46 protein-coding genes, 1 tRNA gene and 2 riboswitches (1 of these 49 running past the window's edge) are annotated in these 57671 nt (G+C 71.7%); of the genes, 29 read left to right on the top strand and 18 right to left on the bottom strand.

From position 1 onward, the window contains the following. Both KKR01S_RS08930 and KKR01S_RS08925 read left to right on the top strand, forming a co-directional pair. Positions 1-145 carry the 3' end of an isochorismate synthase gene (locus KKR01S_RS08930; protein WP_058730435.1) on the top strand. The gene continues 995 nt to the left of window position 1, outside the view, so only the last 145 of its 1140 coding nucleotides appear in the window; its start codon lies beyond the left edge, outside the window; it ends in the stop codon at positions 143-145. A gap of 21 nt (positions 146-166) precedes the next feature. Continuing rightward, positions 167-1261, top strand: coding sequence for a ribonuclease HI family protein (locus tag KKR01S_RS08925; protein ID WP_081046050.1), 1095 nt, complete (start codon positions 167-169; stop codon positions 1259-1261). Positions 1262-1387: 126 nt separating this feature from the next. On the opposite strand, the gene KKR01S_RS08920 is transcribed toward KKR01S_RS08925, so the two are convergent. The 4 genes from KKR01S_RS08920 to KKR01S_RS08905 all read right to left on the bottom strand — a co-directional run bounded on the left by KKR01S_RS08920 (position 1388) and on the right by KKR01S_RS08905 (position 4404). Beyond that, positions 1388-1678, bottom strand: a complete 291-nt coding sequence (locus KKR01S_RS08920; RefSeq protein WP_055684255.1) for a WXG100 family type VII secretion target — start codon at positions 1676-1678, stop codon at positions 1388-1390. 154 nt (positions 1679-1832) lie between these two features. After that, a complete protein-coding gene (locus tag KKR01S_RS08915; RefSeq protein WP_061225822.1) occupies positions 1833-3263 on the bottom strand; it encodes a sensor histidine kinase in 1431 nt (476 codons plus the stop codon). Positions 3264-3338: 75 nt separating this feature from the next. Next, positions 3339-4043: a response regulator transcription factor gene (locus KKR01S_RS08910; RefSeq protein WP_061225817.1), complete on the bottom strand. Its 705-nt coding sequence runs from the start codon at positions 4041-4043 to the stop codon at positions 3339-3341. An 88-nt stretch (positions 4044-4131) separates the two neighbouring features. Further along, positions 4132-4404, bottom strand: coding sequence for a hypothetical protein (locus KKR01S_RS08905; protein WP_061225816.1), 273 nt, complete (start codon positions 4402-4404; stop codon positions 4132-4134). A gap of 281 nt (positions 4405-4685) precedes the next feature. Here KKR01S_RS08905 and KKR01S_RS08900 point away from each other — a divergent pair, with 281 nt between their 5' ends. The 3 genes from KKR01S_RS08900 to KKR01S_RS08890 all read left to right on the top strand — a co-directional run bounded on the left by KKR01S_RS08900 (position 4686) and on the right by KKR01S_RS08890 (position 7083). After that, positions 4686-5066: a cold-shock protein gene (locus KKR01S_RS08900; protein WP_058730420.1), complete on the top strand. Its 381-nt coding sequence runs from the start codon at positions 4686-4688 to the stop codon at positions 5064-5066. 5 nt (positions 5067-5071) lie between these two features. Continuing rightward, positions 5072-5683 (top strand): DUF3027 domain-containing protein, encoded by a 612-nt coding sequence (locus tag KKR01S_RS08895; protein ID WP_081101674.1) that lies wholly within the window; start codon positions 5072-5074, stop codon positions 5681-5683. Between the two features lie 101 nt (positions 5684-5784). Beyond that, positions 5785-7083, top strand: coding sequence for an MFS transporter (locus KKR01S_RS08890; protein ID WP_244884135.1), 1299 nt, complete (start codon positions 5785-5787; stop codon positions 7081-7083). A 24-nt stretch (positions 7084-7107) separates the two neighbouring features. On the opposite strand, the gene serC is transcribed toward KKR01S_RS08890, so the two are convergent. Next, positions 7108-8232 (bottom strand): phosphoserine transaminase, encoded by a 1125-nt coding sequence (gene serC, locus KKR01S_RS08885; protein WP_061225815.1) that lies wholly within the window; start codon positions 8230-8232, stop codon positions 7108-7110. A 218-nt stretch (positions 8233-8450) separates the two neighbouring features. Here serC and KKR01S_RS08880 point away from each other — a divergent pair, with 218 nt between their 5' ends. The 5 genes from KKR01S_RS08880 to KKR01S_RS08860 all read left to right on the top strand — a co-directional run bounded on the left by KKR01S_RS08880 (position 8451) and on the right by KKR01S_RS08860 (position 12522). After that, a complete protein-coding gene (locus KKR01S_RS08880) occupies positions 8451-9146 on the top strand; it encodes an iron-dependent transcriptional repressor DtxR (protein ID WP_061225814.1) in 696 nt (231 codons plus the stop codon). 10 nt (positions 9147-9156) lie between these two features. Beyond that, positions 9157-9780: a thymidine kinase gene (locus KKR01S_RS08875; RefSeq protein WP_055684262.1), complete on the top strand. Its 624-nt coding sequence runs from the start codon at positions 9157-9159 to the stop codon at positions 9778-9780. A gap of 446 nt (positions 9781-10226) precedes the next feature. Continuing rightward, a riboswitch (cyclic di-AMP (ydaO/yuaA leader) is annotated at positions 10227-10378 on the top strand. A gap of 7 nt (positions 10379-10385) precedes the next feature. Further along, positions 10386-10967: a C40 family peptidase gene (locus KKR01S_RS08870; RefSeq protein WP_061225813.1), complete on the top strand. Its 582-nt coding sequence runs from the start codon at positions 10386-10388 to the stop codon at positions 10965-10967. A gap of 200 nt (positions 10968-11167) precedes the next feature. After that, positions 11168-12091, top strand: coding sequence for a C40 family peptidase (locus KKR01S_RS11150; protein WP_061225812.1), 924 nt, complete (start codon positions 11168-11170; stop codon positions 12089-12091). Positions 12092-12303: 212 nt separating this feature from the next. Next, positions 12304-12522, top strand: coding sequence for a hypothetical protein (locus KKR01S_RS08860; RefSeq protein WP_061225811.1), 219 nt, complete (start codon positions 12304-12306; stop codon positions 12520-12522). Here the strand turns inward: KKR01S_RS08860 and KKR01S_RS08855 are convergent. Next, complete coding sequence (locus tag KKR01S_RS08855; protein WP_061225810.1) at positions 12501-13442, bottom strand: DUF4031 domain-containing protein; 942 nt, start codon at positions 13440-13442, stop codon at positions 12501-12503. The two genes, KKR01S_RS08860 and KKR01S_RS08855, sit on opposite strands and share 22 nt — an antisense overlap. A 74-nt stretch (positions 13443-13516) precedes the next feature. Here KKR01S_RS08855 and KKR01S_RS08850 point away from each other — a divergent pair. After that, positions 13517-13589 (top strand) — tRNA-Arg (locus KKR01S_RS08850). 89 nt (positions 13590-13678) lie between these two features. After that, on the top strand, positions 13679-15232 hold the full coding sequence (locus tag KKR01S_RS08845; protein ID WP_081101671.1) for a DHA2 family efflux MFS transporter permease subunit: 1554 nt from the start codon (positions 13679-13681) through the stop codon (positions 15230-15232). 15 nt (positions 15233-15247) lie between these two features. Here KKR01S_RS08845 and KKR01S_RS08840 read toward each other — a convergent pair whose 3' ends face one another. Continuing rightward, the gene (locus tag KKR01S_RS08840; RefSeq protein WP_061225809.1) at positions 15248-15841 is read right to left on the bottom strand and encodes a hypothetical protein; all 594 of its coding nucleotides are present in this window, start codon (positions 15839-15841) and stop codon (positions 15248-15250) included. 322 nt (positions 15842-16163) lie between these two features. Here KKR01S_RS08840 and KKR01S_RS08835 point away from each other — a divergent pair, with 322 nt between their 5' ends. From KKR01S_RS08835 to sucD, 3 genes are all read left to right on the top strand, one after another. Further along, positions 16164-18779, top strand: a complete 2616-nt coding sequence (locus KKR01S_RS08835) for a UvrD-helicase domain-containing protein (protein WP_061225808.1) — start codon at positions 16164-16166, stop codon at positions 18777-18779. A 380-nt stretch (positions 18780-19159) separates the two neighbouring features. Beyond that, positions 19160-20326, top strand: coding sequence for an ADP-forming succinate--CoA ligase subunit beta (sucC, locus tag KKR01S_RS08830; protein WP_058731405.1), 1167 nt, complete (start codon positions 19160-19162; stop codon positions 20324-20326). Between the two features lie 39 nt (positions 20327-20365). After that, the gene (sucD, locus tag KKR01S_RS08825) at positions 20366-21283 is read left to right on the top strand and encodes a succinate--CoA ligase subunit alpha (protein ID WP_055684271.1); all 918 of its coding nucleotides are present in this window, start codon (positions 20366-20368) and stop codon (positions 21281-21283) included. Positions 21284-22439: 1156 nt separating this feature from the next. Here the strand turns inward: sucD and KKR01S_RS08820 are convergent. From KKR01S_RS08820 to KKR01S_RS08805, 4 genes are all read right to left on the bottom strand, one after another. Then, positions 22440-23648 (bottom strand): VIT1/CCC1 transporter family protein, encoded by a 1209-nt coding sequence (locus tag KKR01S_RS08820; RefSeq protein ID WP_081046054.1) that lies wholly within the window; start codon positions 23646-23648, stop codon positions 22440-22442. A gap of 299 nt (positions 23649-23947) precedes the next feature. Beyond that, the gene (locus KKR01S_RS08815) at positions 23948-25189 is read right to left on the bottom strand and encodes an MFS transporter (protein ID WP_242650362.1); all 1242 of its coding nucleotides are present in this window, start codon (positions 25187-25189) and stop codon (positions 23948-23950) included. 4 nt (positions 25190-25193) lie between these two features. Then, entirely contained in the window at positions 25194-26627 is a 1434-nt protein-coding gene (locus KKR01S_RS10700; protein WP_055684273.1) for a TY-Chap domain-containing protein, read from the bottom strand. 130 nt (positions 26628-26757) lie between these two features. Next, positions 26758-27591: an aldo/keto reductase gene (locus KKR01S_RS08805; RefSeq protein ID WP_061225807.1), complete on the bottom strand. Its 834-nt coding sequence runs from the start codon at positions 27589-27591 to the stop codon at positions 26758-26760. Between the two features lie 113 nt (positions 27592-27704). On the opposite strand from KKR01S_RS08805, the gene KKR01S_RS08800 reads away from it, so the two are divergent. Beyond that, entirely contained in the window at positions 27705-29117 is a 1413-nt protein-coding gene (locus tag KKR01S_RS08800; RefSeq protein WP_061225806.1) for an MFS transporter, read from the top strand. A gap of 117 nt (positions 29118-29234) precedes the next feature. On the opposite strand, the gene KKR01S_RS08795 is transcribed toward KKR01S_RS08800, so the two are convergent. The 3 genes from KKR01S_RS08795 to betT all read right to left on the bottom strand — a co-directional run bounded on the left by KKR01S_RS08795 (position 29235) and on the right by betT (position 34770). Next, entirely contained in the window at positions 29235-30827 is a 1593-nt protein-coding gene (locus KKR01S_RS08795; protein WP_061225805.1) for a GMC family oxidoreductase, read from the bottom strand. 124 nt (positions 30828-30951) lie between these two features. After that, entirely contained in the window at positions 30952-32427 is a 1476-nt protein-coding gene (locus tag KKR01S_RS08790) for an aldehyde dehydrogenase family protein (RefSeq protein WP_244884134.1), read from the bottom strand. 72 nt (positions 32428-32499) lie between these two features. Beyond that, a complete protein-coding gene (betT, locus tag KKR01S_RS08785; RefSeq protein WP_081047748.1) occupies positions 32500-34770 on the bottom strand; it encodes a choline BCCT transporter BetT in 2271 nt (756 codons plus the stop codon). A 536-nt stretch (positions 34771-35306) separates the two neighbouring features. Here betT and KKR01S_RS08780 point away from each other — a divergent pair. Continuing rightward, positions 35307-36266 carry a hypothetical protein gene (locus KKR01S_RS08780; protein WP_061225803.1) on the top strand — a complete coding sequence of 320 codons (960 nt, stop codon included), beginning with the start codon at positions 35307-35309 and terminating at the stop codon, positions 36264-36266. Positions 36267-36419: 153 nt separating this feature from the next. Here KKR01S_RS08780 and KKR01S_RS11370 read toward each other — a convergent pair whose 3' ends face one another. Then, on the bottom strand, positions 36420-40337 hold the full coding sequence (locus KKR01S_RS11370; RefSeq protein ID WP_061225802.1) for a DEAD/DEAH box helicase: 3918 nt from the start codon (positions 40335-40337) through the stop codon (positions 36420-36422). A gap of 101 nt (positions 40338-40438) precedes the next feature. Next, positions 40439-40570, top strand: a riboswitch (SAM riboswitch). 20 nt (positions 40571-40590) lie between these two features. Here KKR01S_RS11370 and KKR01S_RS08770 point away from each other — a divergent pair. Next, positions 40591-40776: a hypothetical protein gene (locus tag KKR01S_RS08770; protein WP_055684280.1), complete on the top strand. Its 186-nt coding sequence runs from the start codon at positions 40591-40593 to the stop codon at positions 40774-40776. Further along, the gene (locus tag KKR01S_RS08765) at positions 40773-41240 is read left to right on the top strand and encodes a PIN domain-containing protein (RefSeq protein ID WP_055684281.1); all 468 of its coding nucleotides are present in this window, start codon (positions 40773-40775) and stop codon (positions 41238-41240) included. The genes KKR01S_RS08770 and KKR01S_RS08765 overlap by 4 nt, the downstream gene beginning before the upstream one ends. Here the strand turns inward: KKR01S_RS08765 and KKR01S_RS08760 are convergent. After that, complete coding sequence (locus tag KKR01S_RS08760; protein ID WP_061225801.1) at positions 41195-42397, bottom strand: glycosyltransferase family 4 protein; 1203 nt, start codon at positions 42395-42397, stop codon at positions 41195-41197. The two genes, KKR01S_RS08765 and KKR01S_RS08760, sit on opposite strands and share 46 nt — an antisense overlap. Positions 42398-42515: 118 nt before the next feature. Between KKR01S_RS08760 and KKR01S_RS08755 the strand changes: the two genes are divergently transcribed. After that, positions 42516-44516, top strand: coding sequence for a cell division protein PerM (locus KKR01S_RS08755; protein WP_131800604.1), 2001 nt, complete (start codon positions 42516-42518; stop codon positions 44514-44516). On the opposite strand, the gene KKR01S_RS08750 is transcribed toward KKR01S_RS08755, so the two are convergent. Then, entirely contained in the window at positions 44503-44979 is a 477-nt protein-coding gene (locus tag KKR01S_RS08750; RefSeq protein ID WP_061225800.1) for a hypothetical protein, read from the bottom strand. The genes KKR01S_RS08755 and KKR01S_RS08750 overlap by 14 nt on opposite strands. Positions 44980-45037: 58 nt before the next feature. Between KKR01S_RS08750 and purN the strand changes: the two genes are divergently transcribed. The 3 genes from purN (at position 45038) to KKR01S_RS08735 (ending at position 48279) form a co-directional block, all read left to right on the top strand. Continuing rightward, on the top strand, positions 45038-45601 hold the full coding sequence (gene purN / locus KKR01S_RS08745) for a phosphoribosylglycinamide formyltransferase (protein WP_081046391.1): 564 nt from the start codon (positions 45038-45040) through the stop codon (positions 45599-45601). A gap of 102 nt (positions 45602-45703) precedes the next feature. Then, on the top strand, positions 45704-47308 hold the full coding sequence (gene purH, locus KKR01S_RS08740) for a bifunctional phosphoribosylaminoimidazolecarboxamide formyltransferase/IMP cyclohydrolase (protein WP_058731535.1): 1605 nt from the start codon (positions 45704-45706) through the stop codon (positions 47306-47308). Next, the gene (locus tag KKR01S_RS08735; protein ID WP_061225799.1) at positions 47308-48279 is read left to right on the top strand and encodes a bile acid:sodium symporter family protein; all 972 of its coding nucleotides are present in this window, start codon (positions 47308-47310) and stop codon (positions 48277-48279) included. The genes purH and KKR01S_RS08735 overlap by 1 nt, the downstream gene beginning before the upstream one ends. Before the next feature lie 99 nt (positions 48280-48378). On the opposite strand, the gene KKR01S_RS08730 is transcribed toward KKR01S_RS08735, so the two are convergent. Further along, positions 48379-51669, bottom strand: a complete 3291-nt coding sequence (locus tag KKR01S_RS08730; protein ID WP_081101670.1) for a beta-phosphoglucomutase family hydrolase — start codon at positions 51667-51669, stop codon at positions 48379-48381. A 251-nt stretch (positions 51670-51920) separates the two neighbouring features. Here KKR01S_RS08730 and glyA point away from each other — a divergent pair, with 251 nt between their 5' ends. The 6 genes from glyA to KKR01S_RS08695 all read left to right on the top strand — a co-directional run bounded on the left by glyA (position 51921) and on the right by KKR01S_RS08695 (position 57606). After that, positions 51921-53213 (top strand): serine hydroxymethyltransferase, encoded by a 1293-nt coding sequence (gene glyA / locus KKR01S_RS08720; protein WP_058731538.1) that lies wholly within the window; start codon positions 51921-51923, stop codon positions 53211-53213. Beyond that, entirely contained in the window at positions 53210-54142 is a 933-nt protein-coding gene (locus tag KKR01S_RS08715) for a bifunctional methylenetetrahydrofolate dehydrogenase/methenyltetrahydrofolate cyclohydrolase (RefSeq protein WP_061225798.1), read from the top strand. The genes glyA and KKR01S_RS08715 overlap by 4 nt, the downstream gene beginning before the upstream one ends. A gap of 444 nt (positions 54143-54586) precedes the next feature. After that, a complete protein-coding gene (locus tag KKR01S_RS08710; protein ID WP_224799919.1) occupies positions 54587-55075 on the top strand; it encodes a hypothetical protein in 489 nt (162 codons plus the stop codon). A 6-nt stretch (positions 55076-55081) separates the two neighbouring features. After that, entirely contained in the window at positions 55082-55981 is a 900-nt protein-coding gene (locus tag KKR01S_RS08705; protein ID WP_061225797.1) for an exodeoxyribonuclease III, read from the top strand. Between the two features lie 17 nt (positions 55982-55998). Continuing rightward, positions 55999-57036, top strand: a complete 1038-nt coding sequence (gene trpS / locus KKR01S_RS08700) for a tryptophan--tRNA ligase (RefSeq protein ID WP_061225796.1) — start codon at positions 55999-56001, stop codon at positions 57034-57036. Between the two features lie 18 nt (positions 57037-57054). Beyond that, the gene (locus KKR01S_RS08695) at positions 57055-57606 is read left to right on the top strand and encodes a 2'-5' RNA ligase family protein (protein WP_055684291.1); all 552 of its coding nucleotides are present in this window, start codon (positions 57055-57057) and stop codon (positions 57604-57606) included. Positions 57607-57671: the final 65 nt, after the last annotated feature.

Genomic DNA, 57671 nt, shown 5'->3' with positions numbered 1-57671 from the left:
GGGCGCGCGCCGGGCCGTGCTGTTCGCCGGGGCCGGCATCGTGGAGGGCTCCACCCCCGACGGCGAGCACGCGGAGACCGGGACCAAGCTCTCCACGTTCCTGGCCGCCCTGGGGCTGGATGCCCGGGCCCGCCCGGTGCGGTAGGAGTCGGTAGAATCCGGACCCATGACCCCCGAGGCTTCCCCCACCCGTTCCGCATCCGCTGCCGAGACCGCCGGGGAGGGGCGGCCGCTGGTGGCCGCCGCGGACGGCTCCGCCCTGGGCAACCCCGGCCCGGCCGGGTGGGCCTGGTACGTGGATGAGGACACCTGGGAGGCCGGGGGCTGGCCGCACGGGACCAACAACATGGGCGAGCTCAAGGCCGTGCTGGCCCTGCTGGAGGCCACCGCGGATCAGCCGGGGCGCCCGCTGCGGATCCTGTGCGACAGCCAGTACGCGATCAACTGCATCACCCGGTGGATGCCCGGCTGGAAGCGCAACGGGTGGCGGAAGAAGGACCGCAAGCCGGTGCTGAACCGGGACCTGCTCGAGGCGCTCGACGCCGCGATGCAGGGTCGGCGCTGCGAGTTCGAGTGGGTCAAGGGCCACGCCGGGCACGCGCTGAACGAAGCCGCCGATGCCCGCGCCCGGGCCGCGGCCACCGCCTATCAGCGCGGGCGCGAACCCGAGCGCGGTCCCGGCTTCCCCTCCGGAGACCGCGCCCGGGCGGGCGCGCCCGCCTCGCAGGCGGCAGCCTCGGCGCGGGATGCCTCCGCGACGCCGGGGAGCGGACTCACCCGGTCGCAGGAAACCCGCGCCGACGCCTCGGCCGGCACCGCCGTCGTCGATGGCTCGGTCGACACCGCCGTCGCTGGCAGGACCGTGGCAGACGGGTCTGCCTCCGACGCCGACGGGACTGCCCCCGCCGCCGACCTCGACGTCGTCCGGCGCCTCGAGGCGGCCCTGGGCCGGCCGCAGCTGCACGAGGATCCGCGGGCCCTGGGGCGGCACCTGCATCCCGACCTGACCTGGGTGACCCGGCGGGGACGGGTCGCGGATCGCGAGACCGCGCTGCGCTACCCGCAGCAGGCCTTCGCCCAGGACACCGACCCGGAGCCGCTGCGCGCCCTGCGCCCGGACCCGGACTCCGTGCTGCTGATCAGTCGGGCCGCCGGGCGCCGGGGCCCCCTGCTGCGCTCCAGCCTGTGGACCCGGGCCGGGGCAGAGCAGGAGGGCCCCGGGTGGCGGCTGCTGCTGCGCCAGGACACCCCCGAGGACTGACCCGACCCGGCAGGCGGGGCCGGTGCCCGCGCGAGGCAGCGGGAGCCCGGGACCCCGAACTCGGATGAGCCTGCCCCGAGCCGGAGCATCCGTGCCCGGCGCGCCCGAGGGCAGCGCCCGTCCGGGTCAGCCGATGAACATCGCGGCGTTGGCGGCCTCCGTGTCGGCGTAGTTGACCCCGGCGTGGGACAGGGCCGTGTTGATCTCGCCGATGGACTGCTCCACCTGCGCCTGGGTGGCCCGCCAGTGGGTGAGCACCTCCTGGAAGTTCACCGACGCGGAGCCGGTCCAGGAGCTCTGCAGATCCTGCAGCGAGGCGGTCATGCCGTTGACCTCGGAGGTGATGCGCTCCATGAAGCCGCGGGCTTCGGCGGTCTTGGTGGCGATGATCTCGGAATCGACGACGAAACGGGCCATGATGGTCTCCTTCGAACGGCGCCCGGCGGAGGTTCCGCGGGGCGGGCGGTGAGCCGCCGATCGGCGTGCCCATGCCCAGGAGACTAGGCCGACAGGCGAGTCCCCGAACCGCTTCGGACCCCGCAGCACCGGGGTTCTGTGGAGAACCCCGCGATCATTCCCTGATCTCCCCCGAATGGGGATCCAGGGCGGCGCCGTCGGCGTCGGTGCGCAGCTGCGGGATCCGCACGACCATGCTCGTCCCGCCGCCCGGGGTCTGCTCGACGCGCACCGTGCCGTGGTGCTGGTCCACGATCGCCGCGACGATGGCCAGGCCCAGCCCCGTCCCGCCCGTCTCCCGGGTCCGGGAGGTGTCCGCCCGGTAGAAGCGCTGGAAGACCTTCTCCGCCTCCTCGCCCTCGATGCCGGGGCCGTGGTCCACGACCTTCAGCACCGAGACGAAGCCGCCGTCGATGCCGGGCTGCACGCCCACCGCCAGCTCGATCGGGCTGCTTGCCGGGGTGTAGCGGATCGCGTTGGTCACGAGGTTCGCCAGGACCTGGCGCAGCCGGGCCTCGTCGCCGAAGACCGGGGCGGGCAGGGCCGGGCCGTCCTCCAGCCCCACCACCCGCACCACCCGGTCCGGGGCGCTGGCCTCGGCGTCGTCCGCGGCGTCCTGGGCCAGCTCCATCAGATCCACCCGCTGGGACTCGCCCGGTCGGTTTTCGTCCAGGCGGGCCAGCATCAGCAGGTCCTCCACGAGACGGCCCATCCGCACGGATTCCGCCTCGATCCGGCTCATCGCCTTGGCGATGTCCTCCTCGCTCTGCAGCGCGCCGTGCCGGTACAGCTCCGAGTACCCGCGGATCGTGACGAGGGGCGTGCGCAGCTCGTGGGAGGCGTCCCCGACGAATCGGCGCATCTTCACCTCCGAGCGCTTGCGGGCGTCGAAGGCCTCCTCGATGCGGGTCAGCATCACGTTCAGGGACATGGACAGCCGCCCCAGCTCGGTGCGCGGGTTGTACCGCTCGATGCGCTGGGACAGGTCCCCGGCGGCGATCCGCGCGGCGGTGCGCTCCACCCGGGCCAGCGGCTCGAAGGCGCGGGTGACCAGCACCCACCCCAGGGCGATGGCGGCCAGCAGCGTCGCCAACCCGAAGGCCAGGGTCAGCATGCCCACCAGCGCCACGGTCTGCTCCACCCGGTTCAGGGGGGAGGCGACGATCATGGACTTGTCCGTGCCGGACAGGGAGAAGGGCGTGATCCGCCACTGCGTGCCCCCGCCCACCCCGGGCACGGTGAAGCCCTGGCCGGAGAAGCGGTCCACGGTGTCGTGGGTCCATCCCGTGAGCACGGGGGTGGAGTCCAGGTGGGAGGTGTTCGCGGAGTCCACCAGGTTGCCGTCGGCATCCAGCAGGTAGGCGGCGTACTGCGAATCCTGCGCGGAATCGTCCCCGCCGCTGCGCTGACCCAGGGAGCGGGCCAGAGAGGAGGCGTTGGCGGACATGTCCGAGTCCATCTGGGAGACCAGCTGAGCGCGCAGCGCGGAGATGGACACCAGGCCCATCACCGCGATGGCCAGGACCAGCAGCAGCCCGGTCAGCATGACCAGCTGGGTGCGCAGGGACAGCGCCCCCAGCCGGGAGTTGCGGACCCGATCGGTGACGGCGGACACGGAAGGCTAGTGCTTGGAGGTGCGCAGCAGGTAGCCCACGCCGCGCTTGGTGTGGATCAGGGCCGGCTGGGTCTTGTCGTTGTCGATCTTCCGGCGCAGGTAGGAGATGTAGGACTCCACGATGGAGGCATCCCCGTTGAAGTCGTACTCCCACACGTGGTCCAGGATCTGCGCCTTGGACAGCACCCGGTTGGGGTTGAGCATGAGGTAGCGCAGCAGCTTGAACTCGGTGGGGGATAGGTCGATCTCCCGGTCCCCGCGGAAGACCTCGTGGGCGTCGTCGTCCAGGACCAGGTCCTCCACGCGCAGCCGGGAGTCCTCCTCCAGCGCCTGGGTGCGCCGCAGCACCGCGCGGATGCGGGCCACGACCTCGTCCAGGCTGAACGGCTTGGTCACGTAATCATCGCCGCCGACGGTCAGGCCCGTGACCTTGTCCTCGGTGTCGTCCTTGGCGGTGAGGAAGAGGATCGGGAACACCAGCCCGGTCGCGCGGATCCGGCGGGTCACGGTGAAGCCGTCCATGTCGGGGAGCATCACGTCCAGCACCGCCAGGTCCGGTGTCTCCGCGGTGGCCTTGTCCAGGGCCTCGCGTCCGTTGGAGGCGGTGACCACCTCGAATCCGGCGAAGCGCAGGGAGGTCGCCAGCAGCTCGAGGATGTTGGGCTCGTCGTCGACGACCAGGAGTTTGGCTTCAGGCTGTGTCTTCTTCACGCTGGTCAGTGTCCCGCAGGTCCCTGGGGGATTCCTGAGCGTCTCTCGGATATCCGCTGCGAGCGGCTCGGGCGGGTTCCGGGCGCTGTCAGACCCGACGACGACGCCGCACGGCCAGGATCAGCGCGGCCATCAGCAGCAGGAACGCCACGGGCAGCATCAGCAGCGGGATCTGGCTGATGACGGGCCACGGGTGGGCGCCGAAGGCCTTGGCCACCAGCATCCCGACGCCGACCAGGGCCGCCAGCACCCCGAGGATCCCGCCGGCCGCGGCGGTCACCGCGACGGCGCGCGAGTCGTCCCCTTCCCGTCGGGGGGAGGGGGTGGGGGCGGCGGGCTGCGGTGAGGCGGAGCGGGTCATGGGCACCACGGTACCGTGCGGCGCGCGCCCCGGCCCACGGCGAACGCCCGGGACGGGGACCCTGCCGCCCTGTATGATCGACACCGATACTGACGTTTCGCGCCGCACGCCGCCCGGTCCGCCGGTCCCGCCGAAGGGACCCGCGAGGATGCACCGGTCGAGGGCGGCGGCGCGCCCCGCCCGGACGGCGCCGGGGAACCCGACGCGCCGTCGCGTCCCCGCCGGGGAGCGCCTCGGGGCCTCCCCGCGCCCCGACACCGATGCAGCGAAGGAAGCAGACCATGCCCACCGGAAAAGTGAAGTGGTACGACGAGCAGAAGGGCTTCGGGTTCGTGGCCGCCGAGGACGGCCAGGAGGTCTTCCTGCCGGCCTCCGCCCTGCCCACCGGAGCGAAGGTGCGCGCCGGGACCCGCCTGGAGTTCGGCATCGCCGAGGGTCGCCGCGGCGCCCAGGCGCTGTCCGCGCGCGTCCTGGATCGGATGCCCTCCTCGGTCAAGAACCACCGCAAGCCCGCCGAGGAGATGGCGGTGATCACCGAGGACCTGATCAAGCTGCTGGACGGGGTCTCCAACACCCTGCGGCGCGGCCGCTACCCGGATCGCGCGGTCGGGCGCAAGACCGCCTCGATCCTGCGCACCGTCGCCGACGAGCTGGACGCGTGAGCCCGATGGCCGAGCGCACCGACGCGCAGGAGAGCACACAGACACCCGAGGCCCAGCCGCTGCTGGGCGATGCCGCCAAGCCCCGGCGTCGGCGCCGCTCCACCCCCGATGAGGTGCTGGCCGCCGCCGTGGACACCGCCCGCGCCGGGATCCTGGAGATCACCGACGCCTCGACCCTCGGCGAGGGCCACGAGGTGCGCGGGGAGGAGGATCGTCTCTCCACCCACCTGTTCGAGTGCACGCTGAAGGGCTACCGCGGCTGGAGCTGGTTCGCCACGCTCTCCCGGGCCCCGCGGTCCAAGACCGCGACCGTGTGCGAGGTGGGCCTGCTGCCCGGACCCGATGCCCTGCTCTCCCCGGAGTGGGTGCCCTGGTCCGAGCGGGTGCGCCCCGAGGAGCTGGCAGCGCAGCGCAAGGCCGATCAGGGGACCGCCGCTCAGGGCGGCGCCGCGCAGGACGGCGCCGAGTCGACCGAGCAGTCGGCCGACGAGCAGGAGACCCCCGCGCAGGACGCCGCCGATGGTGAGGGCTCCGAGCAGGGCCGCCGGACCGAGGCGGGCGCCGCCGAGGCGACCTCCCAGCAGCACAGCACCGAGACCCAGACCGCCGGGCGGTGAGCCATCCCGGGTCCGCGGACCCGGGTCGAGAGGAGAGGTGAGGGCACACGAGCACCACCACAGCCGAGACCGCCGGCGGAGGCACCTTCCGCTCCCTGCGCGTGCGCAACTACCGCATCTGGTTCGCCGGGGCGCTGGTGTCCAACGTGGGCACGTGGATGCAGCGCATCGGCCAGGACTGGCTGGTGTTCAACTCCCTGTCCCACGAGGACTCCACCGCGATGGGCATCGTCACGGCCCTGCAGTTCGTGCCCCAGCTGTTCCTCGCCCCCTACGCCGGGGTGCTGGCGGACCGCCTGGACCGGCGTCGCGTGCTGTTCTGGACCCAGGGGGCTCAGGCCCTGCTGGGGCTGGGCCTGGGGCTGCTGGTGCTCTCCGGCCACGCCCAGATGTGGCACGTCTACATCTTCGCCCTGGCCCTGGGGGTGGTCACCGCCCTGGACACCCCGGTGCGCCAGACCTTCGTCTCCAACCTCGTCCCGGACCGGGACCTGCCCAACGCGGTCGCGCTGAACTCCACCTCCTTCAACGTCGCGCGCATGCTCGGTCCGGCCGTGGCCGGGGTGCTGGTGGCCGCGGTCGGGCCCGGCTGGTTGTTCCTGATCAACACGGTGACGTTTCTGGCGATGATCCTCGCGATCGCGCGCATCGACGTCGCCAGGCTGCGGCCCATGCCCCGGGTCTCCCGGGAGGACACCCGGATGCGCGAGGGCCTGGCCTACATCCGACGCCGCCCGGACATCCTCGCGGTGATCGTCGGGGCGTTCCTGGTGGGCACCTTCGGGATGAACTCAGCGATCAACATCGCCGCGATGGCCACCAGCGAGTTCGGCTACGGGGCGGATCAGTTCGGCTTCCTCTCCTCCACGATGGCCATCGGCTCCGTGACCGGCACGCTCATGGCCGCCCGCCGGGACCGTCCCCGGCTGCGCTTCATCTTCGGCTCCGCCGGCGCCTTCGGGCTGACCTGCCTGGCGGGGGCGCTGGCCCCCAACGTGATCGTCTTCGCGGTGGTGCTGGTGCCGATGGGCCTGGCCGCGCTGACCTTCATTACCTCGGCCAACGCCTACGTGCAGGTCACCACCCGCCCCTCGATGCGCGGGCGGGTGCTGAGCATCTACATGGCCGTGTTCCTCGGTGGCACGCCCATCGGGGCGCCGCTGGTGGGCCTGGTCAACGACGTCATGGGGGCCCGCTGGGGCCTGGGCGTGGCTGTGGTGGCCGGGCTGCTCACCGCCCTGGTGGGCCTGGTCTGGTACTGGCGCTCGCAGGAGCTGCACCTGACCTTCGACCGCTCCCGGCGCGGCTTCTGGCGCGTGGAGCGCGAAGAGGAGGAGCCGGAGCTGGGCCCGGCCACCCACCCGATCACCGCGGCCCTGGAGATCCAGGAACCTCGGTGACCCGGGCACATCCCGGGCGGGGTTTCAGAGGATCTGCTCGAGGATGCGATCGATGCAGGCCAGCAGCGCCTGCACATCCGCCGGCTCGATCGCGGTGAACGTCGCGATGCGCAGCTGGTTGCGCCCCAGCTTCCGGTACGGCTCCACATCCACGACGCCGTGCGCGCGCAGGATCCCCGCGATCCGGGCGGCGTCCACGGCGTCGTCGAAGTCCACCGTGGTGATCACCGTGGAGCGGTCCTGCTCCCGGGCCACGAACGGGCGGGCCACCTCGCTGGCCTCGGCCCAGGCGTAGACCAGGTCCGAGGACTCCCGGGTGCGCGCGGCCGCCCAGGCCAGGCCACCCTGGTCGTTGATCCAGGAGATCTGCTCGGCCAGCATCACCAGTGTGGCGATCGCCGGGGTGTTGTAGGTCTGGTTCTTCCGGGAGTTGGCCACCGCGGTGCTCAGATCCAGGGAGGCCGGGGTCCAGCGCCCGGCGGCGCTGATCCGTTCGATCCGCTCGAGTGCCGCGGGGGACAGCGCGGCCACCCACAGTCCGCCGTCGGAGGCGAAGTTCTTCTGCGGGGAGAAGTAGTAGGCATCCGTGCTGGCCACCTCCGCGGCCATCCCGCCGGCGGCCGAGGTCGCGTCGATCAGCAGCAGCTGGTCCGGGGTGAGGAAGTCGGGACGCCGGGTGGGGGCGGCGACTCCCGTGGAGGTCTCGTTCTGCGGCCAGGCATAGACGTCGGCCCCCTCCACCGGGCGCGGGTCCGGGCGGGTGCCGGGCTGTGCGGTGATGATCTCCGAGGCCCCCAGGTGCGGGGCGGCGTCGGTGGCGTGGGCGAACTTGGCGCCGAACTCCCCGAAGCTCAGGTGCGCGGCCCGCTCGCGGACCAGCTGGAAGGTCGCGGCGTCCCAGAAAGCGGTGGCCCCGCCGTTGCCCAGCACCACCTCGTGTCCCTCGGGCAGCTCGAACAGCTGGGTGAGTCCCTCCCGGATCTGCCCCACCAGCCGGCGCACCGGGGCCTGCCGGTGGGAGGTGCCCAGCAACGTGGTGCCGGCGCGTTCGACGGCGCGCACCTGCTCGGGGCGGACCTTGGACGGGCCCGCGCCGAAGCGTCCGTCGCGCGGGAGGATCTCGGGGGGCAGGGTCGGTTCGGCGGTCACGATGGCTCTCTTCGCTCGGGGGACGCGCCCCGAGGCCGGCCGTGGGGCCGAAGAGGGGCGACGGTGACCCTCCCCATTGTGGCCCGCCGGACCCGGGGGCGTCCTCCCGCGGTGAAAGATGGCCGGATGCTGGACGGGGCCGAAGGGCCGACCGCTTAGGATGGACGCATCACACACACCGTCCGCCCGTCCGCAGCGCAGAAGGGACACTCGCGTCCATGTCCGACCTGATCGACACCACGGAGATGTATCTCCGCACCATCCTGGAGCTGGAGGAGGAGGGCATCACCCCGATGCGCGCGCGCATCGCCGAGCGCCTGGACCACTCCGGCCCCACCGTCTCCCAGACCGTCGCCCGGATGGAGCGCCACGGCCTGGTCCACGTGGAGAAGGACCGCTCCCTGTCGCTGACCCAGGAGGGTCGGGAGAAGGCCGTGGCCGTGATGCGCAAGCACCGGCTGGCCGAGCGGCTGCTGGCCGACGTCATCGGCCTGGACTTCGCCCACGTGCACGACGAAGCCTGCCGCTGGGAGCACGTGATGAGCGAGCGGGTGGAGCGCCGGCTCGTCGAGCTGCTGAACTCCCCCAAGTACTCCCCGTACGGCAACGCGATCCCCGGCCTGGAGGTCCTGGGGCTCAGCAGCGAGGCCAACGACCCCAAGACCGTGCCCGTGAGCATCGCCGCGCAGGACGCGGAGGAGACCGACCGGTTCACCGTGGCGCGCCTGCCGGAGACCATCCAGACCGACATCGACCTGCTGCAGCAGTTCTCCCAGGCCGGGATCCACCCCGGCGCGGTGGTGACCATCCAGCCGGTGGAGAGCGCGGTGCGGGTGCGCGCCGAGGGACAGGACCACTCCCTGGACCTGGACGAGTCCGTGAGCACCCACCTGATCCTCAAGCGCGGAGCCTGATCCCGGACCGGTGGCCAAGCTGTACTTCCGCTACGGCGCGATGAACTCCGGCAAGTCCACCGCGCTGCTGCAGGCGGCCTTCAACTACGAGGAGCGGGGCCAGCGGGTCCTGCTGGCCAAGCCCCGGGTGGACACCAAGGGGGAGGGCAGCATCGTCTCCCGGCTCGGGGTGCGGCGGGAGGTCAGCTTCCTGCTGGGCCCGCACGACGACGCCCGCGCGGTATTCGCCCACCACGCCCAGGGGCGGGACGACGGCTCGATGCTGGCCGTGGATCTGCCGCCGGTGGCGTGTCTGCTGGTGGACGAGGCGCAGTTCCTCACCCGCGCCCAGGTGGATGACCTGCTGCGCATCGCGGTGCTGGACGGGGTGCCCGTGCTGGCCTACGGCATCCGCACCGACTTCCGCACCCGCGCCTTCACCGGCTCCGCCCGGCTGCTGGAGGTCGCCCACTCCCTGGAGGAGCTGAAGACCATCTGCCGGTGCGGGCGCAAGGCCCTGTTCAACGGGCGCCGGATCGGGGAGCGGTTCGTGTTCTCCGGCCAGCAGGTGGCCATCGACGGGGCGAGCGTGTCCTACGAGTCCCTGTGCGCCGCCTGCTACCTGCGGGAGACCGGCGGGAGCCTGGGGGACTGAGCCCCGCCGCGGATCACGAAGCGGCGACGTCGGCCGATCCGTCATCGTGACCGAATCGTGATCTTCGGGGTCCGCGCGTGACCCGCGACACCGTGGCGTGGGCCGTTCCGGGTCCGCGAGCCGCCCCTGTGGAGGTGAGATACCCTGCGTGAGGGAATCCACAGGTTTGTTCGCACCGGCCGCGGGGCCGCTCCCACGGCGATCGAGGACTTCTTGCGATGGTCGCGTTTCTCCTGGTCAGCACGGTTTTTCGGGGATCGCGAGCGTGGTCCGTCGTCGACGGCCCAGCCGCTCGCCGGGGCTCGCGGCGGGAACGACGGCGGCCGGTCGTGACCAAAACGTGACTTTTGGTCACGGGTGTGTGTACTCTCGTGGACGTGCCCAGCACTGGTCGAAACGGGCACCTGATGGACGGAGCGCCGAGCTCTGCCGCTGTCCATCAGTACCGAGAACGAACACTGACTTCGGCAGAGGCGGGGGACCCAATCACGGGTTCTTCCCACGCGGAAGAGCCCTCGGGGTTAAGTCGTCCATCCGGACGGCCGGGTGACTCCCATCCGAACCCGACAGCTCACCTCGCAGGCACCAGGGAGGAAGAGAACACCATGGCAAAGAGCACCGCTCGTCACCGCGCAGCCACCCAGTCCCACGCCCTGCGCAACACCGGGATCGCCGCCGCCGCCGGCGCCGTCGTCCTGGGCTCCGTGGCCCCCGCCAACGCCTACGCCGGCGCGGCCACCACCTACACCCAGCCCACCGCGTCCTCCACCCAGTACGCCGCGCAGAACACCTACACCGCGCAGAACACGGTGGACACCTCCGCCAGCACCCAGGCCACCGGCTCCCACGCCAAGATCGTGGCCGACGCCGAGGCCGGCCAGGGCGGCGCCTACGTCTGGGGCGGCAAGTCCTACAAGGCCTGGGACTGCTCCGGCTTCGTCTCCTACGTGTACAAGCAGTCCGGCATCAACCTGACCGCCTACACCCACGCGATGAAGAACGAGCTCAAGCAGACCTCCACCCCGCAGCCGGGCGACATCGTCTTCACCAACGGGTACTCCCACGTGGGCATCTACCTCGGTGATGGCAAGATGATCTCCGCGCTGAACCCGAGCCAGGGCACCCAGATCACCGCCGTCGACGGCGGCGGCATGATGCCCGTGGACGGCTACTTCACCGCCCTGTGATCGCAGCCCTTCCGGGCTGCCGCTAGATCCCGCGAGGCGCCCGACCGGCTGACGCCGCCGGGCGCCTCGCGCGCATCACCCCTCGCACCTCATCTCTTCTTCCGCGGCCATCCCTCGCCGCTGATCGAGCCGCCGCCCGCGCATCGCCGCCCGGGCCCGCGGCTCACCCTCCCTCGCTCCTCCTCCGCAGAAGGATCCCCATGGCCTCCTCCGCCCTGCTGTCCAAGAACTCCGCCCGCGCCGCCGGCGTGCTGACCCTGTCCGGCCTGATGGTCGGCGGCATCGTCCTCGCCCAGGGCGCCGACGCCGCCCCCGAGGTCCAGAACACCGCGCAGGCCACCCCCGTGGCTTCCCTGGACGCGGTGAACACCCCGAGCCAGCATTACGTGCCGGCCAGCCTGGTCCGCCCGGCCGTGGCTCCGAAGTCCCACGAGCAGATCGCCGCCGAGCAGAAGGCCGCGGCCGAGCAGAAGGCCGCCCAGGAGACCGCCCGCCGCGAGGCCGAGGCCGCGCAGAAGAAGGCCGAGGAGCAGGCTGCGCAGCAGCGCGAAGCCGAGCAGCGCCAGGCCGACGAGCAGAAGGCTCAGGAGGAGAAGGCCGAGCAGCAGCGTCAGGAGCAGGCCCAGACCGCCCAGAAGCAGCAGGATGACGCCGCGGCCCCGGTGGTGCAGAACGCCTCCTCCACCACCGCGACCGGCTCCACCCAGCGCTCCACCGGCACCCAGACCCAGGGCTCCTCCGCCCCGGCTTCCTCCTCCGATGACGCCCCGGTGGCCTCCGAGGGCAGCTACAACCGCGACGCCGTCGTGAGGGCCGCCCGCGCCCAGCTGGGCCGGCAGCAGGACTGCACCGCGCTGGTGACCAACTCCCTGCGCGCGGCCGGGATCAACTTCCACGGCTGGCCGAAGGACTACCTGAGCCTGGGTCACACCGTCTCGGCCTCCGAGGCCAAGCCCGGCGACATCATCTACTACGCCTCCAACGGCTTCGGCGGCTCCCACGTGGCCATCTACCTGGGCAACGGCCGCGCCATCCACGGCGGCTGGGAGGGCGGGACCACCGCCGAGTTCTCCGCCTACCTGCCCGCGGCCTCCGCTCCCGTGTTCATCCACGTGGACCGGTGAGCACCCGCCCCGCGTCCGGCACATATCCGGACGCGGGGCCCGACGCTTTCCTCCCCGGGGTCCCTCCCGCGCCCGGTGCGCGGCACGGATCCCACCCCTTCCGCCCGGGCCCGCGAGGGTCCCTGAGGCGGAGCGCGCAGCGGCTCTCGACGACCAGCGGGAGCCGCTGTCGTCGTCTTCGCCCGACGGCGGGCCCGACTACCATGAGGACCATGCCCACCCAGTTCGAACCCCCGAAGTCCCGCAGCGACCAGGAATTCCTCTACATGGCCGTCGGCATGGTGGCCGGCGCGGTGCCCGGCATCGTCATCGGGCTGCTGCTGTCCCTGAGCCTCGGCAACCCCGCCATGTGGGTCTCGATCGTCGGGGGCGTGGGCATCATCCTGGGGCTGCTGGGCTCCCGAATCCTCTACCGCCGCCGGGGCCGCTGAGCCTCGGGGGCGGACCCTCCCTCCAACTCGGCCAGCTCCCGGTTCACGTTGGCTCGGGCCGCCTCCTCCCACCGCGCCCGCCCCGCGGGGGTCAGGAACACGTGGGGCCCGCCGATCAGCTCCCGCAGGATCATCGCCCGGCGGACGCGGAACTGCCCTTCCGGCACGTGCGCGTACTCTCGGCGCACTCCCTCGACGTAGCGCCGGTAGCGCCCGAGGTCCGCGGCCAGGATCCCCAGGTCCGCGTCATGCAGCGCCGGCCACAGCGGGTCCGCCTCCGCCGAGCGGGCGTGGGCGGCCGTGGCGCGGACCAGGGCGGCCGCCCGGCGCACGGTCTCCGACGACGGTGCCCCCTCGCCCGTCGGCAGGTGCCGCGCCTCCTCCTCCAGGAGGGCGGCGCTGTCCTGCTCATCCGCTCCCGGAGCGCCCCGGTACACGGCGTCGTGGTACCAGGCGGCCAGCGCCAGCACCGTCCGATCCTTCTCCCGCTCGGGGGCCAGCGGCCCGTCGAGGCGCTCCAGGACCTCCCGCAGGTGCACCGAGTCGTGATAGGCCCGATGCTCCTCCTCCCACCGGGCCAGCAGCGCGCCGCCGTGTCCGGCCCAGGCCGGGAAGGCCCGATCCCAGGCGCGCAGCAGCCCCGCGCGGATCCGCTCCGGGCGCTCCCGGGCCGGGATGCGCAGGCCGCTGGCGCGCAGGCGGCGGGTCAGCTGCGCCGCGCTGACCGGCTGAGCCCCCAGCTCGATCAGCTCCTGGCGGCGGTGGGCGGGGACGTCGTAGTGGTCCCGGTCGAAGGCCCGGGGGCTGATCCCCGCGGCCGCCGCCAGCGCGTGCAGCTCGGTGAGATCCCGGTCCGAGACCAGGTGGGAGAAGACGGTGCCGTGGGCCGGCCACAGCGGGGGATCGATCAGCACAGCCATGCCCACCAGTCTGGCACGCGGCCTTCCGGCGGATTCCGCGGGGGAGAGCCCGGGCGGGTAGAGTGGGCATCCGCGCCCTCGTAGCTCAGGGGATAGAGCACGGCTCTCCTAAAGCCGGTGTCGGTGGTTCGAATCCACTCGGGGGCACTCTCCGTCAGCCTCTCGGCGCCTCCGGCGCATCTGCGCGCCCCGGAATCCGACGCCGGATCTCCCGTTCCGCGAAGGAAGGCCTCCCCGTGAGCCCCGCCAGCACCCCGCCGCGCCATCGCCGGATCCGCAGGGAAGCGGCCCCCGGGCGCGACCCGGAGACGGCTCAGGCCTGGCGGGCGCTGTGGGCCATCGTCATCGGGTTCTTCATGATCCTGGTGGACGCCACGATCGTCTCCACCGCGATGCCGGCGATCATGAGCCACCTGGACGCGGACATCAACGCCGTGGTCTGGGTGACCAGCGCCTATCTGCTGGTTTACGCGGTGCCGCTGCTGATCACCGGGCGGCTCGGGGATCGCTTCGGCCCCAAGAGGCTGTACCTGACCGGGCTCACCGTGTTCACCCTGGCCTCCCTGTGGTGCGGGTTCTCCGGGTCCATCGCCTCCCTGATCCTCGCCCGCGTCTTCCAGGGCTTGGGTGCTGCGATCATGACTCCGCAGACCATGGCCATCATCACCCGCCTGTTCCCGCCCGAGCGGCGGGGTCCGGCCATGGGCATCTGGGGTGCGACCGCCGGCGTCGCGAATCTGGCCGGGCCCATCGCCGGCGGGCTGCTCGTGGACTCCCTGGGTTGGCAGTGGATCTTCTTCGTCAACATCCCGGTCGGGATCTTCGCGTTCTGGCGGGCCGCCCGGGCCGTGCCGTCCCTGCCCGTGCACGCCCACTCGATGGACTGGGTGGGTGTGCTGCTCAGCGCCGTCGGGATGTTCCTGCTCGTGTTCGGCATCCAGGAGGGGCACGGGTACGACTGGGGTCCGATCTGGGGGCCGGTGACGGTGCCCGAGCTGATCATCGGCGGGGCGGTGATCCTGGCGGTCTTCGTGCTGTGGCAACGGGTGACCCCCGCCGAGCCGCTGGTGCCGCTGGGGCTGTTCCGGGACCGCAACTTCTCCGTGGGCAACGCCGTGATCACGCTGGTGGGGCTGATGATCTCCTCCTTCGCGCTGCCGCTGATGCTGTTCCTGCAGCTGGTGCGCCAGATGAGCCCGACCCAGGCCGCGCTGATGCTGGCGCCGATGGCCGTGGTCTCCGGGGTGCTGGCCCCGCTGGTCGGGCGGATCATCACCGGGCGCAACGCCCCGCTGATGGCCGTGGGCGGGCTGTTGCTCAACGGCGTCGGCCTGGTGCTGTACTGGCTGCTGATGGACCCGGACACGGCGGTGGCGCTGCTGCTGGTGCCCAGCTTCGTCATGGGGGTGGGCGGGGCGTTCATGTGGTCCCCGGTCTCCATCACCGCGACCCGGGACCTGGCTCCCGCCCGGGCCGGCGCGGGCTCCGGGGTGTTCAACACGACGCGGCAGGTCGGCTCCGTGCTGGGCTCGGCGCTGATCGCGATGATGATGCAGAACCGCCTGGCCGCGCACCTGCCGGGGGTCGGGGCGGCGTCGGGCGGTGCGGGCGCCGGTGGTGCGGGTGAGGCGGCGGCCGGTGCCGGTGGAGCGCTGCCGTCGTTCCTGCACGAGGGCTACGCCGCGGCGATGGGTCAGGCGATGCTGCTGCCGGCCGCGGCTGTGCTCGTGGGAGCGATGCTGGCGCTGCTGTTCCGCCGCGTCTCCCCGCGCACGGCCTCCGAGGGCTGAGCCCGCGCGCCGGCGTCAGGGGGTCGGCTGCTGGCCCGGCAGCTCCCCGCGGGCGAAGGCGTCCAGCTTGGTGCGCACCAGGTGCGCCAGCATCCACGCGGCCTGGGCCAGCAGCGCCGCGGTGAGCACCCACCGGGCGATCACCAGTGCCGAGGCCAGCGCCACCGGGCCGCCGGAGGGATCGGCCAGGGCGGCGTCGACCGCGTGACCGCCGGCCAGGACGACGACGGCGAAGGCCAGGGGCACCGACCACAGAGCCCAGCGGGCCGCGCGGGTGTGCACGGACTGCCCCAGCATCGCGAACCACGCCAGGGCCATGAACAGCGGCATCAGCAGACCCGAGGAACGGTGCACCCAGCGGTAGTCCTCCCGGCCCTGACCGCCCAGGGCGCTCGCGGCCGCGGCGATCTGCTCCCGGTCGAAGCCCGTGATCCGCAGCTCCGGCAGCGTCAGCCCGTAGGCGCGGCCGATGCCGGGCAGCACGAGGAAGGTCACGTAGCAGAACAGCAGCACCGCGATGGTCGTGAGCACTCCGATGATGATGCCCAGGGAGGACCCGGAGCCGGGGCGCGGGGCGAGGTCCTCGCGGCGGTAGGTGCCGGGGGCCACCGGAGTTCGGGTGCTGCTGCGGCCCGTGGGCTGGGCCGAACCGCGGGAGCGCCCCGCCGTTCCGGGGGTCCGATTCCCCTCACCGCCGGACGGGACGGCGGATGCACCGTATCTGCGCTTCTTCTGGCCTTCGGACATACCCATGCTCCCCATTATGGTGCGATGGCCGCGGTCGGCTGGCCCCGCCGCACGCCCGGACGCTTGGAGGCCCGGGGCCCGGGCACGGCGGGCGGTTTCGCGGCGGAACCCGCGTGCCGGCGTCGGGCGGGGGCGTGGATCGGCGGTTCCTTCGAAGACGTGTTCGCCTAGACTGGGAGGCGCCATGGACTTTCTGCGCGACACCTCCTTCTTCCGCCCCGACGCCTCCGCCCGGCCCGCCGAACCGGCCCCGCGAGCGGATCCGCAGGCCCTCGTGGAGGGGCTCAACGACCAGCAGCGCGAGGCCGTGGTGCATGCCGGATCGCCCCTGCTGATCGTGGCGGGCGCCGGCTCCGGCAAGACCCGCGTGCTCACCCACCGGATCGCCTACCTGCTGGCCACCGGTCGGGCCCACGAGGGGCAGATCCTCGCGATCACCTTCACCAACAAGGCCGCCGCGGAGATGCGCGAGCGCGTCGTCGAGCTGGTGGGGGAGAAGGCACGGCGGATGACCATCTCCACCTTCCACAGCTTCTGCGTGCGGGTGCTGCGTCGGGAGGCCGCGACCCTGGGGATGAAGTCCAGCTTCTCCATCTACGACGCCGCGGACTCCCAGCGGCTGGTGGCCCTGATCGCCAAGGAGATGCAGCTGGATTCCAAGCGCTTCGCCCCCAAGGCCGTGCTCAACCGCATCTCCGCGCTGAAGAACGAGCTGGTGGACGCCGAAGCCAACGCCGCATCCGTGTCCCCTGGCGACGAGTGGAATCACACGATCGCGCGGATCTACAGCGAGTACACCCGTCGGCTGCGGGCCGCGGACGCCCTGGATTTCGACGACCTCATCTCCCAGACCGTCTTCCTGCTGCGTGCCTTCCCGCAGGTCGCGGAGTTCTACCGCCGCCGCTACCGGCACATCCTGGTGGACGAGTACCAGGACACCAACCACGCGCAGTACGCCCTGGTGCGGGAGCTGGTGGGGGCCGACGCCGCGGCGTCGTCGGGCGGGTCGTCGAACGGTGCGGTCGCAGGGAAGGCGAGCCCGTACCCGGAGGCCGCGGGCCCGGCGGAGCTGACCGTGGTGGGGGATTCGGATCAGTCCATCTACGCCTTCCGCGGGGCGGACATCCGCAACATCACGGACTTCGAGCGGGATTACCCGAACGCCCGCACCATCCTGCTGGAGCAGAACTACCGCTCCACCCAGACCATCCTCTCCGCGGCGAACGCGGTGATCGAGCGCAACCCGCAGCGTCGCCCGAAGAAGCTGTGGACGGCCTCCGGGGACGGGGAGCCGATCGTCGGCTACGTCGCGGAGAACGAGCACGCCGAGGCGCGGTTCATTGCCGAGGAGATCGACCGGCTGCGCGATGAGGAGGGCATCGCCGCCGGGGATGTGGCGGTGTTCTACCGGACCAACGCCCAGTCCCGCTCCCTGGAGGAGATCCTGATGCGGGTGGGTCTGCCGTACCGGGTGGTCGGCGGGACCCGCTTCTACGAGCGCAAGGAGAACAAGGACGCCCTGGCGTACCTGCGCGCCCTGCTCAACCCGGACGACGACATCACGGTGCGCCGCATCCTCAACGAGCCCAAGCGCGGCATCGGCGCCCGCTCGGAGGGGGCCATCGCCAATCTGGCGCAGCAGGAGCGGATCTCGTTCTTCGCCGCGGCCCGCCGGGCCGAGGAGGCCCCGGGGCTGGGTTCGGCCGGGGCGAAGAAGATCCTGGCGTTCGTGTCCATGATGGATGATCTGGCGCAGATCGCGGCCACCGAGTCCCCGGCCACCTGCCTGGAGGCGGTGCTGGAGCAGAGCGGGTACCTGGAGGCGCTGCGCACCTCGGAGGACCCGCAGGACGAGTCCCGGGTGGAGAACCTCAACGAGCTGGTGGCCGTGGTCCGGGAGTTCCAGGCGGAGGATCCCGACGCCGGGCTGGCCGAGTTCCTGGAGCACGTGGCCCTGGTGGCCGACGCCGACCAGATCCCCAACCGGCCCCGCGCCGCGGAGTCGGATGAGGACGGGGAGGGCGGGGTCTCCGCGGCCCAGGTGGCCCGCGAGGTGGCCGAGGCCCGCGAGCAGGGTGTGGTCACGCTGATGACCCTGCACACCGCGAAGGGCCTGGAGTTCCCGGTGGTGTTCCTCACCGGGATGGAGCACGGGCTGTTCCCGCATCAGCGGGCGCTGACCGATGAGGCGGAGATGTCCGAGGAGCGGCGCCTGGCCTACGTGGGGCTGACCCGGGCGATGCGCCGGCTGTACCTGACGCGCGCGGAGTCCCGCTCCATGTGGGGCCAGTCCCAGTTCAACCCGCCCTCGCCGTTCCTGGAGGAGATCCCGGAGGAGCTCGTGGAGTGGAAGCGGCTGGGCTCGATGCGCGCCGGCTGGGGCTCCCCGGTGCACGGGGCCGGCGGGTTCGGTTCGGGGTTCGGGTCTGGTGGATTCGGTGGGCGCTCGCGGGGCGGCTCGTGGGCGGAGTCCTCGTCTTGGGGCGGGCGCGGGTCCGGCCCGACGTCGTCGTCTTCCGCCCGGCGTCGGCCCGCCCCGGCCAGCGCTGATGCCGGGTTCTCCGGGGACATCGACGGCTCCCCGGCCCTGGGCTCCCGCGCCACGAAGGCCTCCCGGGTGCAGCAGGGTAAGGAGATTCCGACGCTGCGCGTGGGTCAGTCCGTGCAGCACAAGACTTTCGGCCGCGGGAAGGTGATCGCCCTGGAGGGCTCCGGAGACAAGACGGTCGCGAAGGTGCGCTTCGGCGCGGAGGAGAAGCGGCTGCTGCTGCGCTACGCGCCCATCGAACCCCTGGACTAGCCCCGGGCATCGTCCCGGGGTCCGTGCTCCCCCCCCTGATCCTCACCGACCCGGCGCATTCGTTCCCATAGACGCCGATCTTGGGAACGGATGCGCCGTCTCGCGTGGGTGGGGTGGGGCGTTTGGGAACGGACGCGCCGCCTCACCTGCGGGGAGGAGGCGTTTGGGTACGGGAGCGCCGGGTCGCGAGCGGGCGGAGGGGGAGGGGCCCCACCCCCAGGTTAGGGGCGTCACGGTCGGGTGGGATAGGCTCACTGTGGGGAGCCCCGTGACGCCCGCCGCATCCGTGCGGGCCCGGCGCGAGAGCTCCACGACAGATCAAGCCGGGCGCCCGGTTCCGCGGTTCCCGGCACGACTTCGAGGAAGAAGGACACAGACCCGTGGACCTGTTCGAATACCAGGCGCGCGACCTCTTCGAGAAGCACGGGGTGCCCGTGCTGCAGGGGATCGTCGCCGAGACTCCCGAAGAAGCTCAGGCCGCCGCCGAGAAGATCGGCGGCGTCACCGTCGTCAAGGCCCAGGTCAAGGTGGGCGGACGCGGCAAGGCCGGCGGCGTGAAGGTCGCCAAGACCCCGGAGGAGGCCCGCGAGTACGCCTCCCAGATCCTGGGGATGGACATCAAGGGCCACACCGTCAAGCGCGTGATGATCGCCCAGGGCGCGGACATCGCCGAGGAGTACTACTTCTCCGTGCTGCTGGACCGGGCCAACCGCACCTACCTGGCCATGTGCTCCGTGGAGGGCGGCATGGAGATCGAGCAGCTGGCCGCCGAGCGCCCCGAGGCGCTGGCCCGCGTCGAGGTGGACCCGGCCGCAGGCCTCACCCAGGAGAAGGCCCTGGAGATCGTGTCCACCGCCGGGTTCCCGGAGGAGCTGCGCGAGAAGGTCGCCGCCGTCATCGTGAAGCTCGGTGAGGTCTACGCCGCCGAGGACGCGACCCTGGTGGAGGTCAACCCGCTGGTGAAGACCGGCGACGGGCAGATCCTGGCCCTGGACGGCAAGGTCTCCCTGGACGACAACGCCGAGTTCCGCCACGAGGATCACGCTGCTCTGGAGGACAAGGCCGCCGCGGATCCGCTGGAGGCCAAGGCCAAGGAGAACGACCTCAACTACGTCAAGCTGGACGGGGAGGTCGGCATCATCGGCAACGGCGCCGGGCTGGTCATGTCCACCCTGGACGTCGTCGCCTACGCCGGGGAGAACCACGGCGATGTGAAGCCGGCGAACTTCCTGGACATCGGCGGCGGCGCCTCCGCGGAGGTCATGGCCAACGGCCTGGACGTGATCCTGAACGACGCCCAGGTGAAGTCCGTGTTCGTGAACGTGTTCGGCGGGATCACCGCGTGCGACGCCGTCGCCAACGGCATCGTGAAGGCCCTGGAGATCCTGGGCGATCAGGCCACCAAGCCGCTGGTGGTGCGCCTGGACGGGAACAACGTGGAGGAGGGGCGCCGCATCCTGGATGAGGCGAACCACCCGCTGGTCACCCAGGCCAAGACCATGGACGAGGGCGCCGACAAGGCCGCCGAGCTGGCCCACCAGGCCTGAGCACTCGCCGAAGCACTTCCAGGTAACGAGAAGGAAAACATGTCTATCTTCGTGAACAAGGACTCCAAGGTCATCGTTCAGGGCATCACCGGCGGCGAGGGCACCAAGCACACCGCGCGGATGCTGGCGGCCGGCACCCAGGTGGTCGGCGGCGTGAACGCCCGCAAGGCCGGGACCACGGTGTCCCACAAGACCAAGGACGGCGCCGACGTCGAGCTGCCCGTGTTCGGCACCGTCAAGGAGGCGGTGGCCGAGACCGGGGCGGACGTCTCGATCGTGTTCGTGCCGCCGGCCTTCACCAAGGACGCCGTGATCGAGGCGATCGACGCGGAGGTCCCGCTGGTCGTGGTGATCACCGAGGGCATCCCCGTGCAGGATTCCGCGGAGTTCTGGGCGCACGCCAAGGCCAACGCCGGGGCGGACGGGAAGCCGAAGACCCGCATCATCGGGCCGAACTGCCCCGGGATCATCACCCCGGAGGAGTGCCTGGTGGGCATCACCCCGGCGAACATCACGGGCAAGGGGAAGATCGGGCTGGTCTCCAAGTCCGGCACCCTGACCTACCAGATGATGTTCGAGCTGCGGGACATCGGGTTCACCACCGCGATCGGCATCGGCGGGGACCCGGTCATCGGGACCACGCACATCGACGCCCTGGAGGCCTTCGAGGCGGACCCGGAGACCGAGGCGATCGTGATGATCGGCGAGATCGGCGGGGACGCGGAGGAGCGCGCCGCGGAGTACATCAAGGAGCACGTGACCAAGCCGGTGGTCGGCTACGTCGCGGGCTTCACCGCCCCGGAGGGCAAGACCATGGGCCACGCTGGCGCCATCGTGTCCGGTTCCTCCGGCACCGCGGAAGCCAAGAAGGAGGCCCTGGAGGCCGCGGGCGTGAAGGTCGGCAAGACCCCGTCCCAGGCCGCCGAGCTGATGCGGGAGATCTTCGCCGGCAAGTAGGCGAGAGCCTCCCTCCAGCACGACGACGCCGAGCCGTCATCCGCGTGGGTTCTCAGACCGTCTGAGACCACGTGGATGACGGCTCGGCGTTCTCCGTACCCGTGGATCGCGCCGAACCGTCGCTGGCGTGCGTTCTGGGAGCCCGACAAGCCACGTAGATGACGGTTTGGGTGGTGGAAAGCGGAAGGCCCCGCACCGCGGGATGCGATGCGGGGCCTTCCGCTGAAAGAGATGCCAGTCAGCAGACCGGAGGGTGACTATACTGGCCGGACGTCCCCATATTGGAGACTGCAACGCACCGACCACCAGGATAGATGGCAGAGGTGCTGTTGATCGTCCCGCTCTCCGCGCATTCCCTGCGCGTGGAGGAACCGTTGAGCGTAAAGCGTGTCTCCGGGTAGCAGGTCTGGGATCCGCTCTTACTGAGGTAGATCAGAGGTGTGCGGCCCGTCCTGTTGGTGGCAACGGGCATTCGCTGTGGAACCTTCCAAGATAGAGAACCCGATGCAGGCTTAACCTGCTGACCGGACGAGCGCATATTCACTGTAACGGTGGTCTCGGGAGCGATTTCAGAGTCAGTCGTTCACTTGACACCGATCTCACAGTTCATAGTATTCTGCAGATCACTCGCTGACGCATCCCGATTGAAGGTTACGGTCATGGTGAATGCAGTAGCTGAAGTCCCGCTTGAGGGCGAGATGGTAGTGCTGGCGAGACCCCCACTGGTCTGGCCGGACGTGGGGTACATCTGAGGAACCTCCATTGTCTGTCCACCAGAGAGGGTGAATGCGAAGGTGAATACCGTGCCCTTGGGGATGGACCCACCCGGGGCATCTGATCCAAAGGTGAAGCAAACGTCATGCTGAGCCGCGAGGGGCCGATAACCGTCTCCGGTGAAGATCTTGCAGACACTGGCATGTGCTTGGTCCTGGCTGGCGGCCATGGCCGGGACGGCGGAGGCGGCGGCCACGACGGGCACGGACCAGGCGGCGCCCTTGGCGAGCTGGCGGCGAGAGACAGAGGTGGTCTCGTATTCCCCCCAAAGGAAACGAGTAGATCATCATGGGTCACGGGTGCGGCTGCCGCCGCGGCACCCGGCGAGGACGACGGGCGCCGTCATGCGGGCACTGCAGGGCCCAGGATAGCAAGGGATCCGCTACCCACCAACGGTCGTCCCGAACAGCAGGCCCAGCAGATACGTGGCCAACGCCGCACCGTAGCCGATCCCCAGCTGCCGCAGACCCCGCTTCGCCGGGGACGCCCCGGACAGCAGACCCACCACGCCACCCGTACCCAGCAGGGCCACCCCCACCAGGACCAGGGACAACACCATCGCCCACACCCCCGTCATCCCCAGCAGGTACGGCAGGATCGGGATCACCGCACCCGAGGCGAAGAAGCAGAAGCTCGACGCCGCCGCACCCAGATCCGTGCCCAACACCACATTCTCCGCGGACTCCTCCTCCGCGTCATCCCGATGGGACAGGGACGGATCGCAGTCGCAGTCGAAGTGTCCGAACCGCTCCAGCGCCCGATGCCTGGCCGCCTCCTCGGACATCCCCCGAGCCCGATAGATCAGCTCCAGCTCGTTCTCGTCGATGTCCAGATCATCCGCCACCCGCAGCGTCACCTGCGTCGGACGGGAAGCATCCAGCAGCTCCCGCTGAGACCGCACCGACACGAACTCCCCGGCCCCCATGGACAGGCCCCCCGCCAGCAGCCCCGCTAACCCGGAGAACAGCACCATCTGCGAGCTCGCCCCCGACGCGCCGATCCCCATGATCAGCGAGACATTCGAGACCAGGCCGTCATTGGCACCGAACACCGCCGCCCGGAAGTTCCCGGACAGCTTCTCCCTCCCATTCGTGGCCAGCGCCCGGATGATCTCCTCATGGACCGCCTCATCCGCGGCCATCGCATCCGTGGCATCCGGGTCCTCCGCATACGGGGAACGCCCCTCCGCCCGCTGCGCCAGCGCCAGCACGAACACCGAGCCGAAGCGCCGGGCCAGGAACTGCAGGAACGCCGAACCCACCGACGGACGCGGCATCGGCTCGGCATGCTCACCGAGCATCTGCACCCAGTGCTCCCGATGCCGGCCCTCCGCCTCGGCCACCTGCTCCAGGATCTCCGCCTCCCGGCCCGTGGCGTGCCGGGCCAGGCCGCGGTACAGGTTCGCCTCCGCGATCTCATCCGCCAGATACCGCCGCCACCGCCGGATCTGCGCCTTCGACGGCTCGCCCACCGCGTGATGCGCGTACCTCGCCGGATCGGCAGGGTCCGCGGGGTCGCCGACAGGATGGGGGAGCGGCGTCGGCTCCTGCGCGGAGTGGGGGAGGGGCTGCTGGGAATCGGTGCGGTCCATGGCGGTCTCGCCTTCCGGGCCGGGCGACGACCCCGGACGACGGCGCACACGCACCGGACGGCGGGGGAGGACACGGCCCTGAACGAGGCCCGGGCACACCCCGCGGGGGTGCGGCACGGGCCGGGATCGGTCAGTGGGACGAAGGTCTCGCTCGCCCGCACCCCGCGCGCACGGCACGAGGTGACGGGTGGGGCACCGGGACCTGAACACCGGATCCAGTGTGTCGACGCACCGCCACCGCCGCGGACACCGCGGCGGATGGGAACTACTCCCCTTCGTCGATGAGCCAGTCTAACGGCTCACCCCGCCCGGCGCACCAGCGTCCGATGCAGCACCGGGCAGGCCACCGCAGAACCCACCACCAGCAGCCCCGCGCAGAACAGGCCCGTGGCCAGCCACCCGCCGGCCGCATAGAAGAACCCGCCGACCCAGCCCACCAGCGCGGAACCCGCATAGTAGAAGACGTTGTACAGGGCCGTGCCCTGGGCCTTCGCCACACCGGCCTCCAGACCGGCCCACCCCGAGGCCACCGAATGCGCCGCGAAGAACCCCATGGTCAGCAGCACCAGCCCCACCACGATCAGCCACAGCGGCCGCGTCAGCGTCAGCCCGATCCCCACCAGCATCACCGCCACGCACGCGCCCACCACGTGCAGCCGTCCGAAGCGGGCGCTGAACCGCGCGGCCGTCGTCGAAGCGAACGTCCCGGACAGGTACGCCAGGAACAGCAGGGCGATCACGCTCGGAGACAGCAGATACGGCGGGGCCTCCAGGGTGAAGCCCACGTAGTTGTACACCGTGACGAACGCGCCCATCAGGATGAACGCCAGCAGGAACAGGCTCAGCATCGCCGGATTGCGCAGCTGCAGCCCGATCCGATGGGCCGTCTCCCGCAGCGCCCCCTTCGGCGGCACCGCCACGAACCGGCGGGCCCGGGGCACCAGCACGATGAACGCGACCGCGGCGACCCCCGCCAGCGCGGACACCGTCATGACCGCGACCCGCCAGCTGCCCGTCACCTCCGCCATCGGCCCCGAGATCAGCCGGCCGGCCAACCCGCCCAGTGAGGTCCCCGCCACGTACAGACCCGTCGCGGCCCCGGCGTGCAGCGCGTGCGTCTCCTCGCTGATGTAGGACACCGCCAAGGCCGCCATCCCCGCCAGGGCCGCGCCCTGCGCCAGGCGCAGCACCAGCACCGACCCGAAATGCGGGATCCACGGGATCACCAGCCCCAGCACCGTCGCCGAGACCACCGCGATCTCCATCGCGCGCACCTTGCCCCACCGATCCGCCAGGTACGTCCACGGCAGGGCGAACAGGGCCAGCCCCAAGGTGCCCGCCGAGACCATCAGCGCCGCCGACGCCGCATCCACCCCCAAGTCCCGGGCGATAGACGGCAACACCGCCTGCGGCGAATACAGCTGCGCGAAGGTGGCGAGCCCCGCGCAGAACATCGCGATCAGCATCCGCGTGAACTCCGGGGAACCCCGACGGTGCCCCTCCGGTCGCGGGACGGGTCCGGTCAGCGGGGCGGAGCTCACCCGATCATCTCCTGAGGTCTGTCTCGGCTCTCTGCTCACCCTCAGCGTAGACCGCCCCCGAACCCCACCGGAAGCTGTACGGATCCGAGCAGTCCCGCCCGTGGCGCAGCCCATCCACCAGGGTCCGGGCCGCCGCCTCCGGCTCCAGGCGCCCCTGGCGCCAATGCGGCTGGGACTCGTCCGGGGCCGTCCACCCCGTGCGCTGCAGATGCGCGTCGTCGATCGGCCACACGATCGCCGGCAGGAACCGCTCCGAGACCAGTGTCACCTCCACCCCCGCAGGTCCCGTGAAGGCCTGCGCGAACGGCGCCTCGTCCAGGTTGTTGCCCGTCTCGTACTCCACCGTCAGGAAGTGGTTCCACGGCAGATCCCGCACCGCCTGGGCGATCTCCCCGACCAGCTCCTCCCACGCCGCCTCGGCGTCCGCTTCGGAGGTCTCACCCGGCTCCGCGCGCAGATGCCCGACGACGCCGATGCCCCGATCCGTCCAGCTGCTCACACTCCACGCCGCACGCCCTCCTGAGGGGGAGACCACCGGGGTGGGCTGCGTCCACGGCCCCACCCAGTGCTCCTCGTACCGGGGATCCGCCTGAGCCGGATCGCTGGAGTTGATCAGCTCCCGCCCGTGCGCGATCGCCTGAGACCAGGAGCCGAACTGGTGGCGCACCGTCGCCAGATTCGGCCGCGGCACCCGCGAGCGGGAGCCGCTGGCCGCCCATCGCCCATACAGCAGCGCGTGCGGAATCCGATCCGTGCGGATGCAGAACGTGAAGAAATCCGCCATCGCGCTGCGGAAGCGCGCCTCCGTGTAATCCGGGATCAGGTCCGTGCCGTCCGCGGCGTAGCGCTCCTCCGGGGACATGCCCACCGCCAGCAGCGCCCGCGTCCAGGAGCCCTCACCGATGCGCTCGCGGATCAGCGCATCCGAGACCGGCCAGCGGCCGTCCTTCGCCGCGGACAGCTCCCGCAGATACTCCGGGATGTCCCGCAGGAACCCCCGGTACTCCTCCTGGGTGAGGGTGGTGCGCGGATACTCGGCAAGGAAGCGGTTGCTGGCCGCCAGCCGAGACAGGATGTGCGCCGCGGCCTCATCGGAGATCCCGTGCAGGTTCATGAACGCGGACATCTCCTGGAAGATCGCCCGCTCCAGCAGGGTCACGGCGTACTCCGGGTCCTCCCCGAGGTCGAACAGATCATTGACCGCCAGCAGCAGGGAACAGGAGATCACCACCCCGCCCAGCGGATCCTCCCGCCGCAGCTCGCTGCGCCAGCTCATCTCCGCCAGCGCCCGATCCAGCAGCTCATGATCCATCTCCGGGTGCACCGTGAGCATTCGGGAGCGGGCCTCCCGGCGGGTCCACTCGACGTCGTTCAGACGCTCCAGCAGCGGGCCGTAGCGGGCGCGGAACTCGCGGTACACGGCGTCGTCATGCTCCACAGTGCAGGCCTTTCGGTGATGCGCGAGACCGCCCCGCGTCGGTGTCTCGAGCGTATGCTCGCCGATGCGGGGCGGCCAAGGGATGGGGCGGATGTTACCGCCGGGGTCAGGATGCGGTCGGAGGGGGGGCTCAGACCCCCTGCGCGGGATCGTTGCCCAGACGCCCGTCCTCGCGGGTCAGGCCGTTGATGGCCTGCACATCCTCGTCGTCCAGGCGCACGTCCAGGGCGCCGTAGTTCTCCGTGATCCGCTCCGGGGTCACGGACTTGGGGATCACGATGTTGCCCAGGGCCAGGTGCCAGGCGATCACGACCTGCCCGGCGGTGGCCCCGTGCTTCTCGGCGATGTCGGTGATGACCTTCTCCTTCAGGACCTCGCCGCCCTGGCCCAGCGGGGACCAGGCCTCGGTGCGGATGCCCAGCTCCTCGTCGACCGCGCGCATCTTCTCCTGGTTGAAGTGCGGGTGCAGCTCGATCTGGTGCACGGCCGGGGCCACCCCGGTCTCCTGCACGATCTCGCGCAGCTGCTCCTCCGGGAAGTTGGACACGCCGATGGAGCGGACCTTGCCCTGCTTCTGCAGCTCGATCAGCGCCTTCCAGGACTCCAGGTAGGTGCCCTGCTGCGGCTGGGCCCAGTGGATCAGGTACAGGTCCACCGGCTTGCCCAGATCCAGGCGCTTGGCGGAGGCCTCGTAGGCCTGCAGGGCCTTGTCGTAGCCCTGGTCGTCATTCCACAGCTTGGTGGTCACCCACACGTCCTGCGCATCCACGTCCGAGGCCTTCAGGCCGCGGCCCACGCCCTCCTCGTTGCCGTAGATCTTCGCGGTGTCGATGTGGCGGAACCCGGCCTCCAGGGCCAGCTGGACCACCTTCTCCGCGGTCTCGTCCTCGACCTGCCACACGCCGTAACCCAGCTGGGGGATGGCGTTGCCGTCGTTCAGGGAGATGAGAGGTGCTTCCGTCATGGGGATTCCCTGCCTTTCGAACCGTTGACGTCGTACCCCTCCAGCATGCCCCCGGCCCCGGGGCGCACGGTACCCGCGGGCCCCGGATTCAGCCCTCGGCTAGGCTTTCCCGTGTGCCCCGCCTCATGATGGACCTCACGCCCCTGCGCCAGCACCCGGATTTCCGGCGGCTGTGGCTGGGCACTGCCTTCTCCGTGCTGGGCTTCCAGGTCTCCGCGATGGCCGTGTCCCTGCAGATCTTCCGCATCACCGGCTCCACCTTCGCCGTGGGCGCTGTGGGCCTGGTCTCCGTGCTCCCGCTGATCTTCGGCGGGCTGTGGGGCGGGGTCCTGGCCGACACCCGGGACCGACGCCGCGTGGCCCTGGCCGCGTCGCTGGGCCTGTGGGTGCTCACCGGGCTCATCGCCGCGCAGGCGTTCCTGCGCCTGGACAGCATTGCCGTGCTCTACGGGCTGATCGCCCTGCAGTCCCTGCTGCACCCCATCAACCAGGCCGCGCGCGGGGCCATCATCCCCAACATCGTCGGGCTGAAGAGGCTGCCGGCGGCCAACGCCCTGAACATGTCCGCCAGCACCGTCGCCCTGACCCTGGGCCCCATGCTCGGCGGCTTCCTGGTCGCCGCCGTCGGCTACGGCTGGACGTACCTGGTGGACGTGGGCACCTTCACCGTGGGGCTGTGGGCCCTGTACCGGCTGCCCCCGCAGGTCCCGCAGCAGGCGGAGGGGGAGGAGCAGACCACCCGGGGCCTGTCCTCCGTGGTGGAGGGGCTGCGCTTCGTGCGCAGCTCACCCGTGGTCGCGATGACCTTCATGCTGGACCTGTGCGCCATGATCACCCTGTTCCCGCAGGCCCTGTTCCCCGCGATGGCGCTGGTGGTGGTCGGCGGCAGCGAGGCCGTGGCCGGGCTGCTGTCCGGGACCATGACGCTGGGCGCCTTCCTGGGCACCGTGCTGTCCGGGCGGGCCGTGCGGGTGCGGGCTCAGGGCCGGGCCCTGACCTGGACCTACGCGGGCTGGACCGCGGGGATGCTGTGGGCGGGCCTGGCCATGTGGTGGGTCCAGGCCGGGACCGAACGGGGCTCCGCGGCCGCCTGGACCGGGCTGATCCTGGCCCTGATCGGCCTGATGGTCGCCGGGGCCGTGGACTCCGTGGGCAGCATCTACCGCTCTACGATCCTGCAGGTGGCCGCCCCGGACACCATGCGCGGGCGCCTGCAGGGTCTGTTCATCGTCACCGTCAACGGCGGGCCGCGGCTGGGCTCCGGCGTGATGGGCGCGGCCGGCCAGTGGGCCGGTCCCGGCCTGGCCCTGGTGGGTGGGGCGGTGGCCTGCGGCCTCGGGGTGGCCGGGCTGAGCAGGCGCTTCCCCCAGCTGCTGGCCTACCGCGCCCCGGACCCGGCGCTGACCGCCGCCCTGCCCGCCGTCGAGCCGCTGCCGCCCGTCCGGCACGACACCACCGAGATCCCCCAGGTGCCCCCGGCCGACCCGGACCCGGGGGCCGAGCCCGGGCCGACGCGCCCGGAGTAGTGCCTGCGCTGCGCACGACGGCGGCCCCGCCGCGCTGCCACACGGCGACGGCCCCGCTGCGCGGGGCGCGACGGGGCCGTCGATGGGGCGTCGGGCCGGGCCGACGGGCGGTGAGGCTCAGGCGTCCTCGGTGATCAGCTCCGCGGCGCGCTCGCCGATCATGAAGCAGGTGATGTTCGGGTTCACCGCAGTGATCTCCGGCATCACGGAGGCGTCCGCGACCCGCAGGCCGGACACTCCCTTGACCCGCAGCCGGGCATCCAGCGGGGAGTCGACGTCGTCATCCGCGCCCATGCGCACCGTGCCCACCGGGTGGTACACGGTGTTGTGGGTCTTCGCGACGTACTCGGCGATCTCCTCATCCGTCTGCACGTCCTCGCCCGGGAACAGCTCGCGGCCCTTCCACTCGGCCAGGGCCGGCTGGGAGGCGATCTCCCGGGCCTTGCGGATGCCCGCGACCATGATCGCCATGTCGTAGCCCTCATCGTCCGTGAAGTACTTCGGATCGAACTTCGGCTTGTCCCGGAAGTCCAGGGAGCGCAGGCGCACCGTGCCGCGGGAGCGGGCGTGCGGGACGTTCGGGGTCAGGCAGAACACGTTGTCCCCCGTCGGGTACCCCTGGCGCAGGGTGTGCATGTCGAAGTTCACCGAGCCGTAGTGCATCATGAAGTTCGGCCGCCCCGGGAACTCATCCTCGAAGGGCACGTCCAGCTCCGTGAAGATCCCGAGCTCCCACCACTGGGTGGAATCCTGGACCATCGGCTTCTTCGCCTCCCACTGGATTACCGCCTCCGGGTGATCCTGCAGGTGGGAGCCGACGCCGGGGGAGTCCACCAGCACGTCCACGCCCACCTCGCGCAGGTGCTCGGCCGGGCCGATCCCGGAGAGCATCAGCAGCTTCGGGGAGTCGATCGCCCCCGCCGAGAGCACGACCTCCTTGCGGGCCCAGATGGTCTTGGCCACCGCGAAGGCGTTGTCCACCACCTCCACGCCCACGGCGCGCTTGTCCCCATCGAACAGGACCCGCTTGACCTGGGTGTCGGTGATCAGGTGGAAGTTCTCCCGGTCCCGGATCGGGTGGATGTAGGACACCGACGACGACGCGCGGGTGCCGTCGGCCTGCCGGTTGATCTGGAAGAAGCTGGCCCCGTTGGTCACGGTCTTCCCGGAGTTGAACCGCACCCGGGGGATGCCGGCCTGCTCGCAGGCGTCCAGCACCGCGACCCCGCACGGATCCGAAGCCGGGACGTTCATCAGGTGCACCGGGCCGGAATCGCCGTGGTGCTCCCCGCTCTCGGCGCCGGCGTCCTCATTGGTCTCCAGCTGGCGGAACAGGCGGAAACCCGTCTCCGCGTTCCAGCCGGTGGCCCCGAAGCGGCGCTCCCAGTCATCCAGGTCCTCGGCCGGGGCCCAGAAGGCGATGCAGGAGTTGTGCGAGGAGCACCCGCCCATGACCTTCGCCCGGGCCATGCGCATGAAGGAGTTGCCGTGCTCCTGCTCCTCCACCGGGTAGTCCCAGTCGTAGCCGGATTCCAGCAGCTCCATCCAGCGGTTCAGCTGCAGGACCTCGTCGATCCCGGCGTCATCCGGGCCCGCCTCGATCAGCGCGACCTGCGCCCGCGGGTTCTTCTCCGACAGCCGGGCCGCCGCGGCCGCGCCGGACGAACCTCCGCCGACGATGATGTAGTCGAAAACCTGCTCTTCAGCCATGGATCCTCCTGTGGTTGGGGGGGTCGGTGGGGGAGCCGCTCGGTGCGCTCGCCGCCTCTCTGATCTCGATGCCGGCTCGCGGGTGCGCCTCTCCTCGTGGCGGGGCGCACCCGCAGCCGTGGGGTCACTTCCGGTCCTGGAACCAGCCGGTCACGGCCGGGGCGGTGTTCTGGTAGATGTGCTTGGTCTCCACATACTCGCCCAGACCCGCCAGGCCCAGCTCGCGGCCGATGCCGGACTGCTTCATGCCGCCCCACTCGGCCTGCGGCAGGTACGGGTGGAAGTCGTTGATCCAGATGGTGCCGTGGCGCAGCTTGGCCGCGACCCGCTCGGCCTTCCCGGCGTCGGAGGTCCACACGGCCCCGGCCAGGCCGTAGATCGTGTCATTGGCGATCGCCACCGCCTCGGCCTCATCCCGGAAGGTCTCCACGGTGACCACCGGCCCGAAGGCCTCCTCGGTCACCGCGTTGGACCCGCGGGCCACGTCCGCGATCACGGTGGGCTCGTAGAACCAGCCCTTCGACAGCTCGCCCTCGGTGGCGCGCTTTCCGCCGCACAGGATGCTCGCGCCCTCCTCGCGGGCCTTGTCCACGTAGGCGGTGACCTTCTGCAGGTGCGCCTCGGAGATCAGGGCCCCGGTCTCGGCGTCGTCGTCGAAGGGCCCGCCCAGGCGGATGTCCTTCGCCCGGCGCACCAGCTCGTCCGTGAACCGCTGGGCGATGGACTCCTCGACGACGATGCGCGCGCCGGCCGAGCAGACCTGCCCGGAGTGCACGAACGCGCCGTTCAGGGCGTTGTCCACCGCGGCGTCGAAGTCCGCGTCGGCGAAGATCACGTTGGGGTTCTTCCCGCCCAGCTCCAGGGCCACCTTCTTCACGGTGGCCGCCGCGGACTCGGCGATCTTCCGGCCGGTGACCAGGCCGCCGGTGAAGGAGACCAGGTCCACGTCCGGGTGGGTGGACAGCGGCGCCCCGGCCTCGGCCCCGGCGCCCAGCACCAGGTTGGCCACCCCGGCCGGCAGCCCCAGCTTGTCCAGCACATCCATCAGCAGGATCGCGGTGTGCGGGGTCAGCTCCGCGGGCTTGAGCACGAAGGTGTTGCCCGCGGCCAGCGCCGGGGCCACCTTCCAGGCCACCTGCAGCAGCGGGTAGTTCCACGGGGTGATCATCCCGCACACGCCCACCGGCTCGTGCACCACCTTGGAGGCCACGGACGGGTCCCCGGCGTCGACCACGCGCCCGGCGTCCTGCCCGGCGATCTTCCCGAAGTACTGGAAGCAGGCGGCGATGTCGTCCATGTCGTAGCCGGACTCCACCAGGCGCTTGCCGGTGTCCAGGGACTCGGCGCGGGCGAACTCGTCCTTGCGCTCGCGCAGCTGCGCGGCCACGGCCAGCAGGAAGTCCCCGCGCTCCGGGGCGCTCACGTCCCAGGCGTTCTCGTCGAAGGCCCGCCGCGCCGCGGCGATCGCCTTCTCGGTGTCCTTTGCGGTGGCCTCCGCGACGACGCCGACCTCGGTGCCGTCCGCGGGGCAGGTGATGGTGCGGGTCCCGCCGTCCTCAGCCGGGACCCAGGCTCCGTCGATGTACAGCGTGCTGCTCACACTCAGTCCTTCCTCGACGCCGGTGCGACGCGGCGCCTGCTCGAATCCGGTCACAGTCATGCTCCGGTGGTGTCAACGCGCGGTGCGGTCGGATTCTTCCGGGGTGTGGTTGGGGTCACCGGCAGAGGAGTCCTCCTCCGGGTCCTGGAAGTCCACGGTCCAGTCCATGGCGCCGGTGGGGGCGCCGGTGATCACGGTGGCCCCGGCGTCGTCCTGGGTGGGGGTGGACAGGCGGATGAACTCCAGGTGCCGCTCATGGTTGTCCAGCACGTCGTGGATCAGCTGCTCTTTCGTGAAGCCGTACACGTCGTATCCGCGCGAACCGGTCTGGGAGAACGGCTCCAGCCGGTAGTAGGAGTCCTCCGACTGCGGCGAGACCAGCAGGTACGACGGCGTCGGGCAGGCCACCGGGTAGATCTGGTACAGGAAGTCCCGCTCCCCGTCCAGGTGCTCCACCAGGCTCACATACGGCAGATCCGTGACGGGATCGTGCCCGTGCTCCACCGCGGCCTGCACGTGCTCCTCGCGCAGCGCCTGGCAGACCTCCTCCAGCGCCGGCTCCGCCGTCTGGGAGAGGTAGCGGCGGGTCGCGGCCTGGCCCGGGTAGGACACCGAGCGGACCAGGCGCTGGCGCCAGTTCCGGGTGTGCTCGGTCGGCTGGATCGCGGCGGCACGGTTGGCGGCGCGCACCCCCGCCCGGGCGGCCTCCTGGGAGTCCATCGCGGCCCGCTCCACCCGCAGCGCCTTCCACAGCCCGTACATCACCAGGTACATCACGATCGCGAAGGGCAGGCCGAACACGATCGTCGCCGACTGCAGGGTCGGGATCCCGCCGACCACCATCATCGCCAGGGTCAGCAGACCGGTGGCGATCGCCCAGAAGATGCGCATCCACTTGGGCCCGTCCTTCGTCGGGTCCTCGATGGTCGAGGCGAAGTTGGACATCACCAGGGCCCCGGAGTCCGCGCTGGTCACGTAGAACAGCAGCCCGGTGAAGGTCGCCACGGCCGCCGCTGCGGTGGCCCCCGGGTACTGGGCCAGCAGATCGTAGAAGGCCCGCTCCGGGGTGCCCATCAGGGTCTGGCCGAAGTCGGTGTCCCCGTCCTGGTCGATGATCCCCAGGGCCGAGTTCCCGAAGATGGAGATCCAGGTCAGGATGAACACGAACGGGATGGTCATGGTGCCCACCACGAACTGGCGGATGGTGCGCCCGCGGGAGATCCGCGCCAGGAACAGCCCCACGAACGGGGACCACGCGACCCACCAGGCCCAGAAGAACAGGGTCCAGGAGTTCATCCACTCCTCGGGGTGGTCATAGGCCATCGTGTCCATGGTCATCCCTGGGAACTGGGAGAGGTAGTCGCCCACGTTCATGACCAGCGCGTTGAGCAGGAAGTCCGTGTCCCCGAGGAACAGCACGTACAGCATCAGCGCGACGGCGAGGAAGATGTTCAGCTCGGACAGCCGCCGGATGCCCTTGTCCACCCCGGACACCGCCGAGGCGATCGCCAGGACCACGGAGACCGCGATCAGCCCGGCCTGGACCCCCACGGAGTTGGGCACCCCGAACAGGAACTGCAGCCCGTAGTTGATCTGCACGACGCCGATGCCCAGCGAGGTGGCCACCCCGAAGATCGTGCCCAGCAGCGCCGAGATGTCCACGGCGTCGCCGGCCGCGCCCTTGATCCGCTTGCCGATGATCGGGTACAGGGCCGAGCGGATGGACAGCGGCAGGTTGAACCGGTACGCGAAGTAGCCGAAGGCCATGCCCATCAGGGAGTACATGCCCCAGCCGGTCAGTCCGTAGTGGAACAGGGTCCACACGACCGCCTGCCGGGCGGCCTCTGCGGACTCGGTGCCGCCGGAGGGTTGCGTGTAGTACTGGGTGACCGGCTCCAGCACGGAGTAGAACATCAGGTCCGCCCCGATGCCGGCGGCGAAGAGCATGGCCGCCCACGAGAACAGGGAGAACTGCGGGCGGGAATGGTCCGGGCCCAGGCGCACCGAGCCCTGCTTGGAGAACGCGACGATCGCGATGAACGCCAGGACCACGGTGCCGGTGAGGATGTAGAACCAGCCGAAGTGCCGGGAGACCCACCCGACGACGGCGCCGATCACCTCACCCATCGACTCCGGATCGGCCAGACCCCAGATGGAGATGATCAGCACGCCGATGGCGGCCCCGCCGAAGACTCGCCAGTTCACCCGGGCGGGCGCGTGCTGGTGCGGCACGCTGTCGGTGATGGTGGGTGGTTCGGCGGGGGTGGTTCTTGTGGCGCCGGTGTTGGGTGCGGCGGCGTCGTCGCGGGATGTGTGCTCGGAGGTTCCGTCGGAGGAGGCCATGGGTTCCTGGGGTCGGGAGCGAGGGGGTGCGCACCGGCCGGTGGCGGTGCGGGCAGGGCCGGGGCGGGTCGAGCGGCGCGGGATCCGCCCCGGACAGCGCAGATGACCAGCGCCTCAGTCCATCAGCACGCTGATCATCGATCGATGATCCAGGCTAACCCATCCGCCCCGATCCGCCCACCCCACCCGACGATGGGCGGGGGTGCTGTGCCGCTGAGGTGCAACCGTTGGGTGCTGAGGTGCGGCTTTCGTGTTGAGGTGTGGGGTTGGTGCTGAGGTGCGGCACGTCGTGCAGCATCTCAGCACGAACCTGGTATCTCAGCACAAACCCGGTATCTCAGCGGGTGCGGGTCCGGTGTGGGCGGTGATCGGCGAGGGGCCTCGGGTGCAGGGGAGGGCGCGCGGGCGGCGTCGGGTGCGAGGAGGTTTCCGGATCTGTGGATGAGGCGAGTGGATGTGGGGGACTGTCCTCGAAAAGGGGCCGGGAAGCGCGGACGGGCGGCGTCGTCGGCGAGCTGGAACGGCAAGCTGAACCCGTGAACACCGTCCCAGACCTCCACCACCGCGAGCTGCTGACCCCCGAGCAGGTGCGTCGGCTCGGCCATCCCGACCCGCGTCCCAGCCGGGGTGGCGGCAGCGAATGGACGCGCGTTCTGCGCGGCTGCTACATCCAGCGCCGCCGGTGGGAGGAACTCACCGAACGGCAGAAGTGCCTCGGCGTGCACCTGGCGTACCTGGCGCGGGCGAGGACGCCGTTCGTCTTCTCGCACACCTCGGCCGCCCTGTTCCGCGACCTCTCCCTGCTCCACCTGCCGGACGCCGTCCACATCAGCGCCGAGCAGCGGATCGCCTGCGCGGACCCCCGGGTGCGGGTCCACCGGGCGCCGGGGATCCTCGAACATCGCCGCCTCCTCGAGCTGCGCCTCCCGGTCACCGACGCCGAGCGCACCCTCCTGGACTGCGCGACCGGCCTGCCCTTCGACGACGCCGTCGTCATCGCCGACCAGATCCTGAAGGGCGACGTCTCCCGCCGGGATGTGCTCAGCCTGCTCGACGAGGGCCCCCGCCGACGCGGCTCGGTCACGGCCCGACGCGTCTTCGCCTTCGCCGACGCGCGCTCCGAGTCCGTCTTGGAGAGCCTCGGCCGGATCCGCCTGCAGCGCATGGCCGTGCCGATGCCGCAGCCGCAGGTCCTCGTGCGGACGCATCGGGGCCGGAAGTACTTGGACTTCGGCTGGCCGCACCTGCGCTTCGGGTTGGAGCTGGATGGCAAGACCAAGTACTTCCGTGATGGCGACGCCGGAGAGGCGATCTATCAGGAGCGGCAGCGTCAGCTGGCCATCGAGGAAGCCGGCTGGGTGATCCTGCGCGCGAACTGGGCGGACGTGGTCGGGCACCCGGAGCAACTGGAGATGCGCCTGGTGCAGGCCCTCGAGCAGCGCGCCCGCCAGCTCGGGGTCCCCGTGTTCCCGCCGCCGATGCTGGCCGGTCTGTGAGGTGCGGGTTTCGTGTTGAGATGCGCTGTTCGTGCTGAGATGCGCCCCGCCGTGCAGCATCTCAGCACGAATGGCGCATCTCGGAACGAAACTCGCACCGGAAGCCGGCCCCACGGTGCGGGGTGGGGGCGAACGGAAGCCGCCCGCGCCGGCTCAGCCGCCGAGCAGCTCGCGGATCTCCTCGGCGCGCAGGGAGCGGGAGAACAGCTCGCCGTCGTCCATCACGGCGTCGAACAGGGCGGCCTTGGAGTCCTTCAGGTCCATGACCTTCTCCTCGATCGTCCCCTCGGAGACCAGCCGGTACACCATGACCCGACGCCGCTGCCCGATCCGGTGCGCCCGGTCCACCGCCTGAGCCTCCGCCGCCGGATTCCACCAGGGGTCCATCAGGAAGCAGTAGTCCGCCTCCGTGAGGTTCAGCCCGAAGCCACCGGCCTTCAGGCTGATGAGGAACACCGGGGCCTCGCCCTCCTCGAAGGCCCGCAGCACCGCCGCCCGATCCCGGGTGGACCCGTCCAGGTACACGTGCCCGATCCCCGCCGCCTCCAGGGCCTCGGCGATCTGGTGCAGGAAGGTCGTGAACTGGCTGAACACCAGGGCCCGGTGCCCATCGGCGATGATCTCCGGCAGCTGCTCCGTCAGCCACGTCAGCTTGGCGGACTCGACCCCCGCGTGCGCCTCATCCACCAGGGAGGCGGACAGGGCCAGGCGGCGCAGCATGGTCAGGGACTGGAAGATCGTGAACCGGTTCCGGTCCATGTCCTGCAGCAGCCCCAGGATCTTCTGCCGCTCCCGCTGCAGCCGGGTCTCGTAGATCCGACGGTGCTCCGGGGTCAGGGCGATGTCCACCCGGTGCTCCTGCTTCTCCGGCAGATCCGCGGCCACCAGCTCCTTGGAGCGGCGCAGCATCAGCGGGCGGATCCGGCGCCGCAGCCGCGGCAGCGCCTGCAGGTCCTCCCCGGAGGAGATCGGCTTGGCGTACATGTCCCGGAAGTCCCGGGCGGAGGGGAACAGCCCCGGGGCGACGATCGAGAACATCGCCCACAGCTCCATGAGGTCGTTCTCCATCGGCGTGCCCGTGACCACCAGCTTGAACGGCACCGGCAGATCCCTGGCGATCCGGTGGGCCTTGGTCCGCGGGTTCTTCAGGAACTGGGCCTCGTCCAGCACCAGTCCGCTCAGCCCCAGGTCCGCGTACTCCTCCGCGTCCAGGCGCAGCAGCGCATAGGAGGTCACGACGACGTCGGCCCCGGCGGCCCGCTCCGGCACCGAGCTCTTGGCCTTGGCGCTGGAGGAGGTGAGCACCGCGCAGCTCAGGTGCGGGGCGAAGCGCTCGATCTCCCGGGCCCAGTTGGGGGCCACAGAGGTCGGGGCGACGACGAGGAAGCGCGGTCGCGCCCCGCCTTCCGCCGCCGCGGCGTCGTGCAGCTCGAAGGCGCGGCAGATCATCGCGAGGGTCTGGACCGTCTTGCCCAGGCCCATGTCATCGGCGAGGATCCCGCCGAGGCCGTGCTCGCGCAGGAAGCTCAGCCACCGGTAGCCCTCCTCCTGGTACGGGCGCAGCCGGGCGCGCAGGCCCCGCGGCAGCGGCGGCGCAGGGATCTCCTCCAGACGCAGCAGGGCCTCCACGGATTCCCGCCAGGTCCGGGTCACCTCGGTGTCCGCGGCGAGCTCCTCCAGGTCCTCCCACAGCCCCGCCTGGTGCCGGGAGATGCGCAGCGGCGTCTCCGGGTCCGCCATCTGCCGGGCCTCCCCGATCAGCTCCCGCAGCCGCAGGAATTCGGGCCGGTCCAGCCGGAAGTAGCTGCCGTCCCCGAGCATCAGGTGCTTCTGCCCGGCGTCCAGGGCGCGGAAGACGTCGGCGAAGGGCACGTACCACTGCCCGGCCCGGATGGTCACGCCCAGGCCGAACCAGTCGCGATCCCCGGTGGACTCCACGGAGACCGTGATCGTCGGGTCCTCGTCCAGAGCCCGGAACTGCGGCACCTCCCCGGTGAGCTCCACGTCCACCCCGTCCAGGTCGCGGGCGGCCGGGATGATCCGCTGGACCAGATCCCGGGTCTGCCAGCCGCTGGTGCGCCCGGCCTCCAGCGGGGTCTCGGGCAGCGCCCGACGCAGCCGGGTGAGCACGTCCTGCTCCGTCTCCGCATCCCGCAGCTCCCGATGCGGGTCCGGGCTGGCCACCGCGACCGGCACCCGGGTGCGGGCCACCTTCTGCCCCTCCCACTGGACGGGCGCCTGCGGGTAGGACCAGTGCCAGTCGTATCGGGCCGGGGCGATCCTCTCCGAGGCGCGCGGATCCGCGGTGCGCGCCGCGCCCTGCTCCGGGGTGGGCTGGGCGTGCGGATCCTCCTCGAAGCGCACGCTCAGCACCAGGCGCGGCTCGAGCACCTGCGGCAGGGACTCGGCGACCTCCGGGTCCGCGGCCACCGGCAGGCGCCGGGCCAGCTGCGGGTAGAAGCCCTCCGCGAAGTCCAGGACCTCCTCGCGCGGCACCGTCATGGGACCGGAGGCGCTCAGGGAGGTGGCCAGCGGGGTCGGGGGTGCTGCCAGCGGGAGGAACAGCAGCTCCGTCTCCTCCACGACCCACTGCTCTTGCGGGACCTGCGCGGCCAGCTGCGGCAGCGGGGACGGGCGGATCGCGGACCACGCCCCGGAGCGGCGGGCCTCCTGCTCGTAGGCGCGGTGCAGCGCCCCGCCCAGGGCCACGTAGGCCTGGGGCCGGTGGGCCGGGCCCAGGGGGAACAGTCCGTCGGTCGGCACCCGCCAGGCCTCCGGGGCGGCGTCGTCCTCCGCCTCCTCCGGGGAGCGGGGCACCAGCAGGGCGGGGATCAGCCGCAGGGCGCCGTCCTCGGCGTCGGCCACGTGCAGTCCGAGCCGGGCCTCCGGGGCCAGGCCTACCGAGACGGCACGCCCGTCCACCACGATGGCGATGCCGAGGTCCGCGGCCCGGTCCAGCAGGTCCCACAGCAGCGGGGAGGCCACCGGGTCCAGCTGCATGGTGTCGTGGGTGGAGGCGTAGGGGTTCTGATCCGGGGAGAGCACGGCGCCCAGCTCCCGAAACCAGGCCTCGTGCTCGCTGAGCAGCTGCGTGCCGCCCGGGGGGCCGGTGAACTGGGACCAGGTCAGCCCGCCCTTGATCCACCGGCCGCGGGTGCCCAGCATCAGCGGCCGGGCGCTGAGCCGGATCGGCGCGGGGGTCGCGGCATCGCCTCGACCCAGGCCGTAGCGGGTCGGGACCTCCAGGTGCAGGTCCAGGGCGCCGGGGGAGCGGGTCACGCGCGACCGCAGGTCCATGCTCTGGGACTGCAGCGCGCGGGCGACGTGGCGGCGCCAGGAATCGCGCACCTGCGGGGCGTCCGCGCGCGCCGCGAAGGGGCCCGCGCCCGGGTCCTGCGTCTCGACGACGTCGTCGCCGCCCCGGGCGGCGCCGGGTGCGCCGCCATTCGATGATGATGCCGATGCCGGGGCAGGCGATACGGCGGGCGACGCGGCCGGGGCCCCGGTGCCGCCGTCGATGCCGCCGATGGCCGCGCGCAGCCGCTGGATGGTCGCGGCCCGATCCTCGGCCCCGGACCCCGCCTGCGAGTCCCGCCGCGCGGAGGCCGAGCCGGAGGCGTCGGGGCCGGGGAGGCCGGGCGCCGAGCCGGCGTCGGTCGCCGATGAACGGGCCGCCGCGGAACCGGTTGCCGCGAAATGCTCCGTCTCGGTGCCGGCCGTCGAGCGCACGGGGAGGTTCTCCGCGGGCTCGGCCCAGCCGCCCTCGTGGAACCAGCCCAGCAGGGCCGCGACCACGTGCTTGCAGCCGGTGCGCACCGGGCAGGAGCAGAAGGACTGGAACGGCGCGGCATGCGGGACGCGGGTGCGGGGGAAGACCACCGACTGGGAATAGGGCCGGGTGGAGCCCCCGGCGACCCGGCTGGTGAAGGTCAGCTCCGCGGCGTCGTAGTGGGCCTGGAGCACCTGGCCCGCCCGGTAGTAGCGCTCGCCCCGCGCGAAGGCGTTGTGGCCGACGGCGTGCAGGATCTGCGCCACGGTCACCGGGATCTGCTCGGCGGGGTAGGAGGGCATGGGATCCAATCTAGTCGGCGCTCGGCGCGGCCGACGGGACCGGGAAGAGGCGTGAAGAAGGGTCTTGGCAGGCCCGCCCGGGCGGGTTATGCTGGTGCCAGCTTCAAGAGACTCAACTGCCAAGCTCCGACTCGGTTGAGCGCCAACCCCATGTTCAAGGGTGGCTCGGATGACGAAGCGGCCCGTATTCGCCGCCACGGCGGCATGTTGACCGGTACGGGCAAGAGCACCGAAAGGATGCGCTCTCCGCGCGATGGCCATGACCGTCACCTCTCCCACCCGCCTCGACTTCTCCGCCGCCGTTCCCGCCCGCGGGGGATACCGGGCCATGAGCATCACCGACTACGCCCGGGTGGACTCCGCCCGCAGCGAGTTCCTGAACTTCCTCCTGGCCACCAGCAGCGGCAGCGCCTCCGCGGCCGCCGACCGGGCGGCATGAGCCGGCCCGGTACGGGCCTGCTGCTGGATTCCGGGATCCTCGCGCAGCTGCGCGGAAGCGCCCCGGACCGGGCCGTCGTCGCGTTCCTGCGGCGCCGGGCCCACCGCGTCCTCTACGTCTCCGTGCTCAGCCTAGGGGAGCTGGCCGCCCGCTTCCCCGGCCCGGAGACGGATCGCTGGCTGGATGAGCTGGCCGAGCGGTTCCGCGGCCACCTGCTGCCCGTGGACGATGCCGTCGCCCGGGCGTGGGCCGCCCGCCCCCTGCCCGCCGGGCCGGCCGGGCTGCGCAGCGTAGCCGACGACGAGGAGCCGAGCGAGGCCCCGGGGGAGACCGCCGGTCCCGAGGACGGCGTGCACGGGCTGCTGGCGGCCACCGCCCGCGTGCACGGGCTCACCGTGGTCTCCGCGCAGGCCGCCGCCTACCGCGCCTGGGGTGTGGAGGCCCTGGACCCCGCGGAGGACTGAACCCTTCCGGCCGCCCACCGGCGCAGACCGTCCGCCCGGTGGAACTGCCGCGCCAGCGCGTAGTGCTCCAGCAGCCGGTCCGTCAGCGCGGACCAGGACCTCGGCGTCATCGCCTCCCGCCCGGCGACGGCGAACTGCGCCCGCAGGCCCGGGTCCTCCAACCGCTGCACGTGCTCGCGCAGCCGGTCCAGGTGTCCCGGCGGGTAGAGCGGCCCCGTGCGCCCGTGCTCGACGATGTCCGCCGGCCCGCCGCAGCCCACGGCCACCACCGGGGTGCCTGCGGCCATCGCCTCCTGCAGGGTCTGCCCGAAGGTCTCCGACTCCCCGGGGTGGGTGAACACGTCCAGCTCCGCCACGGTGCGCGCCAGCTCCTCGCCCTCCAGGCGCCCGAGGAAGCTGGCCCGGTGCAGGGTGTGCTCCAGGCGCGCCCGCTCCGGGCCGTCCCCGACCACCACCAGGCGCACCCCGGGCAGGGACTGCAGCACTCGCAGATCCTCCACCTGCTTCTCCGGGGCCAGCCGACCGACGTAGCCGACCAGCAGCTCCTCCGGACCCGCCCCGATCCGCGCCCGCAGCGCCCCCTCGGCCCGTTCAGGGCGGAACAGGGCCGTGTCCACTCCGCGTCCCCAGCGCAGGATCCGGGGCACCCCCAGGTCCCGCAGGTAGTCCTCGGAGGCCCTGGAGGGGGTCAAGGTCAGATCCGCCTGCCCGTGGATCGCGGCCAGCCGCCGGTCCGCTGCGCGGGCCAGCCAGGGCAGGCGATAGCGGCGGGCGTAGGCGGAGACGTCGGTCTGGTACACCGCCGCGCACGGGATGCCCAGGTCCCGGGCCGCGGTGACCGCCCGGGCGCCCAGCAGGAACGGGGAGGATGCGTGCACGATGTCCGGGTGGTGCCGGGCGATCAGGCGCCGCACTGGGGCGACGGGTCCAGGGGCCACGCGCAGCCCCGGGTAGCCGGCCACCGGCAGGGAGGGCACCCGCAGGCAGACGGCGCCGGGCACGGGGTGCTGCGGCGTCTGCTCCCCGGGTCCGGTCTCCGGGGCCAGGATGGAGACCTCGTGCCCGCGCTGGATCAGCTGCTCCGCGCTGCGCAGCACGGAGGTGGTCACCCCGGACAGGTGGGGCAGGAACGATTCGGCGGCGATCATGATCCTCATGGGTCCAGTGCACCACCGGTCTGCGCCCCGCGGGATGCGGGCCGGTGACGCTGCGGGGAACGGAGCGTGAACCCTCACGGGGAGCCCGCGGCTCGGCGTGGGATGATGAACAGCGATGATGACCCCGCGCCGTTTCTCCCTTCCCCGGACGCTGCCCATGCCGCTGTGGCTGCAGGGCGCCGTCGAGATCCTCGTTGCCGCCCTGGCGGGTCTGGCCGTCGTGGCCGTGCTGCTGCTGATCGGCTGGTTCTCCCTGGACGGACCCGGCGGCCTGCCCGCGCTGGCCGCGGCGATCGGGCAGGTGTGGCTGGGCGCGCACGGCGTCGGACTGCAGCTGGACGTGCCGGCCACCGGGCGGGCCGCGGGACTGACGGGTACCGCGCATCTGCTGCCCCTGGGGCTCACGCTGGTGCTGCTGCTGATCGCTCGGCGCGCCGGGGCCCGCCTGGCCCGGGCCTCCTGGGAGGGCGAGTTCTGGAAGCCGGTGCTCGGCGGGCTGGTGGCCTACGCCGGGGTCGGTGCGGCGGTGGCCGTGCTGACCGGCACGACGACGCTGCGCGCCCCCGTGCTCGCCTCGGCCCTGGTGCCGCTGTGGGTGCCGCTGCTGGGCATGGTGTGGGGCGGGCACCGGGAGTCCGGCTCCTGGCTGCGGCTGATCGGGCTCGCCCCAGAGGGGCTGGCCCAGCGCTACAGCCAGTACACCCGGTGGGCGGGGGCCTACGCGCTGTCCGTGCTGCGGGCCGCCGGCGTGGGTCTGATCGGCCTGGTGGCAGGCGGGGCCCTGCTGACCGGGATCAGCGTCTTCGCGCACTGGCAGGGGATCATCGCGGCCTACCAGGCCCTGCACGCCGGGCTCACCGGGGATCTGACCCTGTTCCTGCTGCAGCTGGCGCTGCTGCCCAACCTCATCCTCTGCGCCACGGCCTGGTCCGTGGGGGCGGGCTTCAGCCTGGGGGAGGGGACGCTGTTCTCCCCGGCGGTCGCCGACGGACCGGCGCTGCCCGCCCTCCCGGTGTTCGCGGCGATGCCCACCGCCACCGGCCCCTACTCCTTCGCGGTGCTGGTGCTGCCGGTGCTGGCCGGGGCGCTGGCCGCGTGGTGGTTCCTGCGCGCCGGGGAGGATCACGTGGATGACTGGTTCTCCCTGCGCATCGGCTCCCGCGTGCTCGGTGCGATCCTGTCCGGGGCGGTGTTCGCCGTCGTCCTGGGGGCGCTGACCGGGGCTGGTGCGACGCTGCTGGTCGTGCTCGCCCGCGGGGGGCTGGGGGCTGGGCCCTTCGCCGTCGTGGGTCCCCACCCGGGGGCGATGTTCTGCTGGAGTGCGGTGACCGTGGCGATCGGCGCGGTGATCGGGCGGGTGGTGTCCCCCTGGTTCGAGCGCGATGCCGCCCGGGGCGGACAGGGCGCGGCCCCCGCACGGAAGCGGACCCGGCGCGCTTCCCGCCGGAATCGCTCTCCGCAGGCCGCGGGGGCCGAGGCCGTGGCGAACCGGAAGGTGGAGACCTCCGGCGAGAACGCCGTGAGCACCGAGGGTCCGAGCGGGCAGCAGACGGGCGCGGAACCGACGAGCGGGGTGCGGACGAGCGACGCCGCGGGCGACGACGGGGCGCGAGACGACGCCGCATCGGAACGGGACGAGGAGCAGGACTCCGCGGGGACCGACTCCGCGGGAGAGCGCCCCGCGGGGAAGCCGGACCGGGCCGAGCCCGGGTCCGAGCAGCGGCCCGAGCCCCGGTCCGAGCAGGAGTCTGAGCGGGGGCTCAGCGCCCTGCAGCGCCTGCGTCGCGCGGCGCCCGGGGCCGCGGGGCACGAGGCGAAGCGCCCGGTGAAGCCCGAGGTCGAGTCCACCGAGCAGAAGCCGGCCGAGGTCGATGCGGCGGAGGAGCTGTTCATCCCGCAGTGGCGCTCCGGCGCCGGGGCCCAGACGCCCTGGTCCGCCGCGAAGGGGGACGATAAGCCCAACGCTAAGGCCCAGGCCCCGGAGGCCGACGAGTCCGAGCGCCCGGAAGAGCATCAGGAGGAGCTCGAGCAGGCGGAAGAACGTGAGGTGCAGAGGGAGCGCGAGGAGCCGCGCGTGGTGGTGCGTCGGCCGCGTCGGCGTCGCCTCAGCGGCCGGTGAGGGTCCGCTCGATCCCGTCCGTGAGGCGCTCCTGGCACTGCCCGGAGGAGGAGATGGTCAGGCTCGTGCGCACGCACTCCCGGTAGTCCTCGGCCGCGCCCCACAGCAGGAGGTTCGCGGCCATGCTCACCGCGAACCACAGGACCAGCGCGAGGGACAGGCTGGTCAGCACGTAGGAGAAGGGGCGGGCGCCGACCCGCTTCAGCGCCACCAGGGTCATGATGCAGGCGACGGCGGCACCTAGGAAGGCCAGCCCGGCCCCGGCCAGGGCCCACCCGCCCCAGGAGCGTCCCGCGAAGGTGCTCAGGCAGAACCCGATGACCGCCAGGAGCAGACCCGCCCGTGAGCGGTACAGGAGGGACTCGGCCGCGCGCGCCCGCTCGTCCTCTCCCAGGGGCCTGTCCGGACGCCGGGGCGGCTGCTGGGTGGGCTGAGGGTCCTGAGGCGGAGGGGCGGCAGACATGCCCACCAGGCTACCCGCTGGCCCGCGCGCCCGGTCGCGCCTCGGTAGGGTGGGAGCCATGCGCATCGTGGTCATGGTCTCCGGCTCCGGCACCAATCTGCAGTCCGTCCTGGACGCCGTCGCCCGCGGCGAGCTGCCGGTGCAGGTGGCCGCCGTCGGCGCGGATCAGGAGTGCCGGGGGCTGGAGCGCGCCCGCGAGGCCGGCATCGAGACGTTCGTGCTGGCGCCCCGGGACTTCCCGGACCGCCCTGCCTGGAACCGGGCCCTGGAGGAGAAGCTCGCCTCCTACGCCCCGGACCTGCTGCTGTTCGCCGGATTCATGCGCATCGTCGATGCGCAGCTGGTCGCGCGCTTCGAGCGGCGCATCGTCAACACCCACCCGGCGCTGCTGCCCTCCTTCCCCGGGGCCCACGGGGTGCGCGACGCCCTGGCCCACGGGGTGAAGATCACCGGCGTCACCGTGCACCTGGTGGATTCCGGGGTGGACACCGGCCCGATCCTCGCCCAGGCCGCGGTGCCGGTGCTGGAGGGGGACACCGAGCAGAGCCTGCACGAGCGGATCAAGGAGCAGGAGCGTCCTCTCCTGGTGCGCACCCTGCGGGAGCTGGCCGCCCGCGCCTGAGGCGGCGGGCGCTGGCACGCCCGAGTGCGACGCCCCTTACACTGGAAGGGTCTTCGCGCCGTGCGCGCCACCATCTCCGACTTCCCAAGGGAGCATCCTTCCGTGACCCTCATCGACCTGGACCGGATCCCGCTGCGTCGAGCCCTCATCTCCGTCTACGACAAGACCGGCCTGCCCGAGCTGGCCCGCGGCCTGCACGCCGCCGGGGTGTCGCTGGTCTCCACCGGCTCCACCGCCGGGGTGATCCGCGAGGCCGGGGTCCCGGTCACCGAGGTCTCCTGGATCACCGGGTTCCCCGAGTGCCTGGAGGGCCGGGTCAAGACCCTCCACCCGCGCATCCACGCCGGGATCCTCGCGGACCGGCGCAAGCAGGAGCACGTGGATCAGCTCGAGCAGCTCGGGGTCGAGCCCTTCGACCTCGTCGTCGTGAACCTCTACCCCTTCCAGGACACCGTGGCCTCCGGGGCCGGGGCGGATGAGATCATCGAGAAGATCGACATCGGCGGTCCCTCGATGGTGCGCGCCGCGGCCAAGAACCACCACGCCGTCGCCGTGGTGACGGACCCCGCCCACTACGACGACGCCGTGCGCGCGGCCGAGCAGGGCGGCTTCGACCTGGCCGCCCGTCGCCGCCTGGCCGCCGGGGCCTTCGCCCACACCGCCGCCTACGACACCGCCGTGGCCACCTGGACCCAGCACCAGTTCCTGCAGGATCCCGAGGCCAACTTCTGGCCGCCCTACGCCGGGCTGGGCTTCGAGCGCTCCGAGTCCCTGCGCTACGGCGAGAACCCGCACCAGAAGGCCGCCCTGTACGCGGATCCGGCCGCCGAGCCGGGCATCGCCCAGGCCGAGCAGCTGGGCGGGAAGGCGATGTCCTACAACAACTACGTGGACGCCGACGCCGCCCTGCGCGCCGCCTACGACTTCGACGAGCCGGCCGTGGCCGTGATCAAGCACAACAACCCGTGCGGGATCGCCGTGGGATCCGGTGAGGACCCCATCGCGGACGCGCACCGCAAGGCCCACGCCTGCGACCCGCTGTCCGCCTACGGCGGGGTCATCGCCGCGAACCGCGAGGTGAGCCTGGGCATGGCCGAGCAGATCAAGCCCGTGTTCACCGAGGTCGTGATCGCCCCGTCCTACGCCCCCGAGGCCCTCGAGCTGCTGCAGACCAAGAAGAACCTGCGCATCCTCCGGCTGCCGGAGGGCTTCGCCCGCGGGGCCGTCGAGTACCGGCAGGTCTCCGGCGGCGCCCTGTTCCAGGAGTCGGACCGGCTCCAGGCCGACGGGGATGACCCGAGCACCTGGACCCTGGCCGCCGGGGAGGCCGCCGACGAGCAGACCCTGCGGGACCTGGCCTTCGCCTGGAAGGCCCTGCGCGCGGCGAAGTCCAACGCGATCCTGCTGGCCGAGGACGGCGCGGCCGTCGGCATCGGCATGGGGCAGGTCAACCGGGTGGACTCCTGCCGGCTGTCCGTGGAGCGGGCCAACACCCTCGGGGCCGACGGCGCCGAGCGGGCCCGCGGCGCGGTGGCCGCCTCGGACGCCTTCTTCCCCTTCGCCGACGGGCTGCAGGTGCTGCTCGACGCCGGGGTGCGCGCCGTCGTGCAGCCCGGCGGGTCCATCCGGGATGAGGAGGTCATCGAGGCCGCCAAGACCGCCGGGGTGACCATGTACCTGACCGGCTCCCGGCACTTCTTCCACTGATGGCACCGGCAGCATCCGACCCCGCCGAGCGCACCGCGGAATCCGCCGCGGAGGAGCGCAGCGCCCGGCGGGCCGTGACCGTGTTCCCGTTGCTGATCCTCGGGGCGGGGGTGCTCGGCTTCCTCGCGCCAGGCGCGTTCGCCGCGTGGTCCCCGGCGATCAGCCCGCTGCTCGGGGTCATCATGTTCGGCATGGGCCTGACCCTGACCTGGCCGAACTTCGCGCTCATCGCCCGCCGCCCGGTGCCGGTTCTCATCGGAGTGATCGCGCAGTTCCTCATCATGCCGCTGCTCGGCGCCGGGATCGCCGCGGCGCTGCAGCTGCCGCCGGCCTTGGCGGCCGGGGTGATCCTCGTGGGCTGCTGCCCCGGCGGCACGGCGTCGAACGTGGTCTCCTACCTGGCGCGCGGGGACGTGGCGCTGTCCGTGGCGATGACCTCGGTGTCCACCCTGATCGCGCCGTTCCTGACGCCGCTGCTGTGCCTGTGGCTGGCGGGGGAGTACATGAGCGTGAACGGCACCGCGATGATGGTCTCGATCCTGCAGGTGGTGCTGATCCCGGTCCTGGCCGGGCTGCTCGTGCGCTGGCTGCTGCCGCGGCTGGTGCTGGCCATCACCCCGGCGCTGCCGTGGATCTCGGTCGCGGCGATCTCCGTGATCGTGGCGATCGTCGTCGCCGGCTCCGCGGGGGCCATCGTCTCCGCGGGTGCGCTGGTGCTGCTGGCGGTCGTGCTGCACAACGGCCTGGGCTACCTGCTGGGCTACGCCGCGGCCGCGGCCCTGCGGCTGCCGGCGCCCTCCCGGCGCACCACCGCGATCGAGGTCGGCATGCAGAACTCCGGATTGGCCACCTCCCTGGCCAAGACCTACCTCACCCCCGAGGCCGCCCTGCCGGGGGCGGTGTTCTCGGTGTGGCACAACGTCTCCGGGGCGCTGCTGGCGGCTATCCTGCGGCGGCGCGCCGGGGACTGAGCATCCCCGACGGGCACCGGCCGTAGTCGACGTCGGAGACGGAACGGCCGCGGCCTCCTCCGAAGGGGGCCGCGGCCGTTCCGCTGCTCTCGGTCAGGCTCAGCCGAGCGGGAACTCGGCGGACTGCCCGCCGGCCAGCACCGTCTCCTGCTCGCCGACCACCACGCGCACCGGCTGGGCCCGGGTGGAGCGGGCGGTGATGCGCATGAAGGTGCCGTCGATGTACACGTCCAGCAGCTGGCCCCGGTACTGCACCTCGAAGCCCACGGACTTCAGCTGCTCCGGCATGGACGGCTCCAGGCTGACGCAGTCCTCGTGCACCCGAAGCCCGGCGTAGGCCCGCTGGATCACGTCCAGGGTCCCGCACATGGCCCCTAGGTGGATCCCCTCCTGGGTGGTGCCGCCCTGGGTGTCGTCCAGGTCCGCGACCAGCGCATCCTGATAGGTGGACCAGGAGTTGCGGCGGTCGATCTGCGCGAGGATCGAGGCGGTGACCACCCGAGAGAGCGTCGAGCCGTTGGAGGTGCGCGGCAGGTAGTAGCGCACCGTGTCCTCGATGCGGGCCAGGGAGACGTCGTAGCCGAGGGCCGCGAGCTCATCCTGCAGCCCGGACTGGCCGAACAGGTAGATCAGCATCAGCGTGTCCGCCTGCTTGGACAGCTTGTAGTTGTTGGTCGCATCCCCCTCGGACTCCAGGATCAGATCCATCCGCCCGATGTTGCCGTACTTGCGGCGGTAATGGTCCCAGTCGATCTCGGCGAGGTCGTCGTAGCCGTCGAACTGGCTGATGGTCCCGTTCTCGTTGAACGGCACGGCCATGCGGGTGGACATGTGCTTCCACCGCTCGGTCTCGGACTCGGTGACCTGGTTGGCGGCCAGGGTCCGATCGGCCAGGTGCTCCGGCAGCACCTCCGGCAGGTGCACCACGTGCCGGTAGAGCCAGGCCGCCAGGACGTTGGTGTAGGCGTTGTCCTTCACACCCCCGCCGTTGACGGAGCCGGGGTAGCCGTCGTGGTACTCGTCCGGGCCCATCGCGCCCTCGATGTGGTAGCGCTGATCCTGCTCATCCCAGGTGGTGATGGAGGTGAAGAACCGGGCGATCTCGATCATCAGCTCCGCGCCCTCGTGGGAGAGCCAGGAGTCGTCCCGGGTGGCCTGGTAGTACTGCCAGGCGTTGAACGCGATGGCCAGGCCCACGTGGAACTGCCGCCAGGAGTTGTCCGGCATCCACCGCTCCGAGTGTGGGTTGTACAGCTCCACCGGGGTCTCCTCGCGCCCGTCCGAGCCGGACTGCCAGGGGAACATCGCGCCCTCGGCGCCGAACTCCCGGGCCTTGTGGCGGGCGGCCGGCAGTCGGGCGGAGCGGTAGGCCAGCAGGGACTTGGTGACGAAGGGCAGGCGCATGGTGATGACCGGGAGGATGAAGATCTCATCCCAGAAGATGTGCCCGCGGTACCCCTCCCCGTGCAGCCCGCGCGCGGTGACCCCGGCGTCGGCCAGCTCCATGTTGGGGCCGAGGGTCTGCACGATGTGGAAGATGTGCAGCCGCAGGGCCAGCATGGTCTTCACATCCGCGTCGATGTCCACGGCGAAGCGGGACCACAGCCGGGACCAGGTTGCGGTGTGCGGACCGTAGAGCGCCTCGAAGCCGATCGCGGTGCGGTTCAGGGCCTCCACCGAGCCGAGGGTGGCGGAGGCGATCGCGGAATCCCGGGAGGTCACGACGGCGGTGGTCGTGTCGAAGACCACCGGCTCGCCGTCGTGGCCGTTGACGTGGAAGTGGCGCATCTCCACGTTGCCGGGGCGGATCTCCCGCTCCACCCGGATATCCGAGGCGGCGTTGATCTGGGTGCGCTGGGCGATGGAGATCTGGTGGTCGGACTGGTTGGTGGAGACCACGCAGATGAGGGTCTCGTCCGGCAGCGTCGTGGAGGCGCGGGCCACCAGGTGGTGCCGGTTCAGCTCCCGGTACTCGGCGACGTTGTTGTTGGTCACGGTGGGATCGATGCCGGTGCGCACGTGGATGCGTCCGGACCAGCCCACCGGCTCCACCTTGGTCTCCATCGCGGACAGGTGCCGGCTGGCCATGGAGACCAGTCGACGCTGGTGCACGCGCAGGCGGCGGGGAGTCCGCGCGCCGTCGCGGTCCTCCTCGCGCAGCACCTCCTCCAGGAGTGCGCTGCGGGAGAGCACACCGTGGCGCATGTCCAGCTCGGTGGTCTCATCCAGGATGCGCAGCCCGCCCTCGGACCACCAGTCCCCGTCGCGAAGGCGGACGTCGAGCACCTCGAAGTTGGGCAGGTTGACCATGGACTCGTGCTCCAGGTCCCGGCCGTTGATGTGCGAGACCACCCGGTTGAAGATCCCGGCGACGTAGGTGCCGGGGTAGTGGATCCCGTCGTCCCCGTGCTCGGGGCGGGCCCCGCGCACCCCCATGTACCCGTTGGCCAGGGTCAGCAGGGCCTCGCGGTGGGCCTCGTGCTTGGGGTCGAAGCCGCGGTAGATCAGCTTCCAGGAGTCGGTGCGGTCCAGGCCGAGGTCCAGCTCGGCGACGTCGTTGTGCACGACGTCGGCCCCGGCCTCCTCCAGATCGGCCCGGTCCCCGTGCCGGTTGATCCCGACGACCAGCCCGAAGCCCCCGGCCTTGCCGGCCTGCACCCCGGAGACCGCATCCTCGATGACCACGGCGTCGGCGGGGTCCACCTCCAGGGCGCGGGCGGCGGCCAGGAACATGTCCGGGGCGGGCTTGCCGGGGATGCCGTGCTCCAGGGCGTAGCCGCCGTCGATGATGATGGGGAAGAGGTCCTCCAGCCCGGCCGCGGCCAGCACGGTGCGGGAGTTGCGGGAGGCGGTGACCAGGGCGATGCCGGTGCCGCCCTCCTTCACGCGGCGGGCGAAGTCCACGGTGCCGCGGAAGGTCTCCACGCCGTGCTCATCCAGCTGGGCCTGGAAGTAGTCGTTCTTCAGGGCGGCCTGCCCGTGCACGGTCCAGGCGCCGGGGGCATCGCCCTCGGCGCCCTCGGGCAGGGCGGCCCCGCGGGAGGCCAGCAGCTGGCGCACCCCGTCCTCGCGGGCGCGCCCGTCCACGTGGGCCCGGTAGTCCCGCGAGACGGAGAACTCCCGACGGTCGATATCCTCGGCGCTGCGGCCCTCGGCCGGCTCCAGGCGGGGATCGGCCAGGATCGCGTCGAACAGCTGCTTCCAGGCGGCGGCGTGCACCGAGGCGGTGTCGGTGACCACCCCGTCCATGTCGAAGATGACGGCCTGCTGGGGACACAGCATGGGGAACTCCGCCTTCTTCTCCGGGGCTCGGCGGGCGCCGGGCATGTTGGGATCGCCGGGGCGCAGGTTCAGCAGGTCGGTGGAGCCGAGGAGGTTCAGGGCGTTCATGGAGACCTTTCGCGAGGGTGACGACGGCGGTCAGGAGGTCAAGCCACCATTAAACACTCGCGTCGGAGGCCTGGCGATGGGCTCGGGCGCCGGATCCGCGGTCCAGGTGCACCCGAGGACGGGGTCGCGGGAGCGGGAGTGCGGAGCTCACCAGGCAAGACGCTGGAGCGCGCTCCACCCTGACGCCGACGCCGATGTGACCTAGACTAATCCCTCGGAACCCCTTTCCCCGCCGAATCCCCAGGAGAGCGATGAGCGCATCACCCGCGTCCGATGTCACCACCACCCCGCTGGCCGAGCTGGACCCGGAGGTCGCCCGGGCCATCGACGCCGAGCTGCACCGGCAGCGGGACACCCTGGAGATGATCGCCTCGGAGAACTTCGCCCCGCTGGCCGTGCTGCAGGCGCAGGGCTCGGTGCTGACCAACAAGTACGCGGAGGGTTACCCCGGGCGGCGCTACTACGGCGGCTGCGAGCACGTGGACGTCGTCGAGCGCCTGGCCATCGAGCGGGCCAAGGAGCTGTTCGGCGCCGAGCACGCCAACGTGCAGCCGCACTCCGGGGCGCAGGCCAACGCCGCGGTGATGATGGCCCTGATGAACCCGGGGGACACCCTGATGGGCCTGTCCCTGGCCCACGGCGGGCACCTGACCCACGGGATGAAGCTCAACGTCTCCGGGAAGCTGTACGACATCGCCGCCTACGAGGTGGACCCGGCCACCGGGCGCCTGGACATGGAGGCCGTGCGGCAGGTGGCCCTTCAGGCCCAGCCCAAGGTGATCGTGGCCGGCTGGTCCGCGTACCCGCGCCAGCAGGACTTCGCGGCCTTCCGCGCCATCGCCGACGAGGTGGGCGCCTACCTGTGGGTGGACATGGCCCACTTCGCGGGGCTGGTGGCCGCGGGGCTGCACCCCAACCCGGTGCCGCACGCCCACGTGGTGACCTCCACGGTGCACAAGACCCTCGCGGGTCCGCGCTCCGGGGTGATCCTGTGCACCGAGGAGCTGCGGAAGAAGATCGACTCCGCCGTCTTCCCGGGTCAGCAGGGCGGCCCGCTGATGCACGTGATCGCGGGCAAGGCCGTGGCCTTCAAGATCGCCGCCTCCGAGCAGTTCCGCGACCGGCAGGCCCGCACCCTGGAGGGCGCGCGGATCCTGGCCGAGCGGCTGGGGACCGAGGACGTCGCCCAGCACGGGGTGAAGGTGCTCTCCGGGGGCACGGACGTGCACCTGGTGCTGGTGGACCTGCGGGATTCCGCCCTGGACGGGCGCGCGGCCGAGGACCTGCTGCACGAGGTGGGCATCACCGTGAACCGCAACGCCGTGCCGAACGACCCGCGCCCGCCGATGGTCACCTCCGGGCTGCGCATCGGCACCCCGGCCCTGGCCACCCGCGGCTTCGGCGCCGAGCAGTTCGCGGAGGTCGCGGACATCATCGCCGAGGCCCTGAAGCCCGAGCCCGACGTCGCCGCCCTGCGCGAGCGCGTGAACGCCCTGACCGCGGCCTTCCCCCTGTACCCGGATGTCGAGGAGTTCGCGGCGTGAGCACCACCCAGCAGCACAGCGAGCAGGAGCAGAACGGCCAGCAGGGCCCGCAGATCCTGGACGGGCGGGCCACCGCGGCGGCCATCAAGGAGGAGCTGCGCGAGCAGGTCGCCGAGCTGAGGGCCCGCGGCATCGTGCCCGGGCTGGGCACGGTGCTGGTGGGCGATGACCCGGCCTCGCACTCGTACGTAAAGGGCAAGCACCGCGACTGCGCGGAGGTGGGCCTGGCCTCGATCCGCCGGGACCTGCCCGGGGACATCACCCAGGAGGAGCTGGAGGCCGTCATCGACGAGCTGAACGCGGACCCGGCGTGCACCGGGTACATCGTGCAGCTGCCCCTGCCCCAGCACATCGACACGAACGCGATCCTGGAGCGGATCGACCCGGCCAAGGACGCCGACGGGCTGCACCCGATGAACCTGGGGCGGCTGGTGCTGGACGTGTACGGGCAGGGCGATGCCCCGCTGCCGTGCACCCCGGCCGGGATCGTGGAGCTGATCCGCCGGCACGGGCTGGATGTGAAGGGCAAGGACGTGGCGGTGCTGGGCCGCGGGATCACCGTGGGCCGCCCGCTGGGGCTGCTGCTGTCCCGCCGGGACGTGAACGCGACCGTGACCCTGGCGCACACCGGCACCCGGGATCTGGACGAGGTGCTGGCCGCGGCGGACATCATCGTCGCCGCGATCGGCGTGCCGCACGCGGTGCGCGCCCACCAGGTCAAGGAGGGCGCGATCCTCCTGGACGTGGGCGTCTCCCGGGTGATGGACCCGGTGACCGGCAGGAAGAAGCTGGTGGGGGACATCAGCCCGGAGGCCGCCGAGAAAGCCTCCTGGCTCTCCCCGAACCCCGGCGGGGTCGGCCCGATGACCCGCGCGATGCTGCTGGTCAACGTGGTCCAGGCCGCCCAGCGCGCCGCCGACGCCGCCTGAGCGGCCCGCTCGCGGGGGAGCGCCGAGACTCATCTCGGCGCTCCCCCGCGGTCGTCTCGTGCCGACTTCGCGGAACACCCGTTGTGGTGCTTGACACCTCGCAGTAGGATCTGACGCACACATGAAAGTGTGACCCGCTCGGCGAGCGCTCGACGGGTCGCCCACCGCCGCTGAGATACCGGGTTCTTGCTGAGATGCGGGGATCGTGCTGAGATACCGCACGGCGGGACGCATCTCAGCACGAACAGCGCATCTCGACATGGAACCCGCATTTGAACGCACTCGGGAGCGCAGCAGTCACGACACTGAGGGCACGCGGCATCACCGGGAAGTCATCGCCGGAGCCAGATGCAGGGCGGGTGTCCTGCATCCGATGATCCGGGCTGGGCACTTCTCCCCGACCCCCCGCCAGGGCCCCGGTGCCGCGCTTGTACAATGGGGGCCATGCGTTCAGCCGGTCCCCAGGAGCACTCTCAGGCATCATCCCCGGGCGGGGCGGACCCCGCCGCCACCCGCAGGAAGGCCGTCTGGGCCACCGTCGTCGGGATGGCGGTGCTCGTGGCGATCTTCATCGCCGCGATCTGGCGGGCTGCGGACGAGGCCTCCCTGCTCGGGTGGATCCTCGCCGCCATCGCCCTCGGCTGGCTGGGCCTGGCCGCGTACGTGCTGAGCCTGGTGCGCGGCAGCCTCACCCCCCGCACCACCTCGGCCCCCGGGCAGGAGGCCGGTGGGTCCGACTCCATGCGGGATGAGAAGCTCGCGCACAGCTTCCAGATCGTCCTGGTGCAGAAGAAGGTCGTCGCCGAGGAGCTGGCCAAGGGCGAGGACGCGGACGCCGAGATGATCGACCGCGCCCTGGACACCATCGACTTCACCGCCAAGAACGGCATGGGACTGGCCCGCTCCGCCCAGCCCGCCGCCCAGGAGGCCTGAGCCCACATGAGCTCCCCGAACACCGCCGCGCAGGACCCGGCACCCCGCGACCAGCACACCCTGCGCATCGCCACCGTCAACGTCAACGGCATCCGCGCCGCCTACAACTCCAAGAAGAAGCAGACCATGGGGGACTGGCTGGCCCACCGGGACATCGACATCCTCTGCCTGCAGGAGGTCCGCGCCCCGGACGCCAGCCTGCGCAAGCTCCTGGACGAGGACCAGTGGGAGATCCTGCACTCCGAGGCCGTGGCCAAGGGCCGTGCGGGTGTGGCGATCGCCACCCGTAAGGGTGCCGAGCAGCACCCCTCCCGGCTGCCGGACCAGCCCCGACAGACCCGCATCGGGCTGCCCGGCCTGGACGGGGACGAGCACACCGGCCGCTGGGTCGAGGCCGACTACGACCTGCCCGGCGGCACGAGCCTCACCGTGGTCTCCGCGTACGTGCACTCCGGGGAGGTGGACACCATCCGCCAGGAGCACAAGTACGCCTTCCTGGAGCGGATGCTCACCCGCCTGCCCGAGCTCGCCGAGCAGTCCGACCACGTGCTGATCGTCGGGGACCTCAACGTGGGGCACACCGAGCTGGACATCAAGAACTGGAAGGGCAACGTCAAGAACGCCGGATTCCTGCCCGAGGAGCGGGCGTACTTCGACCGCTACTTCGGCGACGTCGGCTACGTGGACGTGGCCAGGAAGCTCGCCGGGGAGGTCCCGGGGCCCTACACCTGGTGGTCCTACCGCGGTCAGGCCTTCGACAACGACGCCGGGTGGCGCATCGACTACCACATGGCCACCCCCGCGCTGGCCGCCGCCGCCCGGCAGGCGGTGGTGGACCGCGCCCCCAGCTACGACACCCGCTTCTCCGACCACGCCCCGCTCGTGGTCGACTACCAGCTCGCCTGAAGGAGCCCCCGCCCGTCATGACCGATACCGCCATCCCCAACCGCTCCACCGGCGCCCCCCGCGTGTTCTCCGGGGCCCAGCCCTCCGCGGACTCCCTGCACCTGGGCAACTACGTCGGGGCCGTGCGCAACTGGGTGGACATGCAGGATGCCAACGAGTGCATCTACTTCATCCCGGACCTGCACGCCATCACCGTGCCCCAGGACCCGGCGACCCTGGCCGAGCGCACCCGCAAGACCGCGGCCCAGTACATCGCCGCCGGGATCGACCCCACCCGCACCCCGTTCTTCGTGCAGTCCCACGTGCCCGAGCACACCCAGCTGTCCTGGCTGCTGTCCTGCATCACCGGCTTCGGCGAGGCCTCCCGGATGACCCAGTTCAAGGACAAGTCCGCCAAGCAGGGCGCCGAGAACGCGACCGTCGGGTTGTTCACCTACCCCATCCTCATGGCCGCGGACATCCTGCTGTACCAGACGGACCAGGTCCCGGTGGGGGAGGACCAGCGCCAGCACCTGGAGCTGACCCGCACCCTCGCCCAGCGGTTCAACACCCGCTTCGGGGAGACCTTCGTGATCCCGGAGGGCAAGATCCTCCGGGACACCGCCAAGGTCTACGACCTGCAGAACCCCGGGGCGAAGATGTCCAAGTCCGCCGCCAGCGACTCCGGGATCATCTGGCTGCTGGACGAGCCGAAGAAGATGGCCAAGAAGATCAAGTCCGCCGTGACCGACGACGGCACCGAGATCCGCTTCGACCGCGAGGCCAAGCCGGGGATCTCCAACCTGCTGACCATCTACTCCTCCCTGACCGGCCGTCCCGTGGAGGAGATCGTCGCCGAATACGAGGGGAAGATGTACGGGCACCTGAAGGTCGGCCTGGCCGAGGTCGCCGTCGAGGTCCTGGGGCCCATCCGGGAGCGGACCCTGGAGATCATGGCGGACCCGGCTGAGCTGGATCGGCTGCTGGCCGCCGGTGCCGAGCAGGCCCGCCAGATCGCGGCCGTGACCGTGCAGCGCGCCTACGACGCCGTCGGCTTCCTGCCCCCGCTGCGGTAGCGCCCACCCGGATCCGCCATGACCCCCGGCCCCAGCACCAGCCCCACCCTGCGCGGGGATCGGCGCTACCTCAGCGTGGTGCTGGGGGTGCCGGAGCACATCCAGGACCGGGTGCTGTCCTGGCGGGCGGCCCAGGGGCTGACCTCCTCCGCCCCGCCGCACATCACCGTCCTGATCACCGAGACCGACCCGCGCGATCCCCTGCCGGAGCGGATCGCCGCGGAGCTGGCCCGGGTGTGCCGGGAGGTCGGACCCTTCCGGGTGGGCTTCGACGGGGCGGAGACCTTCCTGCCGGTCAGTCCCGTCGCGTACCTGCGCATCGCCGACGGCGGGGACCACCTGACCCGGCTGCACCGGATCTGCGCGGACCTGCTGCCCAGTGCCTCGCCCTTCGACTACCACCCGCACCTGACGCTGGCCCACGGGCTGGACGAGGAGGGGCTGCACCGGGCCCGGTGGGACTTCGCCTCCTGCCGCCTGAGCTTCCGCGCCGAGCAGCTGCAGATCTTCCACGGGGACCGCACCGGCTGGCGGGACCTCGGCGCCCTGCCCCTCGGGCCCGCCCGCTGACGCCCTCGGCCGACGTCGTCCGGTCGACGTCGCACCCCAGACGTTAGCCCGCAGGCTCCCAATCC

The sequence above is a fragment of the Rothia kristinae NBRC 15354 genome, from assembly GCF_001570865.1.
Classification (GTDB): Bacteria; Actinomycetota; Actinomycetes; order Actinomycetales; family Micrococcaceae; genus Rothia; species Rothia kristinae.
The sequence above is the reverse complement of the archived record's forward strand: the minus strand, read 5'-3'. Positions and strand labels throughout refer to the sequence as shown.

What these genes read in the sequence shown, in the direction of transcription:
- KKR01S_RS11150 (WP_061225812.1), top strand. Translation starts at nt 11,168, where the DNA reads ATGGCCTCCTCCGCCCTGCTGTCCAAGAACTCCGCCCGCGCCGCCGGC.
- KKR01S_RS08925 (WP_081046050.1), top strand. Translation starts at nt 167, where the DNA reads ATGACCCCCGAGGCTTCCCCCACCCGTTCCGCATCCGCTGCCGAGACC.
- KKR01S_RS08795 (WP_061225805.1), bottom strand. Translation starts at nt 30,827, where the DNA reads ATGGCTGAAGAGCAGGTTTTCGACTACATCATCGTCGGCGGAGGTTCG.
- KKR01S_RS08750 (WP_061225800.1), bottom strand. Translation starts at nt 44,979, where the DNA reads ATGTCTGCCGCCCCTCCGCCTCAGGACCCTCAGCCCACCCAGCAGCCG.
- purN (WP_081046391.1), top strand. Translation starts at nt 45,038, where the DNA reads ATGCGCATCGTGGTCATGGTCTCCGGCTCCGGCACCAATCTGCAGTCC.
- KKR01S_RS08915 (WP_061225822.1), bottom strand. Translation starts at nt 3,263, where the DNA reads ATGCTGACCGGGCTGCTGCTGGTCCTGGCCATCGCGGTGATGGGCCTG.
- KKR01S_RS08755 (WP_131800604.1), top strand. Translation starts at nt 42,516, where the DNA reads ATGACCCCGCGCCGTTTCTCCCTTCCCCGGACGCTGCCCATGCCGCTG.
- KKR01S_RS08895 (WP_081101674.1), top strand. Translation starts at nt 5,072, where the DNA reads ATGGCCGAGCGCACCGACGCGCAGGAGAGCACACAGACACCCGAGGCC.
- glyA (WP_058731538.1), top strand. Translation starts at nt 51,921, where the DNA reads ATGAGCGCATCACCCGCGTCCGATGTCACCACCACCCCGCTGGCCGAG.
- KKR01S_RS08835 (WP_061225808.1), top strand. Translation starts at nt 16,164, where the DNA reads ATGGACTTTCTGCGCGACACCTCCTTCTTCCGCCCCGACGCCTCCGCC.
- betT (WP_081047748.1), bottom strand. Translation starts at nt 34,770, where the DNA reads ATGGCCTCCTCCGACGGAACCTCCGAGCACACATCCCGCGACGACGCC.
- KKR01S_RS08765 (WP_055684281.1), top strand. Translation starts at nt 40,773, where the DNA reads ATGAGCCGGCCCGGTACGGGCCTGCTGCTGGATTCCGGGATCCTCGCG.
- KKR01S_RS08730 (WP_081101670.1), bottom strand. Translation starts at nt 51,669, where the DNA reads ATGAACGCCCTGAACCTCCTCGGCTCCACCGACCTGCTGAACCTGCGC.
- KKR01S_RS08770 (WP_055684280.1), top strand. Translation starts at nt 40,591, where the DNA reads ATGGCCATGACCGTCACCTCTCCCACCCGCCTCGACTTCTCCGCCGCC.
- KKR01S_RS08805 (WP_061225807.1), bottom strand. Translation starts at nt 27,591, where the DNA reads ATGACGGAAGCACCTCTCATCTCCCTGAACGACGGCAACGCCATCCCC.
- KKR01S_RS08760 (WP_061225801.1), bottom strand. Translation starts at nt 42,397, where the DNA reads ATGAGGATCATGATCGCCGCCGAATCGTTCCTGCCCCACCTGTCCGGG.
- KKR01S_RS08870 (WP_061225813.1), top strand. Translation starts at nt 10,386, where the DNA reads ATGGCAAAGAGCACCGCTCGTCACCGCGCAGCCACCCAGTCCCACGCC.
- KKR01S_RS08880 (WP_061225814.1), top strand. Translation starts at nt 8,451, where the DNA reads ATGTCCGACCTGATCGACACCACGGAGATGTATCTCCGCACCATCCTG.
- KKR01S_RS08820 (WP_081046054.1), bottom strand. Translation starts at nt 23,648, where the DNA reads ATGGACCGCACCGATTCCCAGCAGCCCCTCCCCCACTCCGCGCAGGAG.
- KKR01S_RS08735 (WP_061225799.1), top strand. Translation starts at nt 47,308, where the DNA reads ATGGCACCGGCAGCATCCGACCCCGCCGAGCGCACCGCGGAATCCGCC.
- KKR01S_RS08695 (WP_055684291.1), top strand. Translation starts at nt 57,055, where the DNA reads ATGACCCCCGGCCCCAGCACCAGCCCCACCCTGCGCGGGGATCGGCGC.
- KKR01S_RS08900 (WP_058730420.1), top strand. Translation starts at nt 4,686, where the DNA reads ATGCCCACCGGAAAAGTGAAGTGGTACGACGAGCAGAAGGGCTTCGGG.
- KKR01S_RS08705 (WP_061225797.1), top strand. Translation starts at nt 55,082, where the DNA reads ATGAGCTCCCCGAACACCGCCGCGCAGGACCCGGCACCCCGCGACCAG.
- trpS (WP_061225796.1), top strand. Translation starts at nt 55,999, where the DNA reads ATGACCGATACCGCCATCCCCAACCGCTCCACCGGCGCCCCCCGCGTG.
- KKR01S_RS11370 (WP_061225802.1), bottom strand. Translation starts at nt 40,337, where the DNA reads ATGCCCTCCTACCCCGCCGAGCAGATCCCGGTGACCGTGGCGCAGATC.
- KKR01S_RS08860 (WP_061225811.1), top strand. Translation starts at nt 12,304, where the DNA reads ATGCCCACCCAGTTCGAACCCCCGAAGTCCCGCAGCGACCAGGAATTC.
- KKR01S_RS08920 (WP_055684255.1), bottom strand. Translation starts at nt 1,678, where the DNA reads ATGGCCCGTTTCGTCGTCGATTCCGAGATCATCGCCACCAAGACCGCC.
- KKR01S_RS08855 (WP_061225810.1), bottom strand. Translation starts at nt 13,442, where the DNA reads ATGGCTGTGCTGATCGATCCCCCGCTGTGGCCGGCCCACGGCACCGTC.
- KKR01S_RS08710 (WP_224799919.1), top strand. Translation starts at nt 54,587, where the DNA reads ATGCGTTCAGCCGGTCCCCAGGAGCACTCTCAGGCATCATCCCCGGGC.
- sucD (WP_055684271.1), top strand. Translation starts at nt 20,366, where the DNA reads ATGTCTATCTTCGTGAACAAGGACTCCAAGGTCATCGTTCAGGGCATC.
- KKR01S_RS08905 (WP_061225816.1), bottom strand. Translation starts at nt 4,404, where the DNA reads ATGACCCGCTCCGCCTCACCGCAGCCCGCCGCCCCCACCCCCTCCCCC.